Annotated in this window: 50 protein-coding genes and 1 tRNA gene (2 of these 51 cut by a window edge); 28 read left to right on the top strand and 23 right to left on the bottom strand. The window is 58.5% G+C overall.

Translation table 11 applies throughout. From position 1 onward, the window contains the following. The 3 genes from OHL11_RS15630 to OHL11_RS15640 form a co-directional block, all read right to left on the bottom strand. Nucleotides 1-6, bottom strand: partial view of a histidine phosphatase family protein gene (locus OHL11_RS15630; RefSeq protein WP_263372471.1) — the beginning only. Its footprint begins 585 nt before the window's first position; only the first 6 of its 591 coding nucleotides appear in the window; its start codon is at nt 4-6; the stop codon falls past the left edge of the window. A gap of 106 nt (nt 7-112) precedes the next feature. After that, entirely contained in the window at nt 113-1,240 is a 1,128-nt protein-coding gene (locus OHL11_RS15635; protein ID WP_263372472.1) for an FAD-dependent oxidoreductase, read from the bottom strand. After that, on the bottom strand, nt 1,237-2,790 hold the full coding sequence (locus tag OHL11_RS15640) for an FAD-dependent monooxygenase (RefSeq protein ID WP_263372473.1): 1,554 nt from the start codon (nt 2,788-2,790) through the stop codon (nt 1,237-1,239). Before OHL11_RS15640 ends, OHL11_RS15635 begins: the two co-directional genes overlap by 4 nt. Before the next feature lie 45 nt (nt 2,791-2,835). Between OHL11_RS15640 and OHL11_RS15645 the strand changes: the two genes are divergently transcribed. Beyond that, complete coding sequence (locus OHL11_RS15645; RefSeq protein WP_263372474.1) at nt 2,836-3,513, top strand: TetR/AcrR family transcriptional regulator; 678 nt, start codon at nt 2,836-2,838, stop codon at nt 3,511-3,513. A 7-nt stretch (nt 3,514-3,520) separates the two neighbouring features. Here OHL11_RS15645 and OHL11_RS15650 read toward each other — a convergent pair whose 3' ends face one another. After that, complete coding sequence (locus OHL11_RS15650; RefSeq protein ID WP_263372475.1) at nt 3,521-4,111, bottom strand: TetR/AcrR family transcriptional regulator; 591 nt, start codon at nt 4,109-4,111, stop codon at nt 3,521-3,523. 116 nt (nt 4,112-4,227) lie between these two features. On the opposite strand from OHL11_RS15650, the gene OHL11_RS15655 reads away from it, so the two are divergent. The 5 genes from OHL11_RS15655 to OHL11_RS15675 all read left to right on the top strand — a co-directional run bounded on the left by OHL11_RS15655 (nt 4,228) and on the right by OHL11_RS15675 (nt 8,853). Further along, complete coding sequence (locus tag OHL11_RS15655) at nt 4,228-4,368, top strand: hypothetical protein (RefSeq protein WP_263372476.1); 141 nt, start codon at nt 4,228-4,230, stop codon at nt 4,366-4,368. An 88-nt stretch (nt 4,369-4,456) separates the two neighbouring features. Further along, a complete protein-coding gene (uvrB, locus tag OHL11_RS15660; protein WP_317890658.1) occupies nt 4,457-6,451 on the top strand; it encodes an excinuclease ABC subunit UvrB in 1,995 nt (664 codons plus the stop codon). Between the two features lie 229 nt (nt 6,452-6,680). Then, entirely contained in the window at nt 6,681-7,064 is a 384-nt protein-coding gene (locus OHL11_RS15665) for a peroxiredoxin family protein (RefSeq protein WP_263372477.1), read from the top strand. A gap of 951 nt (nt 7,065-8,015) precedes the next feature. Beyond that, nucleotides 8,016-8,537: an REP-associated tyrosine transposase gene (locus tag OHL11_RS15670; RefSeq protein WP_263372478.1), complete on the top strand. Its 522-nt coding sequence runs from the start codon at nt 8,016-8,018 to the stop codon at nt 8,535-8,537. 217 nt (nt 8,538-8,754) lie between these two features. After that, entirely contained in the window at nt 8,755-8,853 is a 99-nt protein-coding gene (locus OHL11_RS15675; protein WP_263372479.1) for a histidine phosphatase family protein, read from the top strand. Nucleotides 8,854-8,919: 66 nt separating this feature from the next. Here OHL11_RS15675 and OHL11_RS15680 read toward each other — a convergent pair whose 3' ends face one another. Further along, nucleotides 8,920-9,108: a hypothetical protein gene (locus OHL11_RS15680; protein WP_263372480.1), complete on the bottom strand. Its 189-nt coding sequence runs from the start codon at nt 9,106-9,108 to the stop codon at nt 8,920-8,922. Nucleotides 9,109-9,512: 404 nt separating this feature from the next. On the opposite strand from OHL11_RS15680, the gene OHL11_RS15685 reads away from it, so the two are divergent. The 4 genes from OHL11_RS15685 (at nt 9,513) to larB (ending at nt 12,705) form a co-directional block, all read left to right on the top strand. After that, complete coding sequence (locus OHL11_RS15685; RefSeq protein ID WP_263372481.1) at nt 9,513-9,692, top strand: hypothetical protein; 180 nt, start codon at nt 9,513-9,515, stop codon at nt 9,690-9,692. Between the two features lie 79 nt (nt 9,693-9,771). Next, nucleotides 9,772-11,103: a nickel-dependent lactate racemase gene (locus OHL11_RS15690; RefSeq protein WP_263372482.1), complete on the top strand. Its 1,332-nt coding sequence runs from the start codon at nt 9,772-9,774 to the stop codon at nt 11,101-11,103. Nucleotides 11,104-11,105: 2 nt separating this feature from the next. Further along, nucleotides 11,106-11,960, top strand: a complete 855-nt coding sequence (larE, locus tag OHL11_RS15695) for an ATP-dependent sacrificial sulfur transferase LarE (protein ID WP_263372483.1) — start codon at nt 11,106-11,108, stop codon at nt 11,958-11,960. Further along, on the top strand, nt 11,950-12,705 hold the full coding sequence (gene larB / locus OHL11_RS15700) for a nickel pincer cofactor biosynthesis protein LarB (RefSeq protein WP_263372484.1): 756 nt from the start codon (nt 11,950-11,952) through the stop codon (nt 12,703-12,705). Before larE ends, larB begins: the two co-directional genes overlap by 11 nt. Here the strand turns inward: larB and OHL11_RS15705 are convergent, their stop codons facing one another. Together OHL11_RS15705 and OHL11_RS15710 are read right to left on the bottom strand one after the other, a co-directional pair. Further along, the gene (locus tag OHL11_RS15705; protein ID WP_263372485.1) at nt 12,706-14,376 is read right to left on the bottom strand and encodes an FAD-dependent oxidoreductase; all 1,671 of its coding nucleotides are present in this window, start codon (nt 14,374-14,376) and stop codon (nt 12,706-12,708) included. It abuts the gene before it with no gap. Nucleotides 14,377-14,418: 42 nt separating this feature from the next. Continuing rightward, nucleotides 14,419-15,312 carry a LysR substrate-binding domain-containing protein gene (locus tag OHL11_RS15710; RefSeq protein WP_263372486.1) on the bottom strand — a complete coding sequence of 298 codons (894 nt, stop codon included), beginning with the start codon at nt 15,310-15,312 and terminating at the stop codon, nt 14,419-14,421. A gap of 159 nt (nt 15,313-15,471) precedes the next feature. On the opposite strand from OHL11_RS15710, the gene OHL11_RS15715 reads away from it, so the two are divergent. The 4 genes from OHL11_RS15715 to OHL11_RS15730 are packed head-to-tail and all read left to right on the top strand — an operon-like array spanning nt 15,472 to nt 21,913. Then, nucleotides 15,472-18,645 carry an efflux RND transporter permease subunit gene (locus tag OHL11_RS15715; RefSeq protein ID WP_263372487.1) on the top strand — a complete coding sequence of 1,058 codons (3,174 nt, stop codon included), beginning with the start codon at nt 15,472-15,474 and terminating at the stop codon, nt 18,643-18,645. Further along, the gene (locus OHL11_RS15720) at nt 18,638-19,921 is read left to right on the top strand and encodes an efflux RND transporter periplasmic adaptor subunit (protein WP_263372488.1); all 1,284 of its coding nucleotides are present in this window, start codon (nt 18,638-18,640) and stop codon (nt 19,919-19,921) included. Before OHL11_RS15715 ends, OHL11_RS15720 begins: the two co-directional genes overlap by 8 nt. After that, complete coding sequence (locus tag OHL11_RS15725; protein WP_263372489.1) at nt 19,918-21,486, top strand: TolC family protein; 1,569 nt, start codon at nt 19,918-19,920, stop codon at nt 21,484-21,486. The genes OHL11_RS15720 and OHL11_RS15725 overlap by 4 nt, the downstream gene beginning before the upstream one ends. Before the next feature lie 37 nt (nt 21,487-21,523). Further along, complete coding sequence (locus OHL11_RS15730) at nt 21,524-21,913, top strand: EamA family transporter (RefSeq protein ID WP_263372490.1); 390 nt, start codon at nt 21,524-21,526, stop codon at nt 21,911-21,913. Here OHL11_RS15730 and hpnE read toward each other — a convergent pair. Genes hpnE through OHL11_RS15750 form a run of 4 tightly spaced genes read right to left on the bottom strand, consistent with a single transcriptional unit; the run spans nt 21,910 to nt 26,268 of the window. Beyond that, nucleotides 21,910-23,247 carry a hydroxysqualene dehydroxylase HpnE gene (gene hpnE / locus OHL11_RS15735; RefSeq protein ID WP_263372491.1) on the bottom strand — a complete coding sequence of 446 codons (1,338 nt, stop codon included), beginning with the start codon at nt 23,245-23,247 and terminating at the stop codon, nt 21,910-21,912. The two genes, OHL11_RS15730 and hpnE, sit on opposite strands and share 4 nt — an antisense overlap. Beyond that, nucleotides 23,247-24,188: a phytoene/squalene synthase family protein gene (locus OHL11_RS15740; RefSeq protein WP_263372492.1), complete on the bottom strand. Its 942-nt coding sequence runs from the start codon at nt 24,186-24,188 to the stop codon at nt 23,247-23,249. Before OHL11_RS15740 ends, hpnE begins: the two co-directional genes overlap by 1 nt. Next, nucleotides 24,185-25,153 carry a squalene synthase HpnC gene (hpnC, locus tag OHL11_RS15745; protein WP_263372493.1) on the bottom strand — a complete coding sequence of 323 codons (969 nt, stop codon included), beginning with the start codon at nt 25,151-25,153 and terminating at the stop codon, nt 24,185-24,187. Before hpnC ends, OHL11_RS15740 begins: the two co-directional genes overlap by 4 nt. Beyond that, nucleotides 25,150-26,268, bottom strand: coding sequence for a zinc-dependent alcohol dehydrogenase (locus tag OHL11_RS15750; protein WP_263372494.1), 1,119 nt, complete (start codon nt 26,266-26,268; stop codon nt 25,150-25,152). The genes hpnC and OHL11_RS15750 overlap by 4 nt, the downstream gene beginning before the upstream one ends. A 111-nt stretch (nt 26,269-26,379) precedes the next feature. On the opposite strand from OHL11_RS15750, the gene OHL11_RS15755 reads away from it, so the two are divergent. Further along, a complete protein-coding gene (locus OHL11_RS15755; RefSeq protein ID WP_263372495.1) occupies nt 26,380-27,159 on the top strand; it encodes an MlaE family ABC transporter permease in 780 nt (259 codons plus the stop codon). A 2-nt stretch (nt 27,160-27,161) separates the two neighbouring features. Next, a complete protein-coding gene (locus tag OHL11_RS15760; RefSeq protein ID WP_263372496.1) occupies nt 27,162-27,968 on the top strand; it encodes an ABC transporter ATP-binding protein in 807 nt (268 codons plus the stop codon). Between the two features lie 3 nt (nt 27,969-27,971). Here OHL11_RS15760 and OHL11_RS15765 read toward each other — a convergent pair whose 3' ends face one another. Both OHL11_RS15765 and OHL11_RS15770 read right to left on the bottom strand, forming a co-directional pair. Continuing rightward, nucleotides 27,972-28,715, bottom strand: a complete 744-nt coding sequence (locus OHL11_RS15765; protein ID WP_263372497.1) for a dienelactone hydrolase family protein — start codon at nt 28,713-28,715, stop codon at nt 27,972-27,974. Nucleotides 28,716-28,743: 28 nt separating this feature from the next. Beyond that, complete coding sequence (locus OHL11_RS15770) at nt 28,744-29,502, bottom strand: PP2C family protein-serine/threonine phosphatase (protein ID WP_263372498.1); 759 nt, start codon at nt 29,500-29,502, stop codon at nt 28,744-28,746. Nucleotides 29,503-30,014: 512 nt separating this feature from the next. On the opposite strand from OHL11_RS15770, the gene OHL11_RS15775 reads away from it, so the two are divergent. Continuing rightward, nucleotides 30,015-31,646 carry a hypothetical protein gene (locus tag OHL11_RS15775; RefSeq protein ID WP_263372499.1) on the top strand — a complete coding sequence of 544 codons (1,632 nt, stop codon included), beginning with the start codon at nt 30,015-30,017 and terminating at the stop codon, nt 31,644-31,646. Nucleotides 31,647-31,683: 37 nt separating this feature from the next. Here the strand turns inward: OHL11_RS15775 and OHL11_RS15780 are convergent, their stop codons facing one another. After that, nucleotides 31,684-32,790, bottom strand: a complete 1,107-nt coding sequence (locus OHL11_RS15780; RefSeq protein WP_263372500.1) for a phospholipase D-like domain-containing protein — start codon at nt 32,788-32,790, stop codon at nt 31,684-31,686. A 188-nt stretch (nt 32,791-32,978) separates the two neighbouring features. Between OHL11_RS15780 and OHL11_RS15785 the strand changes: the two genes are divergently transcribed. Beyond that, nucleotides 32,979-34,031, top strand: a complete 1,053-nt coding sequence (locus OHL11_RS15785) for a hypothetical protein (protein ID WP_263372501.1) — start codon at nt 32,979-32,981, stop codon at nt 34,029-34,031. Nucleotides 34,032-34,040: 9 nt separating this feature from the next. Here the strand turns inward: OHL11_RS15785 and OHL11_RS15790 are convergent, their stop codons facing one another. After that, entirely contained in the window at nt 34,041-35,939 is a 1,899-nt protein-coding gene (locus OHL11_RS15790) for an ABC transporter ATP-binding protein (protein ID WP_263372502.1), read from the bottom strand. 117 nt (nt 35,940-36,056) lie between these two features. Between OHL11_RS15790 and OHL11_RS15795 the strand changes: the two genes are divergently transcribed. Together OHL11_RS15795 and OHL11_RS15800 are read left to right on the top strand one after the other, a co-directional pair. Continuing rightward, nucleotides 36,057-37,226, top strand: coding sequence for an MFS transporter (locus OHL11_RS15795; RefSeq protein WP_263372503.1), 1,170 nt, complete (start codon nt 36,057-36,059; stop codon nt 37,224-37,226). A 39-nt stretch (nt 37,227-37,265) separates the two neighbouring features. After that, nucleotides 37,266-37,342 (top strand) — tRNA-Met (locus tag OHL11_RS15800). A 351-nt stretch (nt 37,343-37,693) separates the two neighbouring features. On the opposite strand, the gene OHL11_RS15805 is transcribed toward OHL11_RS15800, so the two are convergent. After that, a complete protein-coding gene (locus tag OHL11_RS15805; protein ID WP_263372504.1) occupies nt 37,694-42,469 on the bottom strand; it encodes a DUF3320 domain-containing protein in 4,776 nt (1,591 codons plus the stop codon). Between the two features lie 166 nt (nt 42,470-42,635). Between OHL11_RS15805 and OHL11_RS15810 the strand changes: the two genes are divergently transcribed. From OHL11_RS15810 to OHL11_RS15820, 3 genes are read left to right on the top strand one after another with little or no spacing between them, the layout of a single operon-like run. Continuing rightward, nucleotides 42,636-44,168, top strand: a complete 1,533-nt coding sequence (locus OHL11_RS15810; RefSeq protein WP_263372505.1) for a type I restriction-modification system subunit M — start codon at nt 42,636-42,638, stop codon at nt 44,166-44,168. After that, nucleotides 44,165-45,280: a restriction endonuclease subunit S gene (locus tag OHL11_RS15815; RefSeq protein ID WP_263372506.1), complete on the top strand. Its 1,116-nt coding sequence runs from the start codon at nt 44,165-44,167 to the stop codon at nt 45,278-45,280. The genes OHL11_RS15810 and OHL11_RS15815 overlap by 4 nt, the downstream gene beginning before the upstream one ends. Before the next feature lie 2 nt (nt 45,281-45,282). Continuing rightward, complete coding sequence (locus OHL11_RS15820) at nt 45,283-48,681, top strand: DEAD/DEAH box helicase family protein (RefSeq protein ID WP_263372507.1); 3,399 nt, start codon at nt 45,283-45,285, stop codon at nt 48,679-48,681. 487 nt (nt 48,682-49,168) lie between these two features. On the opposite strand, the gene OHL11_RS15825 is transcribed toward OHL11_RS15820, so the two are convergent. Further along, nucleotides 49,169-49,768, bottom strand: coding sequence for a TetR/AcrR family transcriptional regulator (locus tag OHL11_RS15825; protein WP_263372508.1), 600 nt, complete (start codon nt 49,766-49,768; stop codon nt 49,169-49,171). A gap of 136 nt (nt 49,769-49,904) precedes the next feature. Between OHL11_RS15825 and OHL11_RS15830 the strand changes: the two genes are divergently transcribed. Then, nucleotides 49,905-50,657: an SDR family NAD(P)-dependent oxidoreductase gene (locus OHL11_RS15830; protein ID WP_263372509.1), complete on the top strand. Its 753-nt coding sequence runs from the start codon at nt 49,905-49,907 to the stop codon at nt 50,655-50,657. 49 nt (nt 50,658-50,706) lie between these two features. Here the strand turns inward: OHL11_RS15830 and OHL11_RS15835 are convergent, their stop codons facing one another. Beyond that, nucleotides 50,707-51,708, bottom strand: a complete 1,002-nt coding sequence (locus OHL11_RS15835) for an AraC family transcriptional regulator (protein WP_263372510.1) — start codon at nt 51,706-51,708, stop codon at nt 50,707-50,709. Nucleotides 51,709-51,829: 121 nt separating this feature from the next. Between OHL11_RS15835 and OHL11_RS15840 the strand changes: the two genes are divergently transcribed. From OHL11_RS15840 to OHL11_RS15855, 4 genes are all read left to right on the top strand, one after another. Then, nucleotides 51,830-52,564, top strand: a complete 735-nt coding sequence (locus OHL11_RS15840) for an SDR family NAD(P)-dependent oxidoreductase (protein WP_263372511.1) — start codon at nt 51,830-51,832, stop codon at nt 52,562-52,564. Between the two features lie 117 nt (nt 52,565-52,681). Beyond that, complete coding sequence (locus OHL11_RS15845) at nt 52,682-53,284, top strand: NADPH-dependent F420 reductase (protein WP_263372512.1); 603 nt, start codon at nt 52,682-52,684, stop codon at nt 53,282-53,284. A gap of 44 nt (nt 53,285-53,328) precedes the next feature. Then, nucleotides 53,329-53,724, top strand: coding sequence for a nuclear transport factor 2 family protein (locus OHL11_RS15850; RefSeq protein WP_263372513.1), 396 nt, complete (start codon nt 53,329-53,331; stop codon nt 53,722-53,724). Nucleotides 53,725-54,070: 346 nt separating this feature from the next. Then, complete coding sequence (locus OHL11_RS15855) at nt 54,071-55,006, top strand: shikimate dehydrogenase (RefSeq protein WP_263372514.1); 936 nt, start codon at nt 54,071-54,073, stop codon at nt 55,004-55,006. Between the two features lie 127 nt (nt 55,007-55,133). Here OHL11_RS15855 and OHL11_RS15860 read toward each other — a convergent pair whose 3' ends face one another. The 5 genes from OHL11_RS15860 to OHL11_RS15880 form a co-directional block, all read right to left on the bottom strand. Further along, nucleotides 55,134-55,463, bottom strand: coding sequence for a Rossmann-fold NAD(P)-binding domain-containing protein (locus OHL11_RS15860; RefSeq protein WP_263372515.1), 330 nt, complete (start codon nt 55,461-55,463; stop codon nt 55,134-55,136). Then, nucleotides 55,460-55,921: a shikimate dehydrogenase family protein gene (locus OHL11_RS15865; protein ID WP_263372516.1), complete on the bottom strand. Its 462-nt coding sequence runs from the start codon at nt 55,919-55,921 to the stop codon at nt 55,460-55,462. The genes OHL11_RS15860 and OHL11_RS15865 overlap by 4 nt, the downstream gene beginning before the upstream one ends. Before the next feature lie 67 nt (nt 55,922-55,988). After that, the gene (locus OHL11_RS15870) at nt 55,989-56,384 is read right to left on the bottom strand and encodes a (R)-mandelonitrile lyase (RefSeq protein ID WP_263372517.1); all 396 of its coding nucleotides are present in this window, start codon (nt 56,382-56,384) and stop codon (nt 55,989-55,991) included. Between the two features lie 28 nt (nt 56,385-56,412). After that, entirely contained in the window at nt 56,413-57,393 is a 981-nt protein-coding gene (locus OHL11_RS15875) for an aldo/keto reductase (RefSeq protein WP_263372518.1), read from the bottom strand. A gap of 50 nt (nt 57,394-57,443) precedes the next feature. Then, nucleotides 57,444-57,671, bottom strand: partial view of a DUF2255 family protein gene (locus tag OHL11_RS15880; protein WP_263372519.1) — the 3' portion only. 147 nt of this gene lie beyond the right edge of the window; the window shows 228 of its 375 coding nt (coding positions 148-375); the start codon falls outside the window, past its right edge; its stop codon occupies nt 57,444-57,446.

Here is a 57,671-nt window from a genome sequence, read left to right on the forward strand (position 1 = left end):
GCTCAAAGCAACACCTCCACTGCCACTATAAAACCCATCCAAAACTCAAGACTCGCACTCACCACTCAAAGCCCAGACTCGCAGCCCTTAGCTTTGTAGGACACCGGACAAATCAAACGTGCTCCTGCTCGCCGTGCCCCGCAAAGAAATCCAACAAGCTCTGTGGCGAACCGTCCCCCAGCATGAGTTCCTGCATCACCTCTGCATCAGCCGCTGCCGCTGCACTCCGGGCAAACATCTCCTTCTCAAACCGAGATAACGCCGATTCGATATCGCCATCGCACGCGGCGAGCATCTTGCCCAACTCCGCTCCATCAAACATCGCCAGATTGGCGCCCTCGCCCGACGGAGCCATCAAGTGCGCAGCATCTCCCAGCAGCGTTACACCTGCCACGCGAGGCCACCTGTGGTCCACCGGCAACGCATAGATGCGCCGCAACACCGGTGCTCCGTCACATTCCGTAATCAACGCACGCAACGAATCAGCCCAGCCCTCAAACTCCGCTGCCACACCCTTCACCGTAGACGCGCGATCAACAAACTCCGCGCCCCAATCCTCCGGCTTCTTCAACATCACATAGCTGTGCAGCACCGCGCCCGGCTCGCGATGCGCGCCGATTCCCTTGCCCGGCGACATTGCAAACATCGACCCGCCACCCAGGGCTTCTGCGGTCGTCGCATGGCGCACATCCGCATCCTTCAAATACGTCTCCACATACGTAGTGCCCGTATACACCGGCTTCGCGTCAGACACCATCGGCCTCACACGCGACCACGCACCGTCCGCGCCGACGACCAACTCAGCCTCGGCGCTCGGGCCCTCCGCAAAGACCAATCGGTGCCGCGCATCTCCGAGCGCTTCGACAAACTTCAGCTTGCGCCCCCACTGCACCGTGTCCGTTGGCAAAGACTCCAGCAGAATCCGCCGCAACTCTCCGCGCGGCACCTCCGGTCGCCCGCCCGTGCCATCGTCAGGATCATCCATCAGCACACGCCCATCCTTATCCAACGCGCGCCCCTGCTGACCGCCGGGATGAATCAGCTTCACAAACTCGTCGTAAAGTCCCGCAGCCTTCAACGCTGCCTGGCCATTCTCCACGTGAATGTCCAGCATCCCGCCCTGCGCACGAGCCTCCGGCGAGGCCTCTGCTTCATACACCGCCGCGGCGATGCCATGCACGTGCAGCACGCGCGCTAACACCAACCCACCTAATCCCGCTCCGACTATCGCGATCTTCATGCCGCCACCTTTCGCGCAAACCAACGTTCCAATACCCTACGCAGCGGCACATCACTCTCCGCTACCCAGGCCACAATGCCATCCGGCCTCACCAGCACCGCTCCCAGCCCCAGCGAATCCTTCGCCACGCGCCGCGCATACGGCAACGCAAACTCCTCCGCCGTCGCACGCACTGCATCATCCCCCGCGAAGTCGAGCAATACGCCGCGCCCATCACGCAACAACGTCGCCATCGTCGCACCATCGTCAAACGCAAAGTTCGGCGCACTCATCCCCACCAGCGGATGCGCATCACCAACCTCATAACGCGTGGTCACGCCCCACACACGACCGGCCACGTAGGTCGCACCATCGCGCGTCTCCATCATGTCGCGCATGATCGCGTGCTGGGCCCGCGCCTCTGGCGTCGGCTTCATCATCGCCACCTGTGCGCGCGACCAATCCAAGACGCTTATGCCTACCGGTATTCGCTCCGCCTCATAGCTATCAAGCAAGCTCTCCTCTGCCTCGCCTGCGATCACGGCTGCAAGCTTCCAGCCAAGATTCATGGCATCGCCCAGCCCTAAGTTCAGCCCCTGTCCGCCGAGCGGAGCATGAATGTGCGCCGCGTCCCCCGCCAGCAACACGTTGCCCTTGCGATAGCTCGTCGCCTGCCGCGCACGGTCCGTCCACGTCGTCGCCGCGAGCACCGCAGTCACTGTCACCTCCGACTCCGAGATGCGCCGAAGCACCTCCTGCACATGCTCTCGTGTGATCGGCCGCCCCGACGCATGAAACGCTCCGCCATCGAAGTCCTGCAACACCATGTACCCCGGCTGCGACTGCAGATACATCCCGCGCGTCGTCATCACACGCCCCGGCTTCAACGCCTCAGCACCGTGCAACTCCACACTCAGCGAATATCCAGTGAACTCCGGTTCCGTACCTTCGAACGCAAACCCACCCTGCTTGCGCACCACGCTCCGTGCGCCATCACATCCCACCAACCAGCGCCCACGGAAGTGCCGCTCACCGCACTCCACCAGCACGTGATCGTTCCCCCACGCGTAACCCGTCATATCCACACCCCGCAGGATCTCCACGCCCAACTCTTCCGCGCGACGCGCAAGGATCTGCTCCACTTCAGCCATCTCCGTCAACATGATCGGCGGCGCCGAACTCTCCAACCGATACTTCCACTGCGACGAATCCACCAGCCCCTGCTCGATCGGGATCCCTGCGAAATGCCCGATGGGCCGCTTCGCGCCCTGCGGCATACCCGCATGAGGATTCTTCACGCGCTTCGTCACCTCGAACTCATCCAACAGCCCACGCGTGTCCAGCGACTCCACCGAAGGCGCGTTCAGCCCGCGCAACCCGAACGGCATCCGCTTCAATGGCGAGTCCGCCTCCACGCTCTTCTCCAGCACCAACACCGAGCGCTCTCGCATCGCCAATTCGCACGCGAGCAACAACCCCACGGGCCCAGCGCCCGCGATCACCGTGTCGTACATCGACTTCGGCTTCTCGCCCCGCGCAACAAACTCGACAAACACTTTACGGAACGTCATTCCATGATGATGGAACGACATTCCATTTTGTGTCAAGATAGAGTCATGCCGAAGCGAGCCGCCACCTCAACCCGTCGAGAGGAGTCACTCTCGCGTGAACGCATCATCGAAGCCACGATCGAACTACTCGACGCCACCGGCGAAGCGGGTCTCACCTTTCGCGCTTTATCCGAACATCTCGCCACCGGCCCCGGAGCCATTTACTGGCACATCGCCAACAAGAACGAACTCCTCGCAGCCGCCTGCGACACAGTGATCGCACGCACAGTAGACTCCACGCCCATCACCACGCCCGAGGCCACGATCCGCGCGCACGCGCTGGCCATCTACGACCTCATCGACGAGCACCCTTGGGTCAACTCCGCCATCATGACCGATAGCGAAGGCAACTCACCGCTTGTGCACATCCTCGAGCGCATCGGCCAGCAGATCCGTCTCCTCCGCGTGCCCAAAGCGCAGCAGTGGAGCGCCATCAGCACCCTCGTCGGCTACATCCTTGGCATCAGCAAGCAGAATGCGGTCAACCGACAGTTCGGCATCACTCACAACCTCGACCGCAGCGAATTCCTCGATCGCATCGCCACCAAGTGGTCGCAGCTAGACGCGAAGACCTACCCGTTCACGCACAGCATCGCTGACCGCATCCGCACACACGACGACCGCGACGACTTCATCGCCGGCCTCAACCTCATCCTCCGCGGCATCAACGCTCCAGCTCGTTAGAACTCAGCTAGACCGCATATAGCCGCATCATCGCGGCCACCGCTCCATCTACTACCGCCTTGCGGAAAGCCTCTCCTGTCGGCAGCTCTATCCCGATCAACCGTGGCCAAACGAGCGGCTCGGTCACCAGACCGAAGAGCTGCCACATGGCGAGTTCCGCGTTCGGCACACGCATTCGCCTGGCACGATGCATCTTCTTCAGCCACTGCATCAACTGCTCCATCAGCGGCAGCTTTCCACCATCGCCCGGCCGAACCACCAGCCCCGGAAACCGCTCCGACACGGCAATCGCCATCCGCAGATACGGCACCATGTCCTCGGCAGTCCAGAACCGCACGATCGCATCGGCGACATAGCGCAACGTCGCCTCCACCTCGCCGCTGTCCTCCCAGCTCAACTGCGGAAAACCCTTCCAGAATTCCTCTACAGCAGCTAGAAACATCGACTCCTTGCCTGCCGGAAACTGGTTGTACAGCGTGCGCCGCGCGACGCCAGACATCTCGGCCACACGGTCCATGCTCGCCGCGTCGTAGCCATCCTCCAGAAACACCCGCATCGCCCCGCGCAGAATCTTCTCCCGCCCCGATTCTCTCGCCATCCCGCTCACCTCCCGAAAACTTGCACTCCCGAGTCTACTTCTTCTGCATCCTTTCACCACGCTTCTGCGTCCCATAAATATGCATTGCACTATGCAGTGCAATATAGGAGCCTTCCATGTCTGAGACTAAGCCCGTCCATCACGACATTTTTCGCGAACACGCTACCCTCATCTACTGCGGTCTGCTCGCCGTCACAATCGCCATCGCCGCCGTCTACATGGTCATCGTTGGCGTGATCTGGTACTTCATGCAATAAAACTCAAAGCTCGCAGCCCATACTTCTAAGCTCAAATCCAGAACGGCACCTTCTCCGTCCTTTCGCTTTTTCGGAGTAAGCTATCAGGATGGACTTTCAGCTGCAGACAGACTACGAACCGCAGGGCGATCAACCGCAGGCCATCCGTGAGCTCGTCTCCGGCATCAACACCGGCGAGAAGGACCAGGTGCTGCTCGGCGTTACCGGCTCCGGCAAGACCTTCACCATGGCGAAGGTCATCCAGGAGCTCAACCGCCCTGCCCTCATTCTCGCGCACAACAAGACCCTCGCCGCGCAGCTGTACCACGAGTTCAAGCAGTTCTTCCCCCACAACGCTGTCGAATACTTCGTCTCCTACTACGACTACTACCAGCCCGAGGCTTATATCCCCTCCGGCGACCTGTACATCGAGAAGGAGTCTACGATCAACGACGAGCTGGACAAGCTGCGCCTCAGCGCCACGCGCTCGCTCTTCGAGCGCACCGACTGCATCATCGTCTCCTCGGTCTCCTGCATCTACGGCCTCGGATCGCCAGAAGCCTACTACGGCATGTTGCTGCTGCTTGAAAAGGGCCAGAAGCTCAAGCGCGAAGACATCACGCGCCGCCTCGTCGAAATTCTCTACGAGCGCAACGACGTCGACTTCCGCCGAGGCACCTTCCGCGTCCGCGGCGACATCATCGAGGTCTACCCCACCTACGACGAGAACGCCTTTCGCATCGAGCTCTTCGGCGACGAGATCGACTCGCTCTCGCAGATCGACCCGCTCTTCGGCACCGTGAAGCAGAAGTACTCGCGACTGCCCATCTACCCCAAGAGCCACTACGTCGTGCAGCCCGAGCGCAAGACCGGCGCCATCAACTCCATCGTCTCCGAGCTCACCGAGTGGGAGGCGCAGCTAGAAAAAGAAGGCCGCCTCGTCGAAGCCCAGCGCATCCACCAGCGCACACGCTACGACCTCGAGATGATCAAGTCCGTCGGCTACTGCCACGGCATCGAAAACTACTCACGCCACTTCAGCGGCCGTCTCCCCGGTGAGCCGCCTCCGACCCTGCTCGACTACTTCCCCAAAGACTTCCTCTGCTTCCTCGACGAGTCGCACGTCACCGTTCCGCAGCTACATGGCATGTGGCATGGCGATCGCTCGCGCAAGCAGAACCTTGTCGACTACGGCTTCCGCCTACCCTCGGCCATGGACAACCGCCCGCTCCGCTTCGAAGAGTGGGAGACCCGCATCGGCCAGACCATCTATGTCTCCGCCACGCCCGGCCCCTACGAGCTCACCAAGTCCGCCGGCGTCGTCGTCGAACAGATCATCCGCCCCACCGGCCTCGTAGATCCGCCCGTCGAGATCCGCCCCGTCAAAGGCCAGATCGACGACCTCCTCGCCGAGATCCGCCTCCGCGCCGAGCGCAACCAGCGCGTACTCGTCACCACGCTCACCAAGCGCATGGCCGAGGACCTCGCCAACTACTACACCGAGGTCGGCGTCCGCTGCCGCTACATGCACTCGGAGATCGACACCCTGGAGCGCATTCGCCTGTTGCGTGCCCTGCGCAAAGGCGAGTACGACGTGCTCATCGGCATCAACCTCCTCCGCGAGGGCCTCGATCTGCCGGAGGTCTCGCTCGTCGCCATCCTCGACGCGGACAAGGAAGGCTTCCTCCGCTCGCAGGGCTCTCTGATCCAGACCATCGGCCGCGCCGCCCGCAACGTCGAAGGCATCGCCATCCTCTACGCCGACAAGATGACGGACTCGATGCAGCGCGCGCTGGACGAAACCTCCCGCCGCCGCACCAAACAACAGGCTTACAACGAAGAACACGGCATCGAACCCCGCTCGGTCATCCGCTCGATCGACGACTCGCTGGCCACGATCCTCAAGGCCGACTACCAGGACCTCGCCGAAGAAGTCGAAGACCCCGCCACTCTCAACTTCGCCAACCAGCAGGAACTCGACGCCTACATCACCAAACTAGAAGCCGAAATGCGCGAATCGGCGAAGAAATTCGAGTTCGAGAGGGCCGCGAAGCTACGCGATCAGGTTAAAGAATTACGTACGAAAGAGTTCTTATTCTCGTAGCTCCTGGCCAGAGCTTACTTCGCGCGATAATAACTCCCGAAAATTTTGCTGCAGAATTGTGTTGTCGAGAACTCAAGTCAACCTTATACTCGGGCGCATGCGAGCTGACACTCAGAACTCAACTATGTTAGATAAGGCTGCCAACATAGCCATAATCTTGTCCTGTGTAGTCCTTTGTGCTGCGGTGGCATGGAACGCTCTGAGCTCAGGCCGAAGCCGATCGCAGATCGTGAGCCTCAAGGGGAAGGTTATTCATCAACCCGGTATGGCTCTCGGATCTGGACATAAGAATTTACTTCTTGTGGTAAGCACCCAGTGTCATTTTTGCCAAGCCAGCCTGCCATTTTATAAACGTCTCGCGCCTGCTGCCACTTCAGCCGGAGTTCACACCGTAGCATTTTTGCCGGATGATGCAAATACGGCAGGTGCGTTTCTTGAGAATGGGGGAATAAAAGTTGATGCAGTTCAAAGTATCCAGCCCAGCGACATTGGCGTTCACGCAACACCAACGATCATTCTCACCGATGACACCGGCAAGGTGATCAAGGACTGGGATGGACAACTTTCTTCAGCAAGAGAATCTGAGGTACTAACCGAAGTTGCTAAACCATAGAAGGAGCTGACTTTGCTTAGAAATAGAATACTTGGATTGATGACACTTTGGCTGCTAGCTGGAATATTCTTTATATTTACACCTTCTGCAAGAGCTTCCGGTGGCCTATGTGCGGAAGGCTTAGATTGCGAGGGTCCATACTCCGATTGCTCCGACTACTGTAACTCGACAACTACGCTTGGGAGTCAGGAACGTTGGGACTGTCAAACTTCTTGTGGGGAGCAGTACGATTCATGCAATGCGGCGCTGCACTGCTACTCCTGCGGAGGAGATGGGGACTGCGGTTATTACGGGTACTGCTTCGCAGGGAAATGCCAGTACTGAGTCTAGTAATTCGGAAATTTTGACGGAACCACCCATAATTTATCAAAAGTGGTGGGAGATCCCACTCGTATGGGGCGGGATTCCCACCACCCCCCCACCACAAATGGTTGGGGTCCTCATCTTTATGTGGACGGGTTGGGGACCTCCACTATACCATCCACCACAAACGGCATACAGTAACCACAAATGCCTGCAGGATTTGAGCGCCGACAAACCCTAAGGCCAGCTTCACTTCCTCACGCCCCACTTGTTATCTCCGTCGCCTCTTAGCGTGACATCTATTTGAAGAGCGCGTGATGAGCAACAAGGATAGAGTGATATGCTCCGCTTACCACTCAGCCCCACGCATAAGGAGCCAAACCAGAAGAATGGGTTTTAGCCTCATCGTACGGGCGGGTGGCCCACCCGTAAACCACAACAAGAGTCGGGTGCCCCATCCGTACGCGGCTTCATGCGGACGGGTGGGCAGGTACTCCCGCCCGTGGAACCACACCTCACCACTACTCCCGGACCACCCATGACTCCCCACGAGCACCCGCGGTTCCCACCCGTCCGCATAAAGCCGCGTACGGATGGGGCACCCACATTCGTGGTTCTTCTAAATTCCGAGTCAGTTACACTCCCGACATGCCTACAGGTCTGAGACGGAACCAACTGAATGGTGCGAATCATTTCATCACCTTCAGTTGTTATCAGCGTCTACCATTCCTCGCCTCAGACCACGCCCGCACAGTCTTCCTTGAAGAACTCGAACGCATCCGCATTCGACATGGCGTTCGCATCTTCGGCTACGTCCTGATGCCGGAGCATGTCCACTTACTCATGAGCGAGCCGAAGAAATACGTTCTTGCGACGACACTCAATGTGCTGAAACACGAAACATCTCAGCGGCTCAAGACAACACAGAAGCAGTTCTGGCAGCGACGCTACTACGACTTCAACATAGAGACGCACGATAAGTTCTTAGAGAAGCTTCGCTACACGCATCGCAACCCAGTGGCTCGTGGACTGGTCGAGCGCCCCGAAGAGTATCGCTGGAGCAGTTTCAATCACTGGGCGACCGGTCAACGAGAGATCGTTGAAATCGAGTCGAAATGGACGTGGAATAAGCGCGAACGCGAAGGTATTCCCCACGATACCGTCTGGTAATTTTTCAACCAAGCCCCATGTCGGGTGCCCCACCCGTACGTGTCTTTGCGGACGGGTGGGAACCACGGATGTTGACGTGCCAATGTCGGGGTGCCACGGCTGCGGGTGCCTGCCCCCCGTCCGCATGAAGCGGCGTGCGGACGGGCACCCAGAGGTATTGCTGTGCTTGAGTCTTCTATAGTGGCTCTAGAGTTGCTGAAGTGAGCAAAGCGGAAGTTTGCGGCATGGGGAGACAGAGTGGTCGCTGGATGGGCGGCATACGTCGACGACGGAAATTGATCTGACCGAGCACGGTTACGTTACGAGTAGCCGCTGATTGGCCTCAAAAGCAAAACCCACACCCCGCAGGCGGGGTATGGGCCACACGCACAGCGCAGAGTCGCTAGCGAACGATCGTCTGCAGCTTCACCACGACGGGCTTCGGCTCCATCAAGCCCATCACGCGATTGATCGAATCCTCGATACGCGTTCCCGTCACATGCGTCGCGCGCATGCCCTTCGCAATCATGTTGCACATCTCAAAACGGCTATTGCCGCACGCCAACGTTTGATGAAATTTCTTCGAGCGCATCAGTAACTCCAGACAGGCCAACGGTAGATGGAGCGTGTGTTTCGGCACTCGTACAAAAAAGAGAGTAAGGAGGGAAGGAGGACAGCGCACGTCCTTCTTCCAGACTACGCCTCATCCGCTCCGCGTGCGGCCATCGTCGCAAAACAACTACCACCGCTTCCCTTTGCGGTCTCCTTTAGACCTCACACTCCCCAAAACTTCAGGCAGCTTCGCTTGGCGGTAAAGGCCTCAAAGTCGAAGACATTCAAGAACCCACCCGCGGCTTCCCCTGCTGGAACGCCTGACACCTCGAACTCAAGCGCGCTCCGCTTGTGGTGTCGTGGACTCTGGGAGGATTCCGAAGGTTGATCCCGCGTCCTCAATACATTACTCATGAGCCTACCGGGAGGGGTAAAATCCCATGCATGAGTACAACACCTCCCCGCAAGACCGGCCTCAGCCCTAAGGAACAAAAGCTTCAGGCACTCCGCGATAAGCTCGCAGGCGCCACGCAGAAGCAGGCTGTCACCACCGGAAACTCTGGCTTCCAGGGCAAGTCCGCCCTCGGCGCCAAGAAGACCTCTTTCCAGCGCAAGGCCACCTAGTCACCTTCGGCTGGCCTCGTGTATTATCTGTCAGACAGATTTTCCTTCTCAGAGAATCTGCCTGACAGGAGATACCTCAGTGCCCTGGTTCCAGATCGAAGCCCCTCACGTTTCCGACGCGCAGATTGCCGAAGCCTGCTCGCGCCTCCTCGCTGAAGCCAAGACCCGCATCTGCGCCGAGCCCAAGCGAGTGCTGCTGCTTCCGCCCGACCTCACCCGCGCCCACTCCGGCGCAGGCAAGATCACCGAACTGCTCTACCGTGAACTCGACGCCGCCGGCGCGCACGTAGAGGTGATTCCCACGCTCGGCCAGCACGTCCCCCACACCCCCGAAGAAAACAAGTGGATGTTCGGCTCGATTCCCGAGGAGCGCATCTTCGCGCACGACTGGAAGAACGGTGTCACGCGCATCGGCACGATTCCTGCAAAGCTCGTCGACGAGACCACGGAAGGCGTTGCTGACTGGGAGATCCCGGTTGATCTGAACACCAAGCTCGTCGAAGAGCAGTGGGACCTCATCATCAACGTGGGCCACGTGGTTCCGCACGAAGTGCTGGGCTTTGCCAACCACAACAAGAACTACTACATCGGTCTCGGCGGCAAGGACACCATCTGCGCCTCGCACATCGCCGCCGCTGTTTACGGTATCGAGAACAATCTCGGTTGCCTCGTCACACCGCTGCGCGCTTGCTACAACTGGAGCGAGGTCGAGCACCTCTCGAAATATCCGGACGTTTATCTCCAGATCGTCATGCAGCGCGACGGCGACAACAAGCTCGTCACCAGCGGCATTTACGTCGGCGACGACCTCGACACCTACCTCAACGCCGCGAAGGCGAGCCGCGAGCAGAACATCACGCTCTTCGACAACCCCGTAAAGAAGATCGTGGCTGTGATGCAGCCGGACGAGTTCCGCGCAACATGGGTGGCGAACAAGGCTGTCTACCGCACCCGCATGGCCATCGCTGACGGCGGCGAACTGCTCATCATCGCCCCCGGCGTGGAGCGCTTCGGCGAGCAGCCTGAAGTGGATGACCTCATCCGCAAGTACGGCTACAAGGGCACCCCGCGTACGCTCGCCCTCTACAAGACCGAGGCCGACATGCAGGACATTCCGCACGGCGTCGCCCACCTCATCCACGGCTCAAGCGAAGGCCGCTTCACCATCACCTACGCCCCCGGCCCCAAGATTTCGAAGGAAGAAATCGAACAGATCGGCTACAACTACGCTTCGCTCGACGAAGTGCAGAAGCGCTACGATCCGGCTGTGATGAAGGAAGGCTGGAACACGATGCCCGATGGCGAAGAGATCTTCTACATCTCGACTCCCTCTGCGGGCCTCTGGTCCACCCGCGAAAAGCTGCTCTCGCCCACTCGTCGTGATCTCAGCGAAACCACCCTGAAGGCCTAGCGATGAACGCTGAACTCCAATCCGCGCAGCAGGCGCTCGAACGCGAACTCTCGCGTTACGAGCGCGTCGCTGTCGCTTACTCCGGTGGAGTCGACTCGGCTTACCTCGCGTGGGCCACATATCAGGTTCTCGGCGATCGCATGGTCGCCGTGATCGCCGACTCGGCAAGCCTCGCTCGCGCGGATTTCGACGAGGCCATCGCGTTCGCAGAAGCGCACACGATTCCCCTGCGCATCGTCCGCACAGACGAACTCAGCCAGCCAGCTTATGTGCGCAACGATGCGCAGCGTTGCTTCCACTGCAAGGACGAGCTTTTTCGCGTCATGGAGGTCCTGATGAAGGAGCTTCCCGGAAACACGACGCTCGCATACGGCCGCAACGTAGATGATGCCGGCGACTTCCGCCCGGGCCAACAAGCCGCCGCCATGCATAAAGTAGCGGCGCCGCTCGTGGATGCTGGTCTGACGAAGAGTTTGATCCGCGCACTGGCGCAAGAGGCAGGTCTCTCTGTCGCTCAGAAACCTGCAGCGGCTTGCCTGGCTTCTCGCATCGAATACGGTCGCGAGGTGACGGCGGAAGCTCTGCTCCAGGTTGAGTCCGCAGAAGCCGCGCTGCATGCGCTCGGTTTCCGCCAGGTCCGCGTCCGTCATCATGGCGAGATCGCTCGTATCGAGATCGCCCGAGAAGAGCTCGCGGGTCTTCAACTCGATCTCGCTCTGCTGGACCGCATCACAGCTTCCGTACGCGAAGCAGCAGCATTCAAGTTCGTCACGTTGGATACCGCAGGCTATCGTACTGGCTCCATGAATGCTTTGCTTCCCATCACATCGATCGCCCCTATGGCCCATGCATCCTGATTCTCTTCGCCAATTACTCGATCAAGTAGCTACCGGAACAACCACGGTGGCGGACGCACAGCAGCGCCTGTCGACCTTGCCTTACGAAGACCTTGGCTTCGCAAAGATTGATCATCATCGCAGCCTTCGCACAGGCTTGCCTGAGGTCGTCTTCGCCGCAGGGAAAACACCCGCGCAGACTGCGGCGATCCTGCAAAGCATTGCAGCGACCGGCGTGCCAGCACTCGCGACCCGCGCGAGCCGCGAAGCTTTCGAGGAAACCGCGAAGCTCGTGCCAGACGCGACGTATCACGAGCTCGCGCGATGCATCACCATCGGTTCCGCACCACGTAAAGTGGGGAAGATCGCGGTGATGTGTGCCGGCACAAGCGACTTACCCGTCGCCGAGGAAGCGGCCATCACGGCTGAATGCTTTGGCGTTGAAGTCGACCGCATCACCGACGTCGGGGTCGCGGGGCTACATCGACTACTCGCGCAACTGCCGCGTATTCGTACCGCGAACGCGATCGTGGTGTGCGCTGGCATGGAAGGCGCGCTTACTTCTGTTGTCGCTGGCCTCGTCGAGGTCCCTGTGATCGCTGTGCCCACGAGCGTTGGCTATGGCACCAGCTTTGGCGGCATCACCGCGCTGCTCGGCATGTTGAATAGCTGCAGCCCGCTGGTCACCGTCGTCAACATCGACAACGGCTTCGGAGCGGCCTTCAACGCCGCCCGCATCGCGCATCTCTCTGCAGAAAAGCGCTAGCTAAACAGCGGCGTTCTGATTGTCCATCATCGAGAGATACTGGTGGACGAACGCGATCGCCATGCTGCCTTCGCCGACACCGCTCGACACGCGCTTGATCGAATCGTGACGAACGTCGCCTGCGCAGAAGATGCCGGGCAAATTCGTCTCGAGCAGATAAGGGGTGCGAGTTCCCTTCCAGTTCGGCAAGTCCGAAACGTCGCGGCCCGTGCAGATGTAGCCACGTTCATCACGCTGCAGGCTCTTCGGCAACCAGTCCGTGTTGGCGTCAGCGCCGATCATCACGAAGAGCGCATCAGCCGTGTACTCAACGGCCTCGCCACCATTGCGCTGAATCCAAAGCCGTTCGAGATGGCCATCGCCATCGACGCGGGTGATCACCGCATAGTTCAGCATCTCCACATTCTTGCGCAGTTCCAACTGACCGATCAGGTACTGCGACATTGTCAAATGGAGACCTTCACCACGCACCACAAGCGTGACGCTCTTGGCGTAGTTGGCAAAGAACATTGCAGCCTGTCCGGCAGAGTTGCCTCCACCCACGATGAAGACGTCCTTACCCTGCACAGTCGCAGCTTCCGTTCGAGAAGCTCCGTAGAGCACGCCGCGGCCGATCAGCGGATCAATGCCATCAGCCTGCAAACGACGCCAATCGACGCCTGTGGCGAGGATGACCGTCCGAGTGCTTACGCGCTGGCCGCCATCAAGCTCGACACAGTAGCGTGAATGCTGAATCGGATCGATCTTCTTCACCTCGCGGGTGAGTACGATCTCAGCACCAAACTGACGCGCCTGCCGAATCGCGCGATCGCTCAATTCGTCGCCAGAGATTCCGCTTGGAAAGCCGAGATAGTTTTCAATGCGCGAAGAGGTCGCAGCCTGCCCGCCAGCAGCCGCCCGCTCAATCAACAGCACACGCAGCCCCTCGCTCGCGCCGTACACTGCAGCCGCAAGTCCCGCAGGACCTCCGCCGACAACGACCACGTCATACTCTTCCTGCGAAGGCTCCACCTTGAAGCCTAGCCGTTCCGCGACGTTGCGCACCGTCGGCGACTCACCGAGGCAGTAAGACTGATCGATCACCACCGCTGGCCCCTTATGTTCAGGAGACATGCAGCCGGGAACGCGCTCAGGTTCGCGCTCACGATCGATCCACTCATACGGAATGCGGTTCATCGTAAGAAACGTTCGTATGTCACGACAATCCGTGTCGTACTGGCTGCCCACCACGAGCACGCGGTTCACCGGCCAGTTCAGCGCACGCTCCTGCACCGACGAGAGACGGTTGTTGAGCGTCTTCAGGATGATCGCGCCGCACTCCTCGGACTCGCGGATCATCTCGTGGAAGTCCTGACGCTCAAATCGGGCCAGCCGCGTCGGCCCCTTCGCTTTTACCGATGCGAAAGCAGGAGCACCGAGCAGCAGCGGGATCTCCCCAAAGAAATCTCCGCGCTTGTAGTGGTGCATCTCCTGGCTATGGCCGAGATGCTCCTTGATGAGCGTCAAATCGCCATCAAGCAGCACGAAGAAATAAGGCTCCTGTCCATCGCGAAGCGCGTACTCTCCGTCTTCAAGATGCACGTCTGCGGCGTGCAGCGCCATGCGGCGACGCATCTGTTCGTCCATGCAGTCGAAAATCTTGATTCCGGCGAGCTCTTCAGCAACGATCATGTTTCTATTCTCCCACCTCAGCGAGTAGAAGGAAACTGCGGCCTAGGTGGCATTGCGGAAGGTGCGTGCCAACTCCAGGAATGCCTTGAGAGGGCCGCTCGTACGTCGAATCGGCCACGCCATCACGAGATCGACATAAGCTTCTGCACCTTGCAGAGGAACAAAAGACAACTCGTTGAGTGCGAGAAAACGCGAGCCCGCAGCCACCACCGATATGCCTTCGCCCGCTTCGACCAGGGAGAGCACTCCGCTCGATACTGAAGCTGTCGCTCCGATGTTCGGAGAGTAGCCTGCCTGCGCGCAAAGCTTGAGCACGCGATCGTAAAGCGACGATGACGTGACACGCTCGGAGAGAACGAAGCGCTCGTCTCGCAACAAAGCAATCGGAATCTCTTTACGGTCAGCCAGTTTATGGTCTTTGAGCATGGCGACATAGAGACGTTCCTTGAAGAGAATCTCCGTCTTCACGCCCTCGACGAGGCTACCCATGTTCGGTCGTGTGAAGCCAAAATCGATCACCGCATTGCCTAGCGCCTGCCACTGTTGCGTAGGCGTCATCTCTACCAGCGCAACTTTTACCCGCGGATAGCGTTTACGAAAAGCGCGGATGAGTGCCGGGAAATATCGGCCATTCCCTCCAACGAAGAAACCGATTGTTAATCGACCTTCTTCGCCACGCTTCGCTCGGCGCACTTTCTCCACGGCTTCTGAAGCCGTGTGCAAAGTCTCGCGCGCGCCCTCGAGGAACAACTCGCCCTCGACCGTCAAACGGATTTGCCGTTGACCCCGATCAAAGAGCATGACGCCGATTTCCGCCTCTAAATCACGAATTTGCTCGCTGATAGCTGACTGCGACACGTGCAACGTACGCGCCGCTCGTCCGAACCCTCCGGTCTCGGCGACGGTAACGAAATACTGCAGATGACGAAGTTCCATGGGTTTTATCCTACGCCAGCCTTTCATCTGTTTTTCCGTTGCCCAGTCACGGAAAGAACAATCATCGGAGTGCGACAAATTGAAGTCTAATGGATGTAGCGGAAATACCGAAGGATGACAATCTATCCTTAGGCAAGTACGTCCAGGAGTCCCCACCCGATGTGGATTGTCAAAGTAGCACTCGAGCGGCCCTACACGTTCATCGTGCTGGCGCTACTCATCTTGATCCTCGCGCCCGTTATGATCGTGCGCACCCCCACCGACATCTTTCCGAACATCAACATCCCCGTGGTGTCGGTCGCGTGGACCTATACAGGATTGAACCCGGAAGAGATCGAAGGCCGTATCGTTACGCCCTATGAAAAGGCGCTGACGACACTCGTCGACAACATCGAGCACACAGAATCGACGAGCTATAACGGTGTTGCTACGGTTCGCATCTATCTTCAGCCGGGAGCGTCGCTGGACACCGCGAACGCGCAGGTCTCTGCGGCATCGCAGTACTTGATCCGCCAGCTGCCTCCGGGAATTCAAGCCCCTCAGGTCATCAACTTCTCCGCGTCGAGCGTGCCGATTCTTCAAATCGGTGTTTCAGGACGTGGACTCGATGAACAGAAGCTCGCCGATCTGGCCATCAATACGGTTCGTCCGCAGTTGATCACGGTGCCCGGTTCGGTGTTCCCTCAGCCTTACGGTGGTAAGCAGCCGCAGATCACAATCAACATGGACCAGGCCAAGATGCAGGCGAAGGGCATCTCTCCTGGCGACTTGTTGAACGCGATGGCCGCACAGAACGTCGTGATGCCTTCCGGCACGGCGAAGATCGGACCCACCGAATACGACGTTCGCACGAACGCCGCACCTCGTGCCATGAGCGATCTTGAAGAGTTGCCGATCAAGCAGATCAACGGCAACATGATCTACGTTCGCGACGTGGCTACGGTCTCCAACGGTTCGGCCTATCAGACCAACATCGTTCGTCAGGACGGTCAGCGCGGTGTACTCATTACGGCGCTGAAGTCGGGTACGGCGTCCACACTCGACGTCGTGAGCGGCATCAAGCAGGCGATCACTCGGGCGAAGCAAATTGCACCGCCGAATCTGGAGCTGACTCCGATCGGCGATCAGTCCGTGTTTGTGCGAGCCGCTATCGAAGGCGTGATTCGTGAAGCGGTGATCGCAGCAGCCCTGACCGGCCTCATGATCCTCCTCTTCCTTGGATCGTGGCGTTCTACGCTCATCATCGCCATTTCGATTCCGCTGTCGATTCTCACTTCAGTGATCGTTCTCGGACTCCTTGGTGAAACGCTGAACACGATGACGCTCGGCGGTCTCGCCCTCGCGGTCGGTATCTTGGTCGACGACGCGACGGTAACGCTGGAAAATATCGAGCGCTTCCTCGAAGAGGGTTATCCGCTCTACGACGCCATCCTGGACGGCGCGGCTCAGATCTCGGTGCCCGCGCTGGTATCAACGCTTTGCATCTGCATTGTGTTCCTGCCGATGTTCTTCCTCAACGGCGTCGCACGCTTCCTGTTTGCACCCCTGGCGGAGGCCGTTATCTTCGCGATGCTCGCCTCGTACGTGCTCTCCCGTACGCTGGTGCCGACTCTCGCTCTCTACCTGCTGCGCCATAAGGACACCGCACCATCCAGGAATCCGCTGGTCAACTTCCAGCGCGGCTTCGAACGGCTCTTTGAGAAAGTACGTGCTGCGTACCAGCTGTTGCTTACCAGGCTCGTACTGCGCCGCAAGCTTTTCATCGCGGGCTTCCTTGCAGCTTGCCTTTGCACCGGCTTCCTGATTCCGTTCCTCGGACAGGACTTCTTCCCCTTCTCCGATTCCGGTGAGTTCATCCTGCACTTCCGTATGCCTACCGGCACACGTATTGAGGAAAGCGCACGTACGGCAGATCTGATCGAGCAGCAGATTCGGCGGACGATCCCGCAGAAGCAGCTTTCCAGCGTTCTCGACAACATCGGCATGCCGTACTCGCAGATGAACACGGAGCATCTCACGAACGGAACGATCGGCGCCGGCGATGGCGACATCATGGTCGAAATGCACGAAGACCATAGCCCCACGCAGAACTACATGCGTCAGTTACGGAAAGATCTCCCGCGCATGTTCCCCGGCGTTACGTTCTACTTCCTTCCTGCCGATATCACTACGCAGATTCTGAACTTCGGTCTGCCCTCGCCGATCGACGTACAGATCCAGAGTGACGACATGCAGGGCGCACACCGCATCGCCGACAATCTGCAGGAACAGCTTCGCCGCGTGCCCGGTTTGACGGACCTTCGTATCCACCAACCGATCGACTACCCGACGATGGAAGTTTCTGTCGAGCGTACGAAGGCGGAACAGGGTGGTTACACCACGCGCGACGTTGCGCAGAGCATGTTGAACTCGCTCTCGAGCTCACTGCAGATCACCCCGATGTTCTTCCTGAACTGGAAGAACGGAACCAACTATAACCTCGTGGCGCAGAACCCGCAGTACACGATGAGCTCGTTACAGGATCTGCAGAACATCCCCATCAATTCCACGGTAGCGACTCCTCGATCGACGCCTGAAGTGTTGGGCGAGCTCTCCTCGTTCAAACGCGGCAAGGAAATGGCCGTGATCTCGCACTACAACATTCGCCGTGTTCTCGATATCTACGGCGGCGTGCAGGATCGCGACCTCGGTGCAGTGTCGAAGGAAGTGGACAAGATCGTCGATGCGCAGCGGAAGACCCTGCCTCGCGGTACGTTCATCACTGTGCGTGGTCAGGCCACGACCATGCGCGCGTCCTACACCGCTCTGCTCGCCGGACTCGCCTTCTCGATCGTGCTGGTCTACGCGCTTATCGTCGTCAACTTCCAGAGCTGGCTGGATCCGTTCATCATCATCACGGCGCTACCCGCGGCTCTGGGTGGTATCGTCCTGTTCCTCTTCCTCACTCATACGGCGTTGTCGGTTCCTGCACTTATGGGCGCCATCATGTGTATGGGTGTAGCTACAGCGAACTCGATTCTGGTCGTCTCCTTCGCGAAGGACCGCCTTGCGGATCACCACGACTCGATCCGCGCAGCCATCGAGGCGGGTGCAACTCGATTCCGCCCGGTGTGCATGACCGCACTCGCCATGGTCATCGGCATGGTGCCGATGGCGCTCGGTCTCGGCGACGGCGGCGAACAGAATGCTCCGCTGGGTCGCGCCGTTATCGGCGGCCTGCTCTGCGCTACGGTCGCCACTCTACTCTTCGTGCCCTCGGTATTCGCGCTGCTTCATAGCGCGGACAAAAAGAAATCCGCCGAACAAACTTCTTCGGAGCCCGCTCATGCCTAACGAAAATCTGCACGCCCACGGTCAGCCGGCCGTCCCTACAGCCCTTCAACAAGAAGGTCTGCGCGATACCAGCCCGAGCACTCCTGGGAATGACCATGAGCAGAACCCGCACAATCAGGTTCTCCAAATCGACACCAGAACGCGCCTCGGTCAGGGTCCACGCATCCCCGTCCTGGCAGTTGTTGCCATTCTGCTTGTCGCGATCGTGATCGGCATCGCAAGTCGTCATCACTCCGAGAAGGAGCTGAACGAAGCTACAGATATCTCCGCCGTTCAAACGGTGGCGGTGATCCACGCTTCTTCAGGTGCTGCCTCGCAGGAGCTGCGTTTGCCTGCGAACACAGAAGCCTATGTCGATACGCCGATCTTCTCGCGTACGAACGGCTACCTGCAGAAGTGGTTTGCTGACATCGGTCAGCACGTCGAAAAGGGGCAACTCCTCGCCATCGTGCAGACTCCTGAAGTTGACCAGCAGGTGCAGCAGGCAGAAGCAGAGGTCAACACCGCGAAGGCCAATGCACAGCTCGCCGAGATCACCAGCAATCGCTGGAAGGCACTGCTGGCGAAGAACGCTGTCTCGCGTCAGGAAGCGGACCAGGCTTCGAGCGATCTGACCGCGCGTCAGGCGGCACTCAATTCGGCGGAAGCGAACCTTCGCCGCCTGCAGCAGATGCAAGGATTCGAGCGTATCTATGCTCCGTTCAGCGGAATCATCACGGCGCGTAACGTAGATATCGGTTCGCTCATCCAAGCTGGCGACTCGACCAACACTCATGCCGAGCTCTTCCATCTCTCCTCCATCGACCAGGTACGTGTGTTCGTTCCGGTACCGGAAGTTCACGCAGCAGCCGTTCACGATGGCGAGCAGGTCAAGGTGACCTCCGATGCCTTCCCGAACGAGGTCTTCACCGGCACCATCGCGCGCAACTCGCGTTCGATCGACTCTTCGACCCGTACGCTGAACATGGAAGTGGATCTCGAGAACCACGACCACAAGCTGTTGCCCGGTCAGTATGCGTTCGTTCATCTGCCGCTCGCCGCAGGCGACAACTCTCTCACGCTTCCCTCGAATGCGATTCTCTTCCGCGCAGAAGGACTCCGCGTGGGCGTTGTGCGCAACAACCATGTGCATCTGCAGCCGATTGAAATTGGCCATGACTACGGTGCAACGGTTGAGGTCATCTCGGGCCTGACTCCGCAGGACGACGTGATCATCAACCCTTCTGACTCGCTCGCGGAAGGACAGGAAGTCCGCGTTGCAGGAGGTACGAAGTGAAGCAAATCTCTGCAACCTCGGCGTTCCTCGCGCTTGCCATCGCAGCTCCGCTGACGACGGTTGGTTGCAAGGTGGGCCCCCAATATCATCCGCCCGCTGCGGTGATGGCTCCGACAAACTCCTACAAGGAGGCTCCGCCAACCAACCATGGCGAGGGCTGGAGCGCAGCCGCGCCAGCAGACGCTCAGCTCAAGGGTGACTGGTGGACGATGTTCTCAGACCCGCAGTTGAACGAGTTTGAGCCGCAAGTGGATGCCGCCAACCAGTCGCTCAAGTCTGCGGAAGCCAACTTCCGCGCGGCCCGTGCTTACGTTGGCACCGCACGCAGCTATGAAGCTCCGACCATTGGTGTCGCTCCCGTTTTCGGAGCGATTCGCGATTCTGCCAATCAGCCGTACTTCAATCGCACACTTGCCAACAATGGTGTGGGCAACTTCCAGATGCCCGTGGACCTTTCCTGGGAACTGGATGTGTGGGGTCGCGTTCGTCGCGGCGTCACGCAGGCTCGCGAGAACGCTCAGGCGGCGTTCTCGGACGCGGAGAATGCACGTCTTTCTCTGCACGCAGAGCTCGCGCTTGATTACTTCACGCTCCGTTCCGACGATGCGCAACTCCGTTTGTACGACGACACGATTCAGGCCTATCAGCGCGCTGTCGATCTCACTCAAACGCGCTTCGAAGGCGGTGTAGCTCCGCAATCGGACGTGACACAGGCGAGGACGCAGCTTGAAGCGGCTCGCGTGCAGCGCACCGAACTGACGATTGAGCGCGCCAACATGGAGCACGCTATTGCTGTGCTCACAGGCAAGGCGCCTGCGTCCTTCAGTATTGCTCCGCTGGTCGTCACACCTCCCATCCAGAACGTCGAGGCTGGTCATGCGATTCCGGCGCAGATTCCAGAGCCGCACGTTCCCAGCCCGAGCATGAATAGTGCTGCCGCTGCGATCGGCCCCGTACTGCCTTCGATTCCCGGCGTCCTGCCCTCCGACCTTCTGCAACGTCGCCCCGACATTGCCGCAAGCGAGCGTCGCGTAGGCGCAGCGAATGAAGCCATCGGTATTGCGCAGGCGGCCTACTACCCTCAGTTCTCTCTTTCGGCGGTCGGCGGTTTCGCGGGCACTTCGATGCTGAACTGGTTCACGTGGCCGAGCCGTTTCTTCTCGGTTGGCCCCATGGCCAGTGAGACGATCTTCGACTTCGGTCGTCGTCGATCGACGAAGCAGATGACTGAAGCGCAGTATGACGAAGCCGTAGCGAACTATCGCCAGACTGCGCTCACAGCGTTCCAGCAGGTCGAAGACTCGCTCGCTTCTCTGAGCGCGTTGGAGAAGGAAGCAGCGCAACAGCGGGCCGCAACTGAGTCTGCCGAACGCTCGCTCCAGCTTTTCAACGATCGCTATGAAGGCGGCGTCGACAACTACCTCCAGGTCATCACCTGGCAGACACAGGCACTCGTGAATGAACGCAACGAACTGCTGATTCAGCAGCGTCGTCTGCAGGCATCCGTATTGCTCATCAAAGCACTCGGCGGCGGCTGGAATGTCAGCACAGTTCCCCACCTCTAACCAAGTGCGATAGCCTGAGTGAGGAAGGTTTCATTCAGTGGCATCTAGCAAAGCAGTATTTGATTGGCTGTGTATCGCCGGCGTTGCGGCGCTGGCGATCGCAGGCGAGTGTCTCATCGCAGCCGCGATGCAGAAGATCGGCGACCTCGACAACATTCGCGCGGTCAGCGGCATGCCCGGCGCCATCAAAGCAGTGCTGACGAACCCGCTCTTTCTCGTCGGCGCGCTCTGCATGGCGCTGAACTTCTTCGCGCTGCTGTTCACACTCTCGAACGTTGACCTCTCGCTCGCTGCGCCTGCGACGGCTTCTCTGACCTACATCGGGAATGCGGTTGCGGCGAAGTATTTCTTGCGCGAGAACGTGGACAAGCGCCGCTGGTTAGCCGCGTCGTTCGTTGCACTAGGCGTTGTTCTGATCTCTCGCTAGTCGCGAACGAACAGACGCGCAAGGCCGTCCGCTTTCAACTCAGGCGCGAGGCATGACCGTCCCAGGATCGCACTCGCGGCCAGGCGGCCGCTGCGCGCGGCCCCTTCCATCGTGCTCGGCCAACCCGTCGCGGTCCAATCACCCGCAAGGTAGAGCCCCTCACCCGGCGCCGAAGTGTCCGGCCGAAATGCATCGAGGCCGGGAGTCACCGAGAAAGTCGCGCGAGCTTCCTTCAGCACGCCCGACTTCAAGAGCTTCGCCGCGAGAACCTTCGGGAAGAACTGAGCGAGTTCGCGCAGAGCGCCGTGCAGAATCTCCTCGCGCTGCATCTTGAGCTCAGCAAATGATCCGCTGATCACCAACTCAAGATATTGCTCGGCGCCCGCGTTGCCACGGATGCGGCTCTTGTTGAAGAGCCACTGGATGCGCGTATCCAGCAGCGCGCACTGCTCCACATCACAGACCTCACGATCGAACCAGAGGTGAATCGTTGTGATCGGCGCATGGGTGAACTCACCGATGTGGGGCACATCCAACAGCTTGGCTGTCTGCTCAAACGGCAGAGCCAGCACCAGGTTCTTCGCGCGCACTGCCTTCTCTCCCGCGAAGGCAGACCAGATCCCACCAATACGCTCGATGCGATCAACGCTCGCGCGAAGCTGCAGATCGGCACCGAGCGACTCCGCATACGTTGCGAAGTGAGCGTAATACTCGCTCAACGGCAGCGTCGGAATGCCCATGCGACCGCCTTCAGCGGACTTCACGAACGCTTCGTGAAATACCTGCCCGGCATAGCGCATGGAGCATCGCTCGAAGCCGTCGTTGAGCGTTGCAATCACGATCGGCTCCCAGAAATGACGAATCGCCAGCGGTGTCTGGCGTGTGCGCTTCAGCCATTGTGCGAAGCTTTCATCATCACGCTGCGGGTAACCTGCGAAGAACTCGCGCAACCCGCGCGCAACGGCAATCTTGTCTTTCCATCCGAGCATCGGTGCTCGTAGAAATCCGAGACTGGCCTTCGGCGAAGTTCCAGCACGCAACACACTCCTGCGCCCACCCGGCTCGAGGAACGGAATCTCGTCATACCAGCGCAGGTGCTCCGCTGCGCCGCTTCGCTGGCTCAGATCGACAAGATTGACGCAGCAGCCCAGCAATACATGCTGCGAATCGACGACCTCCTGCAGCGCAGGATGATCGTACGAATAAGCGCGACCACCTACAAACGGTTTCCGCTCCAACACCACGGTGCTGAGGCCAGCTGAAGCTAGATCGATAGCGGTCGCTAGACCAGCTACTCCGGCTCCAAGAACCGCCACATCTACAACGGCACTCATTAGAGGACGCGTGCTCCTATCGACTCCAGCAAGCCAAGGCCCAGGATAGCGAGCTTCTTCGAAGTCGGTACGCTCAGGCGGCGATGGAAGACGGCTTCGGGCTCATCCGCGACCTTGTTGAGAAGGCCGTGATAGATCTTCACAAGGACGCGCATGGCAGCGCGCGAATCTTTGTCGAGCAACGGAATCAGTTGGTCCGAACGGCGATAGAGCCGTTGCGCAGTGCCTTGCAGCCCCATGATGAGTTCCAGCTCGGGCCGCTGCGGTTCTTCTCCGTTGCAAAGAGCGAAGACGCGATCAAGACTGACGCCGTACTCCGCCATCTTGTCCTCGGGCAGATAGACACGACCACGCTCGGCGTCTTCCTTCACATCACGAAGGATGTTGGTCAGCTGGAACGCTGTGCCGGTGTCGATCGCGAGCTGCTCCGCGCGGCTATCGGTGTAGCCAAAGATGCGAATACAGACAAGGCCAACGACGGATGCGACAAGGTAGCAGTAGTGCTCCAGCGCCGAGAAGGACTCGTACACCTGTACGGTCTTGCCACCAATCGTGAGGAGTTTCGTCCCCTGCGGTTGAGGATCGAGATCCAACGTTGTGCCCGCGACCAGTTGTTCGAGCAGCGTATCGCTAATGCCGAAGCGACGCTGTGTATCGTTCAACGCGACGAAGACCGGATCATTGCTCTCTCCGCTCGTGCGGGCTGCGCGCCACTGCTCGGTCCACGCAGCCATGGCCGCGCGGCGCTCTTCGAGCGACATCGACTCATCGTCAGAAAGATCGTCCGCCTTACGCATGAACGCGTAGACCGCACACATCGCGTCGGATTTGTGCTGCGGCAAAACGCGGAAGGCGTAGTAAAAATTCTTCGCCTCTGCGCGCGCGACCTCGCGGCAGAATGTGTAGGCACCCGCAAGCTTGGCTTGCATCACTTCGTTCATCGCGCAAGGCTCCGTTTCGGCAGCAGCGCAGCCCTCAATTTTCCGCCCAAAGCACCCACCAGCAATCGCACCTTTGCCGCCTTCGACACGACAGGACGCGCTCGCAACGTGTCGTACCCCTGCGCCGCGATGCCATCGAGAATCGCATGGCCACCCTTTGCGAAGAGCGACAACGTCGTCTGTAAATCGCGATCGACGAGCTTCTCGATCTGCTGGCCACGCGTCAGTCGAGCGCGAGCATCTTCGACGAGAAACTGCATCATCGCTTTGAAATTTGCGTCGAACCTACGCTCGGCGATCTGAGCGTCGGTCACGCCAAACCGCTGCATCTGGTCCGCGGGGAGATAGCGGCGTCCACGTGCCCAGTCCTGCGTGATGTCCTGATAGAAGTTCGCAAGCTGCAGCCCGGTGCAGATGTCGTCTGACAGCTGCAGCAGACGCTCGTCATGGTAACCACACACCAACAGCACCAGCCGGCCCACCGGGTTCGCGGAGTAACGCGAGTAATCCTCGAGCGTCGCAAGCGATTCATGATGCGTGTACACCTGATCCCGCTCGAACGCAGAGATCAGATCGTCGAACGGTTCACGAGGAAGCTTGCACTCTGCGATCGTGGGCTGAAGCGCCACGAAAACCGGATGCTTCGAAGCTTCCGGTGTAGCGAAGCACTCATGCAACATTCCACGCCACGCATGGAGCAAGCGCGTAGCAATCTCCGTGCTCGCGACCTCATCACCCAGATCGTCCGATGTACGGCAGAACCCGTAGACCGAGTAGAAGTGTCGGCGTAGAGCCTTCGGGAGCAGCACCGTCGCTACGTGGAAGTTCTCATAATGCGTCGTCGCCAGGTGCTCACACCACTCCTCGGCGTCCTTCAACGAAGGACGCAACACGGGCGTGCGGTAAAACGAGGGCGCCTCTTGAAGGCGATCGTCGATCGCATTTACATCAACGGCTGTGATCATGCCACCGCCTTCTCTTCATCTGCCAGCAAACGCTCCGTGGCCGTGCGCGGATAGATGACCGTCTTGATCTCCGGCGCAATACCTTCTGCCGGGCGCGTCAACATCGCGTTGAACACGGACGGCACTTCTTCCAACTCCGCCGTTCCCGTCAAAAACTTGTCCGCCTCGAAGTCGCCTGAGCACAGAAGCTCAAACGCTGCTCTTGCGGTCGAAGGGGTGTGATGGAAACTCGCTTTGATATTGATGTCCGAATAGTGCAGGAGATTCGTATCAAACGAAGCAGTCGTTCCTGCGGGCGGGCCACCGAAGAGGTTCACGAGTCCACCTTTGCGCACCATCTGCACGGCCCACTGCCAAGCTTCGGGTGTAGCCACCGCTTCGAACACTACATCGGCACCGCGGCCTTCCGGAGTCAGCGCGCGTGCGGCGGCGATTGGATCCTCGACGTCGGCGAGCCGCACCACCTGCTCTGCCCCGAAGCTCTTCGCGGTTGCCACCTGGTCGGTGCGCTTCACTACTGCGATCACATGCAGTCCTGCCAGCGATGCCGCATGTATGAAGAGCAAGCCGATAGGCCCCGCGCCGAGCACGATCACGGTCTGCCCGGCCTTCACAGCGCACTGCTCCATGCCGCGCATCACGCAGGCCAGCGGCTCCACCAGTGCCGCGTGCTCCATCGGCATCGCTGTCGGCACGCGCAGCATGTTCTTGCTGACGATGCGAGCAGGCACGCGAACGAATTCAGCGTATGCGCCGTTGTTGAAGAGCAGATCGTCGCAAAGATTCTGCTGGCCCGCGAGGCAGTAGAAGCATTCATCGCAAGGCGCCGAGTTCAGCGGGACGACACGATCACCCATCGCGAAATCTTCAACGCCTTCGCCCAGCTCGACGATCACACCTGCGAGTTCGTGGCCAAAGAGGCGGTCCACCGTGAGCATCTTCGCGTGGTAGCCGCGACGAAAGACCTTCAGATCAGTGCCACAGGTCAACGCAGCTTCTACACGCAAGACGACCTCGCCCGGTCCAGCGACGGGACAGGCAACATTCTCAATTCGCAGGTCCTCGCGCCCGTGCAAAACGGCAGCGCGCATGGTCGAGTGAGGGGCAGGCGTCATCCTTTCAATTTTCTCATTAGCGGCCCTTGGAAAACAGCAACATCTGCCCTCTTCTTCGGTCGAACCTCTCCGAAGTTTCGGGCATCTGATACCCTGAGCCTCAGAAAACGCATGAACCTCGTATCACCAGGATCCTACGCGAAGAGCATCGTTGCCGCAGTGCAGGAGTATGCCCTGCTTTCCGGTAGCGCCATCGCGAATATCTTTCGCAAACCTCGGTACATCGCCGACACCTTCGCCCAAATGGACTCCATCGGCGTCGGCTCGCTGCCGATCGTCCTGCTGACAGGTTTCTTCACCGGATGCGTGCTGGCGTTGCAATCGGCCACCTCGCTCAAGGAGTTTGGCGCCATCGAAATGACCGGTCGCCTGGTCACCTTGTCGATGGTGAAGGAACTCGGCCCCGTGCTCACAGGCCTGATGGTTTCCGGGCGTAACGCCTCGGGCATGGCGTCGGAGCTTGGATCGATGAAGGTATCCGAGCAGATTGACGCGATGCGCGCACTCGGCACGGACCCCATCGCGAAACTCGTCACGCCGCGCCTGGTCGCCTGCGTGCTCATGCTGTTCTTTCTCTCGATCATCGCAAACGCCTGCGGCATTGCCGGCGGCTGCGTGGTTTCAGTGCTGCTGCTGAAGCTGAATGGCTCCAGCTTCTTCCATACGGGTTATATGTCGTTGCGGTACGGCGACGTAGTGGAAGGTCTCGTAAAGCCGCTCTTTTCCGGCTTCATCATCGCGACGATCGGCTGCTTCTACGGCCTTCGCACCACGGGTGGAACGCGTGGCGTGGGCAAGGCGACGACGCAGGCCGTCGTTTCCTCCTCCGTGCTCATCATCCTGTGCGACTTCCTCGTCACCCAGTTGATGATCGGCATCTTCGGACGATAAACATGCAGGCGTCTTCAGCAAACGAACCCATCGTCGAGTTTCGTGGCGTCTCCATTGCTTTCGATGGAGTTTCCGTACTTCGCGATGTGAGCTTCCGCGTGATGCACGGCGAGACGCGGATGATCCTCGGCCCGGCGGGTGGCGGAAAATCTGTGCTGATGAAGCTCGCCAACGGGCTGTTGATGCCCGATGCAGGCGAGGTGCTCATCTTTGGCAAATCGCTCAGCAGCATGAGCAAGAATGAAATCTATGCAATGCGTGCACGCGTCGGAATGGTCTTTCAGGAATCCGCTCTCTTCGACTCTCTGAACGTCGAAGACAACGTCGCCTACAGGCTCGAAGAAGAGCATGTTCCCTTCGACGAGGTGCATGAGCGTGTCGTCGAAGCGCTGCGCTTCGTTGAACTCGAGAAGGCGATCAACAAATTTCCAGCAGAGCTTTCCGGCGGTATGCGTCGTCGCGTCTCGATCGCGCGTGCCATCATTTCGAAACCCGACCTGATCCTCTACGACTCGCCCACTGCAGGTCTGGATCCGATCACATCAACCACGATCATCGAACTCGTAGTGAAGCAGCGAGACGTCTCGCAGACGACCTCGCTGCTCATCACACATCGACTGCAGGACGCCTTCACCATGGCGACTCATCGCTATGACGTGACTTCGAATGACATGGTGCCGCTCCCAGCAGGCGAGGTCGACTCCAGCGTCCGATTCCTCGTTCTGCACGAAGGCTCCATACTCTTCGACGGAACGACGCTTGAGCTCACGCACAGCACCGATCCGTGGCTGAAGGCATACCTCGCCTGACGCCTAGCCGATAGCCAGCGTCCGATGGAAGAGATCGAGCGCGAGCCCGACGAGCGCGCGCGCAAGCTCGGGGTCATAGCGCACGCCCTCGTCCCGCAGAAACGCATGGGCACCGTTCACTTCGTGCCAGTTGAGCTTCGCGCCTACTTCGTTCAGACGGTTGAGCAGCAGCATGCGTCCTTCCGTGGGGATATGCGGGTCCTGGCGGCCCCAGACCATCAGCAACTCGCCCTTGATGTCGCCGGCACGTGCGAGCGAATCGTCCTTCATGCCTTGGCCGAGGCTTCCCTTGTGGATGTCCGTCGCATAGAAGCAAACCGCTCCACGCACCTGCGGGTTCATCGCTGCGCGGAACGCCAGGTGACCACCGATGCAGATCCCCATCGTGCCCAGCGAACCATTGCAATCCTCGCGCACCGCAAGGTGTTCGAGAACAGCTCGAGCGTCGGCGTCATATCCGGCGAGCGGCTTCGTGGTCTTCAGCTCATTCCCGCGATCTGATCCAGCCTGATCGTATCCAAGCACCGTGCCGAGCGGCTCGTACTCGTGATAAATCTCCGGGGCCGCAACGATATATCCGAAGCTCGCGATCTGTGCCATCAGGCGTCGTACCGGGGCTGTGATCTGGAAGATCTCGGAGTAGAAAAGAATGCCCGGGAAACGACCTTCGCGCGCAGGGCGCATGATGTGCGTGCGCATGGCGCCGGTCGATGTTTCGATGTCGACGAACTCTTCGGTAAGTACCATGCAGCCAGTTTACTGGAAGCCCCTTGGCCTACTGCGCATCCAACCAGGGCGTCATACCTGGGCGAGGCTCACTGTCGGCATCAGAAAATCGGACAACCATGCAGGTGATATTGTCCGTGCCGCCGTCTTCTTTTGCCAGCTCAATCAAGAGGCGACATCCTTCAACAGCCGACTGTCCCTGCTGGCTCAAAACCTCGGCGATAGCGGCATCGGAAACGTGGCGCGTCAGGCCATCGCTGGCGAGCAACAAGACGTCCCCCGCCTCGAGCGGCTCTTCGAATATCTCTGGATGAACATCCACCTCGGTTCCCACCGCCCGCGTGATCACAGACTGCATCGCGGAATGGCGCGCCTGTTCTTCTGTCATCAGACCGCGCCGCACGCTCTCTGCCACGTAGCTGTGATCCAACGTAAGCTGATAGGCGATGCCGTTACGCACAAGGTATCCCCGGCTGTCGCCTACGTTGATCAACGTCAGCAGTGAGTCTTCTACCACTGCGCCGACCAGCGTCGTCCCCATGCCCTGAAACTCTGCTGCCGATCCAGCCTTCGCATAGACCGCGCGATTCGAAGCCAGCGTGGCGCGCCAAAGTGCGTTGCGTGTCTTCACCGGACTCGCCGCGCCCAGCAGCAACTCCTGTTGAGCGGTATGCAGAAACGTCTTCACCGCGAGACTGCTTGCGACTTCGCCAGCGGCGCTGCCGCCCATGCCGTCGCACACCACAAACAACTGCAGCGCCTCATCGAGGCCGAAGCTGTCCTGGTTACTGCGTCGCAGCAAGCCCATATCCGTTTTGGCAGCACATCTCGTGCGAAGCGGCACGCGGTAAAAACCTCAATCCTTTGTGCCCGATACGATGCGAAGGTGACGGGCCGATGGGCTTCAGTATAGCGATCGCAACCCCACGAATAACAGACGAATAAGGGGACCGCTGCAAGCCGTACCGCGCTTGATACATCGTGGGCAAAGCGCATCAGGCAACCATTCACGGCCTATCGAAGGATAGGCTATGCTACGACTCCAGATGGTGAAAAACCACGATGCAGATGGGTATCCTTGACAAGAAGGCGCGGCGACGAATGATCGCGCCCGCCTGAATCACGGTAGCAATCCACTGGTCCCTGCAGCACGCCGTTTCCTGTTTTGCTCCCGTAGCTATTTCCTCTTTTTGCTCAAGGAGATCTTCGTTGCCTTTCTCTCATCGACCCCGACTTCTGTTGGGCGCGGCCCTTTGCTGCACGCTGTCCCTCCCTGCCCAGACGAAACGCACATCCAAGCCAGCCCATCACGATACCAGCGTGCAGGCGCAGCTCGACCGCCTGGAGCACGAACTGAAAGCGCAGCACGACGAGATGCAGGCGCAGATCGACGCACTGAAAGCGCAGCTGGCAGCGCGCGAGAATGAAGCTACGAGCGCTCGCGCTGCGACCGTCGCCGCGCAGCAGCAAACGATCGAAGCTCAGCAGAGCACAGCCGTAGCCGCTCAGCAGACGGCCGAAACGGTAAAGGCTCTCGAGCAGACGCAAGCGAACACAGCGGCACAGGTTGCCGAAGTTCACGCCCAGCAGACCGCACTCAAGGTGCAGGTAGAACAGCCAACCGCGTTCCATTACAAGGGGCTGACCCTCACTCCGAGCGGCTACATCGCAGCTGAAAGTGTCTGGCGCGCGAGCGCGCTGCACGCGGACATCTACACGCCCTATAACCTCACGCCATACTCCGGAAACGCGGACTCCAAGGTGACCGAGTGGGTGCCGAGCGCACGCCAGACGCGCTTCGGCGTCATGGCCGAAGGCATGGCGGGCAAGACGCCGCTGAAGGCATTCGTCGAGACAGACTTCCTCTCTGCGGGTACGACGTCCAACGCGCTGCAAACCAATAGTTACACCCTGCGCCTGCGACAGGCGTGGGTACAGGCGACGCTCGGCAAGACCACGCTGAATGCCGGTCAGATGTGGACACTTGCCACGGAGAACAAGAAAGCCGCTCTCGCTGGACAGGAGGCGCTGCCTGCCACCATCGACAACAACTTCAACGTCGGCACGACCTGGCTGCGTCAGCTCGGCTTCCGCGTGCAGCAGCAAGTAACTCCGAGCTTCACGCTGGCATTGGCGCTGGAAAGTGCGCAGTACCAATTTGCAGCGTCGAACACGCCCAACAACTTCTTCTTCGGAGGGAACGGCGTCTTTCAAGGCTTGAACAACCAGACGTTCCAGTACACCAACCAGCTCGCTCCGGACATCATCGTAAAGGCGTCCTTCGATCCTGGCTGGGGGCATTACGAACTCGGTGGCATCGGGCGCTTCTTCCGCGATCGCTACTATCCCGACGCCTCTGCGACCAATGCGAAGAACGACACGAAATTCGGCGGTGGACTGATCGCCAACGCGCGCATGCCCATCACGAAGAAGCTTGACCTTGCATTGCACCTCGTTGCCGGAGACGGCACCGGACGCTACGGGGCTTCGTTACTTCCGGACATCACCGTGCATCCGGACGGCAGGCTGGAACCGCTGCGGAATGCGCAAGGTCTCGCGTCCTTAGAGCTACACCCCACGCGTTCGCTCGACTTCTATGGCTACGGTGGCGTGGAGTACGTGCAGCGGACCTACTATCGCAGCAGCACAGGCACACTCGTTGGTTACGGTGTACCCACGGCAGACAACTCCGGCTGCAACACAGAGGTCACGCCTTCCGCAAGCGGCACACCGGGCTTCAACCCGGGCAGCGGAACCTGCACCGGTCACACGCGTCGTCTCGCAGAAGGACAGTTCGGATTCTGGTATCGCCCCGTCCAGGGACCTGCGGGCAAACTACAGCTTGGAGCGGCCTACGGCTACCTGAACCGTGCCGGCTGGACAGGTGTTGGCGGCGCTCCGCAGACGAGCAATCACCTCGTATGGACCAGCATCCGCTACATCCTGCCGTAGAAGTCATCCGCGGTGGCGTAAGATCGCCGCCGCGGAGTTACTTCTTATTGAGCGCAACCTCCGCGCCCGCAGCTGCACTCACCAACTCACGCAAAACGTCTTTCACGGTGCTCTCCATCTCTTCATGGAAGGCTTCGCGGACAGCTTGTGCCACCTCCGCTGGTTCAAAGGAAGCGTCCTTCTGGTCTACAACCTTGTCGAGCACCTGCTCGATCATGGGCTTCACCGCAACGTGCTTCGCCACGGCCTTGGCGACCTTCTTCGCTGGAATATTGATGGCCTGCACGAGCGCGTCATTCTCGATGAAAACCTCAGACTTCTTCCAGTCTTTCTCGAAGATCTTCTCCATCTCCGCGACCACGCTGCTGTCGCGAAAGGTGATCCCGATCTCGCGCCGCGCCTCAAGCTCCAGCCGTCGCAGACTCTGGCTGCCCACGAACGCGTGTTCACCGTCACGCATGATCGCACGCAGATGCAGTCGCCCAGCGAGCTTGCGTACTGGGATTGAACGGGCCTTCGATGCAGCGCGAGAGAGCACGCGAACCTCCACGCCCTCAGACATCTTCTTATCAAGCAGACTCATGAACTCGCGATCACTGAACTTCATCTCGTAGAGGCAAAGACTCTTGCGAGCGCCTTCGACAAAGTCGATGAGCCGCTCGCGCGCGTTGACGGGGCTCACGACGAGATCCTTGTTGCCCGACGTATATTCTTTGCGGTGTGCGTCCGCCTCGAATAGACGGACCGCCTCACGAACCACGCCCGGCTTCTTCGTCACGATGCCAAAGGACCTGCTGAGGTCAATGTCGAGATGCGTGAAGTTGTAGCCGAAGATGTAGAGAGTGCGATCGTCAATGATCATCATCTTGCCGTGATAACGCACGAGATCGTTGTTCGTTCGCATCACGGTGATGCCGCGCTCCAAGAGCCTCATCTCGAGCTTGCGGAGGTTTTTCTCCTCGCCCTGATTGGTATATGCGATCAGCGCTTCGACGGTGACGCCGCGCTCCACGGCCTGCACCAGCGCCTTCTCAATCTCCACGCGGTCAAAGCGGAAGATGAGAATGCGGATGCGCTTCTCTGCCTTTGCGAGGCCATCGAGAATCGGTTTGATCCCGTCTTCGGGTTGCACCAACAGTTTCAAGCTTGTGGCTCCTTCATGAGCGACCGTTTCTTTGAGGGAGTCATTCGAGTTGCCGGCCACGATTTCTCTGACTACATAGAAGATGCAGAGCCGAATCTTCAGGATGTTTTTCGGCGACGAATACCTCTCAGGAGACGAAGTTTGCTTCTAACCAGACTGTTAGAAAAACTCTTGGAGTCAGGTCGCCCATGTCCCACTTCCGCTATCTCTCGTTCGCCGTTCTCGCACTTCCCCTCGCCCTTCCCCCGACAGTAAAAGCTCAATCTCCTGCGCCACCGCAGGCGAAAGCGAAGAAGGACAATGATCGGACGTTCCATACCGCGCAACTGCGTCATGCCAAGCTTCGCGAGGCGCAAGCCAATGTGAGTTCACTCGACCTCTTCCTCGGTCCGGGAGGGGCGGATGGGCAACCGAAGCCACCTTTCACCTTCATCGACGAAGACAAGAACGGCACGAATCCCAAGCTGAACGCCAAGGACGCCACAGGCCAATCATGGCGCGTGAAGCTCGGCCCAGAGGCCCGCCCCGAAGTCGTCGCAACTCGCCTGCTTTGGGCGATGGGCTACTTCGTCGAGGATGACTATGTCCTTCCAGAGGCGACGGTCTCAAACCTCCAGATGAAGAGAGGCAAAGGTGAGATTGCCGAGAACGGCTTGATCAAAGACGCACGCTTTGCGCACAAGCCCGACGGTCAGAAGAAGGCTGGCATCTGGGAATGGAAAGCAAACCCATTCTTTGGAAAGCGTGAGTTCAATGGCCTTCGCGTGATGATGGCGTTGATGAACAACTGGGACCTGAAGGACGTGAACAATGCCGTCTTCGTCGACAAGGATAAGCACCAGCAGTACCTCGTCGTGTCGGACATCGGCGCAACCTTCGGCGGTAATGCATTCAATCTTCCGATCGCAAACTCGAAGGGAAACATCGAAGCGTACGAAAAGTCAGGCTTCATCGATAAGACGCACGACGGCATGGTCGATTTCGCAACTCCGAAGGCCCCCGGCGCAGCATTGCTGAAAACGGGCGGCACGCTCGTTGGCGAATACTTTCACCGTCGCGGCTTCGATTGGATTGGCAACAACATTCCCGTTGAAGATGCTCGGTGGATGGGAGAGCAACTGGGTGCGCTGTCGCACCAGCAGCTTGTGGACGCATTTCGAGCCGGCCATTTCCCTGCCGATGAGGTGGATCGCTACGTGATCGTCGTGGAGAACCGCATTGCTCAGCTCAAGCACCTCTAGTGCTTGAGCCTAGAGTGCGGGAACGTGCTCCGCCTCATTGAACTGGATATCATGCAGCTTGCGGTATTCGCCTTGCTCCAGTCTCATGAGTTCGTCGTGCGTTCCGCACTCGACAATTTTTCCAGCAACAAGCACAAAGATGCAGTCCGCCTTACGAATCGTTGATAGCCGATGAGCTACGACGAGAGAGGTCTTCCCTTCCATCAAGCGATCCAGAGCTTCGAAGACGAGCTGTTCACTTTCGGCATCGAGCCCTGAACTCGGCTCGTCGAGAATGAGCACCGGACTCTTCCGCACCAGCGCACGAGCTATCGCGATGCGTTGTCGCTGACCGCCTGAGAGCGTCAGACCACGTTCGCCGACCTCCGTATCGAACTTGTTCGGAAGCTTGTCGATGAACTCGGTGGCGTTGGCAATGTCTGCGGCACGCTTGATCTCTGCACTCGAAGCAGCGGGATTGCCATAGGCAATGTTGTCCCAGATCGTACCGCTAAAGAGCACGGTGTCCTGCAACACAAAGCTAATCTGATCGCGCAGCGACTTCTGCTGCACGGTCTTTACATCGAGACCATCCACTTTGATCACACCCGCATCGGGATCGTAAAAGCGCGGTACCAAGTTGATGATCGTCGACTTGCCGGATCCGGTTGGGCCAACCAGAGCGACGGTCTGGCCAGGCTTCACACGGAAGCTGATGTCATGCAGGATTTCGCACCCACGGTCATAGCCGAAGCTCACATGATCGAACTCGATGTCGCCCTTCAACGGTGGCAGCGCCTTCGCATTCGGGGCGTCGCACATTTCACCGCTGCTTTCGACGACCTCCTTCACGCGCTCATAGCCGACATCCGCCTTCGAGTAGGAGTCCATGATCTTGGAAATGTCCTGCATGGGCTTGTACATCTTCGAGATGTAGTTCAGGAAGATGAAGATCGATCCACCCGTCAACCCGGATGACACGGCATCGCGCCCGCCGTAGTACAGCACCAACGCAGTGCCGATGCCCACAACGATGCTCACGATCGGCACCAGCTTCGCCTTCATCGTGCGCGCGCGCAGCGCCGCCTCTACAGCCTCCAGGCTCTCGCCCTCCAGGCGCTCTACTTCATAGGACTCTCGAGCAAAGGCCTTAACCACGCGCACGGAGGTCAACACCTCCTGCACGACGGAGAGCATCTTCCCTTCCTGCTTCCGCTGCTCACGCGAAAGCTTCTTCACCTTGCGCGTGTAGACGTAGACGATCGCAAAGAGAACGGGCACCACGGCAAGGGCGATCAGCGTGAGCTTGACGCTCAGGTAGAAGAGCACGCCGATCATGCCGATCAGCGTGGCCAAATCCACCAAAATGCTCAGCAGACCTGAAACGATGAATGTCTGAATCGAATCGATATCGCTCGTGACACGGCTGATCAGGTCTCCGGTCTTCGAGTGATCGTGGAAGCTCAACGACAGGCGCTGCACCTGCGCGTAGAGGCGGCGACGCAGGTCATGGGTGACCCACTGGCCCACGGTCGTGGTCACATACTTCTCGCCGTAGGTGCATACAGCACCCAGTACGGCGAAGAGAAGCGTCGCGATGCATGCGAATAAGAGGATCGACTGTGCGCTATCGCCCGCGTAGTGGTGGATGACTTGGTTGAGCCAGCCCTTCGAAGGCTTGTGGCTGATGACGTCATCGAGCACCACCTTCAATGGCCAGGGCTGCAGAAGATCGGCCGCGCTCTCACCGGCAATCGCGAGCAAACCGAGCACCAGCTGCTTGCGGTGCGGCCGCAATAACTCCAGAAGGCTCAAGCGATTTCGCTGCGTCTCGGACTTGGATGTTTCCAGCATGTATGCGGAGTTGGATGCGCACACGCCGAGGCTGATTGCCAGAATGCTGAAAATTCCACGCTCGGCGTCGGACAAGATCGAACCTGCAGCTCCCCTATGAGCGCCTGCGATAGCCTTACAACAACTCGTATGCCGCCGCCTTCCTCTCAAATCGTTGCCCCGCCGAGCTTTCGCGGAAGTTTTGCGGTCCTCATGACTTGTGTTGGGGCACTTGCGCTTACCGCTCTCGACCGTGGGCTGCTTGGCAGCGCATGGCCACAGATGCGTGGCGAGTTGCACGCCACCAGCGCGCAGTACGGTTCGCTCGTTTCTGCATTTTCGATCACCTACGCACTGGCCGCGCCGCTCTACGGACGCCTGCTGGATCGCTATGGGATGGCGCGCATTTTCGTCACATGCATCTGCGCCTGGACGCTCTGCAGCGTCGCCACGGGATTCGCGCACACCTTCCGGCAGCTCGTTCTGCTCCGCATTCTGCTGGGTGTCTTTGAAGCCGTATCTCTACCCGCGATCGGATGGGCGTACGCCGCATTTCTGCCCGCAGAAGAACGTCCACTCGGCACCGCCCTCACACAGATAGGCCTGACGGGAGGAAGCATCGGCGCGGTGCTTCTCGCCGGTTGGTCCGCAGAGCGGGGCCAATGGCGCAGCGCGTTCCTCTTCACCGGCATAGTCAGTGCTGTGTGGATCATCGCGTGGGCCGTCGTGGCTCATCGCCGCGTCGACGAGCGGCGGCTCCAGCAATCAACAACTCCACCAACCCCATTACTGCGCTTGCTCATGCGAGCCGATACCTGGACGCTCATCGTTGCATCGCTTTTCACGATGCCGATCTACAGCTTGTGGACAAACTGGACCACCATCTTCCTCGTACGCGATCGCGGCATGACACCTGCGGCAGCTAACCTCGAACTCGCATGGCTCCCTCCGCTCTGTGCGATCGCGGGAGGCATCGCAGGAGGAGTCGTTGCTACACGACTCTCTCGCGAGCGTTCGCCACAACGCGGACGCTTTATCGTCTTCGCCTCAGCAAGCATCCTCCTGCCCGCGACGTTGTTCGCCTTCACGTCGCATCACGCGATCATGTCTGCGATCGGCATTGGGCTCAGCCTGTTCATCACGCTCTGCATGAGTGTCAACCTTTACGCGATGGCCGCAGACTTGTGTGGCGCGGAAAACGCAGGGCTGATGTTCGCGTTGTTGACCATGTCCTATGGCTTCATGCAAACCTTCGTCTCTCCACTCATTGGCAGGTGGGTAGATCGCCATAGTTTTACTGCGGTCGCGATCGGTGCGTCCCTATTGCCTTTTATCGCCACAGCTCTTCTGCGATCAACAGTTACCCACAGCCCAGAGCCCTGAAGCTTTGACAAACCTCTAACCCTGTCGTAATCTCATAAGTGCGGGGTGGAGCAGCCCGGTAGCTCGTTGGGCTCATAACCCAAAGGTCGTAGGTTCAAATCCTACCCCCGCAACCAAAGAATCAATAAGTAGAAGCAGCAAGACCCCATTATCCCCCAATCGGAAATGGCTCCCAGAAGACCTTCACTCTTGAAGGTCTTTCGTGTTTTTACGTCCTCCCCTTCCCAATAGCAACGGCTCCCCAAAGACCAGCCCAACAACCTGGCTGTTTGCCTTGCGCTTGGAGTCCGTCATCGCTCGTCCATAGATGTTCATCGTCGTCTGGATCGAAGCGTGGCGCTCCAGTCTCATCGAGCCAGGAGCGATAGGTGTGGCGGAACGTGTGCCAACCGCTTCCCTCCGGGAGACCAATGAGTTCGGCGACCCTGCGAAGCTGACGCTTCTTCCTAGAAGTTCGGAACGCTATATCAATGGGCTCGGGTGGATACATCCAATGCCTCTTGCAAGCGCTTTTGAAGATCCGATCCGACACGTTTGAAACCTAGATAACGCGATGCAGCTCGGATGAGCTCCGCATCAGTGCCGCCTCCGTTGTCGGTCCGCGCATATCCGAGTGCCGCCTGCAGCTCTAAAAGCGAAATGTACTCTGCTTTCAGTACTGTCCCCTCTTCTTGGGACCGGTCGCGCACAGGCGGATTCTCCTTTTGCGCTTGGATGAACCAGAATTGCGACTCGCAAAGTAGCTCTGATTCAGACCGCGCCGCTCGCTTGAGGGCCGCTGTTACAGCCGCGACAATACGAGCACCCGCACGCTCCTTACCGAAGCACGAAGCGACACGGCGGGCAACTTCGTCTTCGTGAATCGGCCCTTCTGCAGTGACGATGCTCAGAGCCGTTTTCTCCAGGAGTTCTGGGCTCGCCTCGTGCGGTTCCAGCACAGAGTCCACTGAGTAGAGGGTTCTCGTATACAGAGGAATTTTGCGGATGGATGTTGTCTCCGACGACGGCGTCTCAGTGATAGCGGCATCACCATCTATCAAGACTTCAGCTGAGGAAGCGACCAGCTCATCCTCTTCTTGAACTGAATGAGGATCACTCTCGAGGTTCAGTGCAGCGAATAGAGCTTCTCGCAAACGCTCTATTTCCAGTGGCCTACGATAGAACCAGTCTGTACTCCATACCCTGTGAAACTTCCATCCGAGATGCTCAAGCACCTCCTGACGCATGCGATCTCTCTCGCGCGCCCACAATGCATGATGATACGTAGCTCCATCGCATTCGACGGCGAGTAGATAGGTTCCCGGACGTGAGGGGTGCCGAACACCGATATCAATACGAAAGCCACTTGAGCCAACCTGCGGATCTGCCAAAAAACCCATCTGACGAATCACATCGGCTACGTCCTGTTCGAGTGCGGTTTCCGCATCCTCTCCTGTCGGAGCATCTTGTTCAAACTTTCCGTTCTTTGCAAAATCGAGGTACCGCTTGAAGATACGGACACCTTCACCTCGCGCCCTGCTGAGATCGATCTCGGAAGGATCGAAAGAAGCGAAGACTTCGCAGCGGAGGCGCGCACGCGTAAACAAAACATTAAGGCGACGTCCACCGCCTTCACTATTTACAGGCCCAAAGGACAAACTGCTGAGCCGGCCGCCCGCCACGACGGGACCATAGCAGACGCTAATCAGGATGACATCACGCTCATCACCTTGAATGTTCTCGATGTTCTTCACGAAAACACTTTCCCTTGATGACTCACTCAGAAAAGCATCAAGCGTCTTGTCTGAGCGTCGGGCAAGTTCCAACAGTTCCGTAATCAGGTTCCTCTGCGACACGGAGAAAGTAGCAATCCCCAGGGATTGTTTCGGATTCAGTCGCGCGTGTTCTGCGACTTTCCGGACTAGAGCTTCCCCTTCGAGACGGTTGTCCCGCTTGCCACCTCGGTCATACACACCGGATACCTGCGTGAAACAGAGTCCGAAGCGGGGATCGTTTTTGAGGGGCGAGGGTAGCAACACCAATTCGTTGTCATAGAACTCCGCGTTCGAGACCTCGATCAGAGATGGATCTTTCGAACGGTAATGCCACTTCAACATACGCCGACCTAGTCCGCGCGCCTCACAAAGGGTGAGGATACTCTCCATCTCCTCAAGCTTCGCAGCTCCCTCCAACAGATCTTCGCCCTCATCTTCATTCGCCTCATCTTCGCGGTTGTCACCGTCCAGCAGGAGTCTGTCAAAGAAAGAGGTGGGCGGAAGCTGCCGAGGATCGCCAACGACGACGACCTGCTCTGCGCGGGCTACCGCTCCGAGGGCATCTTCTGGACGCACCTGACTGGCTTCATCGATAACGAGAAGGTCGAATTTGAAGATGCCCGGCTGCAGGTATTGAGCCACAGAGATCGGGCTCATGAGCAACACTGGTTTGATTCTCTGAATGGCACCTGGGGCGCTATTCATAAGCCGTCGCAGAGGGATGAGCCTGCGCCGTTTCGCAATCTCGCCACGCACTACTTTCATCTCGCCGAGGGCACCCGTCGGCACGTGAGAGAGGTGCTTGTTCCGAATATGCGTAACATTTTCACGCAGATGATTGCGTTCCAGATTCGCGAATGTTCTTACGAGCTCATGGCGGTCAATGCCATCCAATTCCTGCAGAAGAGGATGGAGAGAGCGAGCCTCCGACCAGAGTCTTTCTGCTCTAGCAAAACGCAGTTCGACGGCAGCGGCATCAGGCTGCAATGCTCCGGCGTGCATCTCAGCCACGATGGACTCAAGCCCCAAATCGATCATCTTTGCACGAGTCCGTGCCGAACTCGCCCACGAAACATAGTCTTTGAGGTGAGTCTGCAGCAACCGCAATTGCTCTAATGTTTCAAGCAGCGAGACCTCTGAGACATTGCCAGCTGCCCAGCGTCTCATGTCCAAACTGAGGGCATCACAAGCCTGCTCAAGCAGACGCTGCGAGCCTGGCGCGACCCTTTCCAACTCTGAGGTAAGAGCGCCTAGCTGAGAACGATCTTCAGAGAGCGCAATAGCGCGCTCGATGGAAGCGCTCAAAGCAGATCGCTCTATTTGGGAAAGCCAACTCCCAACAGGCAGCAAAGAGGCGAAGTCAGTTTGTTCCCCTCGCCATACTGGTCCGATGCTTTGCGCGCAAAAGAGTTCATCATCCTTGAGCTTCTTGCGGAGGGACTGCACATGAAGGAGTTCCTCTACCAGCGCCAATCTTTCAGCCGCTGATTTCGGAAGAGGCCCCTTCAGATATCCGCCGAGTTGCTTTGAAGCCTGCTTGTAAGAACTGCCCCATCGACTAAAGAAGGATTTCTGTCCGGCTGTGAGAGGAACGCGCAGATCGAACACTGGAGCATCCAGCGCCTGTTCCAGAAAGCGAGATTGCGCCGCATTTGCAGCTTCTTTCCAGAGCTTTCCCGCCTCCAACGCCTCGCTAAGTCGCGCACGATCAGTCGCCCCCATACAAGCTCTTGCCGCAGATGTGCTGGTTGATGGAAGCGTCGCAATTGTGTGCAAGAGATCAAGAATGGTTTGCGTGTCGGATACCTTAAGTGTCCGCTCGATACCCAAAGCCGCCGCACATCCTTCAAGCGCACCTCGCAATGAATCCAACGCGGCAATGGCTTGATCCAGCAATGCCGCTGCCCGGGCGAGGTCCGTAGGCTGGAGATCGAGACGCTTCAGCGCCCGCAGCGGATTCGTATCGGGTGAGCCAAGAAGCGCGACGTGCTTTCCATACTCATCGATGAGTCTGCAAAGATCTTCCTCGTCTATCCGAGTCATGGTCAGAAGCTTGTCCGAGGCAAACTTCGGCGGCGTGTACCCCATCCCCAGATAGCGAGCTTGCCGTGCGAGAACGCCAATTCCGGTTTCTCCTGAATTACCAATCGGCTGGTGCAAAGCCTCAGCGATGTTGTTCAGCCGATCTCTTACAGCGGTGAGCTGTTCCGGCTCACCGGGCATCCGTGGGATCGCTTGTGCTGCATCCAGCGTTCTGCTCAGTTCTTCCAGAACGGCTTTTCTGTTCGCGGACTTCGAATGCAGTTCAAGGCAAACATCGCGCATGCCTACCTTCACCAAGCGGTCATACACCACGGAAAGTGCGGCCATTTTCTCCGCGACGAAGAGTACCGTCTTGCCTTCGCGAACAGCGGTCGCGATGATGTTGCAAATTGTCTGCGACTTGCCGGTGCCCGGAGGTCCCTGGATCACAAGGTTACGACCGGAGCGCACCTCTTCAATGGCGATCGCTTGCGACGCGTCAGCATCAACGACATGGAAGAGCTTCGCTGGAGGAAGGGCTTCGTCCAGGTGCTTATCCAAATCTTCTGAAATCTTTGCTCCCTCAAACCCCTCAAAGAGCAGACCGCGTGTCAGTGCGTGGTTCTTCAGCGACCCATGCGGCCAGGAATCTGGCGACAGATCTTGGAACATCAGCAGCTTCGAGAAGGAGAAGAATCCCAACTGCATACCGTCCCGATCAATCGACCAAGACGGCCGATGAGCAGTCGCCTCGGCCACCAGATCGAAGTAGCTGGAAGGCGTCCACTCTTCCTCGACATCAAGCTCAGGAAGCTGAATTCCGAAATCATCTCTCAGTCGGATCGAGAGCGGGAGGTTCGAGATAAGGTCCTCGTCTCTCATGCGGATGTCGAACGTCGAGGTCCGTTCATTACGGACAAGGTCAACTGGAAGCAGAATCAGCGGGGCGACACGCGGCACCTTAGAGGTTTTGTCTTCGTACCAGGTCAAGAAACCCAACGCCAGATAGAGGATGTTCACGCCTTGCTCTTCTTCGGCGGTGCGGGCTTCCTGTGCAATCGAAAGCAGCTTCTTCTGCAGCCCGTCCGGCCCCAGCGGCGTCTCCAGAAAATCATCGGTGAACCGCGACGGGTCCATCGACTCCACCGGATCAGGTAGCGCCAACGACATCTCTTTGGAGTCCGCCGTCTTGTCCGTCCCACGCGCCAGGAAGCGCATAGTCTTGTGTGCGCTCAAGGTCGCATACACATCTTCCGTGCGTTCGTTGATCAGGTTGAGAATCGGCCCGCGTGTGTTCGAACGATTCACATGGATCAAACGGTTGCGCGTTCCAGTCTCCACGAGACGGCGGCGGGCTTCTTCGAACAGGCGAACGACCCCATCGTCATGGGGAGTTTTTGAAGAGGCAGTTACTCGATCAAGAATTTCCAATGTCGCTCCAGAACCGCGCAGCATTACGACAGGCATTACGACTGCAAATGAGGGATTTCCATATTGTTTATGCGGAGGCTGTGGTAGCGCAATGACATTTTGCAGTCTCATCACTGCCCCATGGCAAAACCACCACTTAGGTCTTGCAGCCCCACTCCAAATAGGTGCATCCCCACGTATTCCAATGCGATAGTGGTAGTGCATGCTAACTGGCGAAATTCGTAATCAAATCGACCGCATCTGGGACGCCTTCTGGTCCGGCGGCATCGCCAACCCGGTCGATGTCATCGAGCAGATCACTTATCTGTTGTTTCTAAAGCGTCTGGACGAGGTTCAGGAGCTGGAAGAGCGCAGGGCCACGCGCCTCGGCACCCCGCTTGCCCGTCGCATCTTCCCCGAGGGCAACGACCCCAAGGGCGTGCCCTACGAGGACTTCCGGTGGAAGCGCCTCAAGAACGCCTCCGCCCCGGAGATGTACACCCGCTTCGCCGACCACATCTTCCCTTGGCTGCGAACCATGGGTGACGGCACCACCTACGCGCATTACATGCGGGACGCCCGCTTCACGATCCCGGAGTCACTGATCGCCCGCGCAGTGGACCTTATCGATAACGTCCCCATGGACGACCGCGACACCAAGGGCGACGTTTACGAGTACATGTTGGGCAAGCTGGCCACCTCCGGCACCAACGGCCAGTTCCGCACGCCGCGCCACATCATCCGCTTCATGGTCGAGATGATGGCCCCCACGCCCAAGGACGTAATGGTGGACCCCGCCGCCGGCACCTGCGGCTTCCTCATGGTCACTGGCGAGTACCTGCGCGACAACCACGCAGAGCTTTTCGCGAACGACAAGCTCCGCAAGCACTTCAACGAAGAACTCTTCCACGGCTTTGAGAACGACGGAGCCATGCTCCGCATCGGCAGCATGAACATGCTGCTGCACGGCGTGGAGAACGCCGACATCCAGCGCCGCGACTCGCTCGCGCAGGACCACTCCGGCGAGGACGAGAAGTACACGCTGGTGCTGGCCAATCCGCCCTTTGCCGGGTCGCTCGACTACGAGAACGTCGCCAAGGACCTGCAGCGCGTCGTCAAGACGAAGAAGACCGAACTGCTCTTCCTCGCGCTCTTTCTCAGGCTCATGAAGCCGGGCGGACGCGCGGCGGTCATCGTGCCGGATGGCGTGCTCTTCGGCTCCAGCAAGGCACATAAGGAGCTGCGCCGCCTGCTCGTCGAGGAACAGAAGCTGGACGGCGTGGTCTCACTGCCCTCGGGAGTTTTCCGTCCCTACGCGGGTGTCTCGACCGCGATTCTGTGTTTCACCAAAACCAACTCGGGCGGTACGGAGAACGTCTGGTTCTACGACATGCAGGCCGACGGCTGGTCGCTCGACGACAAGCGGCAGGAGCTGCTGCCCTTTGAGAAACTGGGCTCCGCACCAGCCGAGGCCCTCACCGAAGCCGAGCACGCGAAGAACAACCTGCCTGACGCCTTGACTCGCTGGAAGCAACGCGACGGCTCTGAGCGCGAACGCCCACGTACCGCGCAGAGCTTCTGCGTGCCCAAGAGCGAGATCGCCGAGAACGGCTACGACCTGAGCCTGAATCGCTACAAGCAGGTGGTCTACGAAGAGGTGGAGCATGTACCGCCTCAGCTCATCCTGCGCGAACTGATGGACTTGGAGAAGGAGATCGAGGCGGGGTTGAAGGAGTTGGAGGGAATGCTGCGGTGAAACACGGCTGGAAACAACTGCCCTTTGAAGAGGTCATCGAAGATTGCTCGTCGGGGAACCCAAAGGTTCTTCAGAGTTCTTATCAGCCCTCGGGAAAAATCCCGGTCGTGGATCAGGGTAAGGAGTTGATTGCTGGCTATGTCGATGACGCGTCGCTTAGGTGTAAGGAGAAGTCTCCAAGAATAATTTTCGGAGACCATACCCGTATATTCAAATTTATCGACTTCCCATTCTGCCTTGGTGCCGACGGCGTAAAAGTTCTTCGCCCAAAGATCGAAGCTGACACCAAATTTCTCTTCCATTGCCTGCGGGCACTTCAGATCCCCGAAGCGGGATACAGCAGACATTACAAGTTCCTAAAGCGCATGCCCGTTGTTCTTCCACCACTAGCGGAGCAGCGAAGGATTGCGGAGATTCTGGATCAGGCGGAGGCATTACGGGCCAAGCGCCGCCAGGCTCTCGCCAAACTCGACACCCTCACCCCATCCCTATTCCTCGAAATGTTCGGCGATTCAGACTCTAACCCAAAGGGATGGACGAAGAAGAAGCTTGTCGATATCTGCTCAACAATTACTGATGGAGAGCATCAGACACCCAAACGTTCAAATTCTGGATTCAAGCTCCTGTCAGCAAGGAATGTTAGGAACGGGCATCTAGACTTTTCCGATGTTGATTATGTTGACGAAGTCGAGTTCGAGCGGATCGTCTCGCGTTGCCGTCCACAAAGAAACGATGTTCTTATCTCATGCTCGGGAACCATTGGACGCGTCTCCGCGATTCGTACTGATGAAGGCTTATGCCTAGTTCGCAGCGCTGCACTTCTGCGACCTATTAAGGAGAATGTCGACACCGATTTCCTTGAAGGATGGCTGCTACAACCTTGGATGACTCGAATGATGATGAGTCGTGCGAATGCCTCTGGGCAGCCGAATCTCTTTCAGAACCAGATAAAAGAGCTTCCTATCCTTGTACCTCCGTTGTCTTTACAGCACCAGTTTAGCGTTCGGGCAGGAGCTATCCGCGAGCAAAGAATAAAGTTCGAAACTGCATTCGACGAGGGAGATAAACTGGCTTCATCTCTTCAGCACCGTGCCTTCCGAGGTGAACTCTAATCATGTCAACCAACTTCGGCTTTCTGCAAAACGAATGGCCGCAGATTTACGAGTCTGCGGTGAAGGCCGAATCGTTTGCCATTCCTGATCCCGGCACAGCGTGCTTCCATGCGCGGCGCACGCTGGAGCTGGTGATGCACTGGCTCTATGAGAGCGACAGTCGCCTGCGCCTGCCGTACCAGGACAATCTCGACGCTCTGATCCACGAACCAACCTTCGTCAACGTGGCCGGTTCGCGCATCCAGACCAAGGCGCAGCTCATCAAGAGCATCGGCAACCGCGCCGTACATGCCGACCGCCGCGTCACCAGCAAGGACGACTCGCTCAACGCCGTGCGCGAGCTCTTCCACGTCACCTTCTGGATGGCACGCACCTACGCCCGCGGCGCGAAACCAGCCGACACGCTTCAGTTCCTCCCAGTCTTGCTGCCAGCGACCTCGCCAGTGCCTCCTGCGACGAAGGCGAAGCTGCGGGAGCTGGAGTCCACTCTCGCCGAGAAGGACGCGAAGCTCGCCGAACTGATTACCGGGCAGGCTGCGATGGATGCCGAGTTGCAACAGCTTCGCGCCGAGGTAGCCGAGGCCCGCAAGCGTAACGAAGCTGCCGCCGACACCCACGACTACAACGAAGCCGAGACACGCGACGCCTTCATCGACATGCTGCTGGCCGAAGCGGGCTGGTCGGGCTTCCAGCATGGCCGCGACATCGAGTACGAAGTGAGCGGTATGCCCTCCGACAGCGGCGTCGGCTTTGTGGACTATGTGCTGTGGGGCAAGGATGGCAAGCCGCTGGCCTTGGTCGAGGCCAAGCGCACCCGCAAGAGCCCACTCGTGGGCCAGCAGCAGGCGAAGCTCTATGCCGATTGCCTGGAGGCGAAGTTCGGCCAGCGACCGGTCATCTTCTACACCAACGGCTACGAGCATTGGATATGGGACGACCTTCAGCATCCTCCGCGCGAAGTGAGCGGCTTTTACACGCACGATGAGTTGGAGCTGTTGGTGCAGCGGAGACAAACGCGTAAGCCGCTCTCGGCCGTGGAGATCGACTCCAGCATTGTCGAGCGCTACTACCAGACCCGCGCCATTCGGAAAGTAGCCGAACGATTCGCGACGGACAAACAACGCAAGTCGCTGCTGGTGATGGCGACCGGTTCCGGCAAAACCCGCACCGTCATCGCACTCTGCGACCTGTTGATGAAGGCCGGGTGGGTAAAGCGTGTGCTCTTCCTCGCCGACCGTGTGGCACTGGTGAAGCAGGCCGCGAACGCTTTCAAGGAGCATCTGCCCGCATCGTCGCCAGTGAATCTGGTTTCGGAAAAAAGCGAGAGCGGACGCGTCTATATCTCGACCTACCCGACGATGATGAACCTCATCGACCATAAGCGCGAGGACGGCACGCGGCGCTTCGGCACGGGCTACTTCGACCTGATCGTGGTGGATGAAGCGCACCGCTCGATCTACCAGAAGTACGGCGCGATCTTCGACTACTTCGATTCGTATCTCGTCGGCCTGACCGCCACCCCAAAGGACGAAGTCGATCGCAACACCTATCGCCTGTTTGCGCTCGAAGATGGCGTACCCACAGACGAGTATTCGCTGGACGACGCCATCAAGGACAAGTTCCTGGTGCCACCCAAGGCTGTCTCTGTCCCGCTGAAGTTTCAGCGGGAAGGTATCAAGTACAACGAACTCAGCGAAGAGGAAAAAGATCAGTGGGACGCGCTCGAATGGGATGAAGAAGGCGAAGTCCCCGACCAGGTAAATGCCGCCGACGTAAACAACTGGCTCTTCAACAGAGACACTGTGGACAAGGTGCTTCAGCACTTGATGGAAAAGGGTGAGAAGGTGGCTGGGCGCGAGCGGCTGGGTAAGACGATCATCTTCGCCAAGAACCACGAGCACGCAGAATTCATAGCCAAACGCTTCGATGAGAACTATCCGGAATATGCTGGTCATTTCGCGCGCGTCATCGACTTCAAGGTGACGTACGCACAGAGCCTAATCGACAACTTCTCGCAGCCGGAGAAGGCGCCGCATATCGCTATCTCGGTAGACATGCTGGATACAGGCATCGACGTGCCTGAAGTGGTGAACCTTGTCTTCTTCAAGCTGGTGCGCTCGAAAACGAAGTTCTGGCAGATGGTCGGGCGCGGAACACGTTTGTCGAGAGACCTGTTTGCCCCGGGCAAAGACAAGCAGTTCTTCTACATCTTCGACTTCTGCCAAAACCTGGAGTTCTTCAGCCAGAGCCCCGAGACGACAAACGGCTCTACTGCCGACTCATTGAGCAAGAAGCTCTTCATCAATCGACTCGACTTGTTGGCCGCGATAGAGAACGTACTCGCCCACGAGATTCCAGAGAATCTCGAAGCAGAAAGAGCTCTGCGTGCAGATATCGCAGCAAGGTTGCAACGTGAAGTCGCTGCGATGACCTTGGAGAACTTTCTCGTGCGCCCGCACCGGCGACTGGTGGAACTCTTCGCGAATCCCGAGGCGTGGGAGTCGCTCACAGAAGAGGACCGCACGGCCTTGAGCCGCGAGGTTGCCGGGCTACCATCCGCGCTGCCGACAGAGACTCCTGAGGCCAAGCAGTTCGATCTCCTTATGCTGAGAATGCAGTTGACGCTCTTACGCGGCGAACCCGGCTTCGAACGAATGCGTGAAAACGTCCAGACCATAGCTCGCCTGCTTGAGTCTCAGGTAGCGATCCCGGCAGTGGCTGCGAAACTTATTCTCATTCAAGAGATTCAGTCCTCGCCATTTTGGGAGGACGTGAATGTTGTCGCGCTGGAGCAAGTGCGTAAGGGGTTGCGCGATCTCGTTCAATTCATCGAGCGGCGTCGCCGCGCCACGGTCATCACCGATTTTGAAGATGAAATCCGCGAAGGCTCCACGATTGCATTGCCGGGTACATCCATTGGTGTGGACATGGATAAGGTTCGAGATAAGGCGCAGGCTTTCCTGCGAAAGCATGAGAACGATCCCGTCCTGCATAAGCTGCGCTTCAACGAAGCGCTGACTCCCGAAGATCTGGAAGAGTTGGAGAGGATATTTACGGCAGAGGGTAGCACTCTTGAAGAGATCGACGCCGTGAAGAAGGAAACACAGAGCCTCGGTCTATTTGTAAGGTCGCTGGTTGGATTGGACCGAGAGGCGGCAAAGATGGCCCTTTCGCAATTCACGCAATCAGGGACGCTGACTGCAAACCAGATGGAGTTTGTGAACTTGATCGTGAACCACTTGGCGACCCGCGGTGTGATCGAACTGGGTCGCCTCTATGAAAGCCCGTTCACCGACGTACATTCATCCGGGCTCGATGGACTCTTCAAGGAAGAATCGACCCTGGCTTTGCTTACGGCATTGAAGGCGGTTCGACAGAATGCGATGGGGATGCCGAATTAAGCTGGCGTCTCCATGACGCGGCATATTTCGCGCGCTTTCTCGTCTGCTGCGCCTCTACTGGCGGCGAGATCTGAAATGGAACGACGTCAACGGGCACGCTCACCTGAGTTTGCGATGCAGGCCTCCGAAACCGCTCGAGCGATGCCCCCGCCGGAAGACTCAGGACCAAGGCTCCGCATGCAGCGAGCGGAAACCATATCTTCAGTACGTAGGACTTGAAGTTGTGGACGAGGTAGTCGCGTTTGCGGGCACGCTCTTGCCGCAGGATGTCGAGCTTCGGGTCTCTGCCCGGTGTTGACGGAAGTGGCCACCAGAAGACCTTCACTCTTGAAGGTCTTCTGGTGTGTTTTACGTCCCCACTTCCAACTTCAATGGCTCTCAAAGACCAGCCCAATCACCTGGATCTTTTGCCTTGCGCTTGGAGTCCGTCATCGCTCGTCCATTGCCTGTTATTCCAGCTCGACCGTGAGCGCTTCGGCGATTTCTCTCAGCTCGATTGTCGCTTTTTCGAGGGGTGTTTCTGAGGCAGATCATTGCTTGTCTGAGATGTGAGGATGGCACTCGCGATGATGTGAAAGAGCTGATCGGCCCGTGGTGCGAAGGAGGGTTGATCGACAGCCCAGCCGAGCGCTGTCATCAGGGCGAACAGATCATCTCCATTCATATCCGCACGCGCCGTTCCGGCCTTCTGCGCACGAAGCAGAAGCCTGGCGCTCGCGGAATGAATCGCTGCGCAGGAAGCATAGAGAGCAGAGTCAGCATTCGTGTGCGCAGAGGCCATGAGCGTGACAACGCCCTTATAGCTCTGAACGAACTCCACCCATTCGCGAAGCCACGACACGAGCGCCTCTTCCGGCGCACTGGCCGTTTCAAGTTCCTTTGCTTTGTGCGTCAGCGCATCCAGGTTCGTGCAGAGTAGGGCTTCGTAGAGGGCTTCTCGCGTCGGAAAGTGACGAAGAAGCGTAGCCAGGCCAACACCGGAACGACGCGCGATATCGCGCATGGATGCACTGCTGCCCTGCTCCGTCAGGACCTCTCGGGCCACTGCAAGCACCTGGCTGTAATTTTTTCTGGCGTCGGCGCGCATAGCTCCTTGACAAATGGATCACTGATCCACATACTGAGGTTGTGCATGTGGATCACTGCTCCAGATGCTTTCTGAATCATACATTCCCTGCCTGATTCAGGAAACACAAGAAGAGCAGCGATCAGAGGAAGTCATCATGGGAAAGCTTGAAGGAAAAGTTGCAGTCATTACGGGCGGAAGCAGCGGGATTGGTTTGGCCACAGCGAAGCGCTTCGTTGAAGAAGGTGCGCACGTCGTGATCACCGGCCGCCGCGAGAAAGAACTCCAGGACGCCGCGGCCTCGATCAAGACAAACGTCACGGCAGTTCTTGGCGACGTGGCGCGTCTCGAAGATCTGGACCGTCTTTACGCCATCGTGAAAGAAAAGCACGGTCACATCGACATTCTCTTCGCGAACGCGGGTGCGGGCACGATTGCGCCACTGGCAGTCGCTTCAGAGTCCCATTTCGACCAGACCTTCGACGTCAACGTAAAGGGCATGTTCTTCACGGTGCAGAAGGCGCTGCCTCTCTTCAACGACGGCGGCTCGATCATTTTGAACTCTTCCGTCTCGAACGTGAAGGGGCTTGCTGGGTTCACCGCCTATGCTGCAAGCAAGGCGGCGGTGCGCAACTTTGCGCGCGGCTGGACGATGGAACTTTTAGGCCGCAAGATCCGCGTGAATTGCATGAGCCCCGGCGCTATCGAGACTCCGGCGTTAGAGACGACGACAGGCCTTACGGCAGAACAGGCCAAGCAGGCTGCCGAGCAGTTCACCACGATGATTCCGATGGCTCGCCGCGGCAAGCCCGAGGAGATCGCGGCGGCTGTCACGTTCCTCGCTTCCGACGAAAGCTCCTACATCACCGGGATCGATCTCCCTGTTGATGGAGGCATGGCGCAGGTCTAACGCTGGCGCGGTCCTGTGCCTGGCATGAGCCAGTCGCAGGACCTGCGACTCATCGGCCTATCGCTTCAACAGAATCGGAAGCATCGCGACCATCAAAGCCACGTTTGAGGAATTCCCCGGTGTTAGCGCCGACCACTCGTTTGAACGCCTTGCTGAAGGCCGCATCGGACTCGTAACCGACCAACCGGGCAACATCGATGAGCTTTTTGTCGCGCTGCTCGAGTAACTGCATCGCCTTTTGCATACGCCACGCAGTCACATATTCCAGCGGTGTTTGTCCCAAGACTTCTTTGAACCGTGCAGCGAAGGCGGAGCGAGACATCCCTGCCACTTCTGCAAGAGATTCGACCGTCCAAGGTGTGTCCACACTCTTGTGGATCGCGGTGAGGGCGGTACCCAGTTGAATGTCGAAAACGGCACGAAGCCATCCTTTGTTTCGCTCTGGTTCCGAAGCGATATGCGCTCGGAGAATCTGGATGAAGAGAACCTCCGCGAGCCGTGTCGAAACGACTCCCGATCCCGGTGCCAGCTCGGCCATTTCAGACGCCAGCGCCTGAAGCGTGTTGTGAAGAGCAAGAGTACGAACCTGGTCCGACTTGATCAGGATGAAGTTCGGCAAGAGTTGGGAGATTGGCCTCAAGCTGGCGCGATCAAAACGGAAGGAGCCACACACGATCGTGGTCGGGGCGCCACCGCCACCATAATGAGCGACTTCGTTTACCACGGTAGCGGCAACCTCGCCAAAGGTGGACCGCGGACGTGTTCGTGGGCTGTCGCTCATAACGATCGAGGTGTTATGGCCGAGGAGGAAGCAGTCGCCGCCGGTGAGGGGGATCGGATCGGAAACACCTTCCACCTTGAGCCAGCAGTTGCCACGCGCCAGCATCGCGAAGTGAACGACGTCCGTCTGTGGATCTGTTTTGCCTGATCGCGGAACCCGCTTCTCTGCTGGCTTTTCGTGGACCAAGCCCCACGGGGCAGTAGCTTCCAGTCTGTGCTGACCGAAGGCTGTAACGTGCATCGTTCTGAAGATATCGCTGATCGGATCCACGCACTACTCCCTGATCTGGACGAACGGACAAAATCTATGGACGCTGGAGCAGTTCGCGTCCAGCTACAAAGCACTCTATTCCTCTGTAGTGGATGCTGGACATCCACCGAAGGGAGCACATATGGGAAAGCTTGAAGGAAAAGTTGCAGTGATCACGGGTGGCACGGACGGCATGGCATTGGCCAGCGCCAAGCTGTTTGTGGAGGAGGGTGCCTACGTGTTCATCACGGGGCGCAAGCAAGAGACGCTCGATAAGGCGGTAAAGCTGATTGGCCGGAACGTGACCGGTGTCCAAGGTGACGCGGCCAACCTCGAGGATCTTGATCGCCTGTTCGAGACCGTCAAGCGGGAGAAGGGCAAGATCGATGTCCTCTTCGCGAGCGCAGGCATCGGCGAACCCGTTCCCCTCGGACAGATCACAGAAGAGCACTTCGATATGACGTTCGACCTGAACGTGCGCGGCACCCTCTTCACGGTGCAGAAAGCGCTGCCGCTCTTCAACGATGGCGGATCGATCTTCATGACCGGATCGAACGCTGCGGCGAAGGGGTTTCCCGGCTTCGGCGTGTACGCGGCGAGCAAGCTGGCGTTGCGGTCGTTCGCTCGTACCTGGCTAAACGAGCTCAAAGAACGGAAGATCCGCGTGAACCTGTTGGTTCCGGGCGCGATTGCCACAACGATGCAGGAATCCGTTCTCACTCCGGAAGCGAAACAGTACTTCGAGTCCCTGATCCCGCGGGGATCGATGGGGCAACCTGAGGAAGTGGCGACCGTCGCGCTGTTCCTTGCTTCGAACGATTCGAGCTTTGTGAACGGGCAGGAGTTGTTCGTCGACGGCGGAATGACGGCTATCTAAACGTCTGTCCGCCTGTTCGTTGCTGACCTCTCGTTGCTTCGGGAGGTCAGCCGCCACTGAATCTAAGTTCCGGCCTTCTAAGGCTGGGGATTTAACTCAACCGCAACTGGAGACATCATGAGCTACGCAATCGTAGGATTTGGAAAGATCGGCCAGGCACTGGCCCATGCCTTCGCCCGGAAGAACATCGACGTGACTGTCGCGAGCCGGCGGTCGCCCGAAGAGTTGGCGCCGCAGGCTCGAGCGATTGGCCCAACCGTAACCGCCGGGGCGCTACAAGAAGCACTCAAGGCCGACATCATCTTCCTCGCGGTCTTATTCGATCAACATGCTGCCGTTGCCAAGGCACTCCCGAATTGGGATGGCAAAACGATCATCGATGTGACGAACGCCTTTGGTGTGGCTCCAGAAGATCTGGATGGGCTCCCTTCTTCCGCCTTCGTGGCGAAAGCCTTCACCGGCGCGAAGCTCGTCAAGGGCTTCAATCACCTGGGTGCAGCCAAACTGGCAACCGATCCGGTCATAGAAGGCGGCCACCGCGTCGTCTTCTTGTCGAGCGATGACGAAGATGCGGTCCCGGCTATTGATGCGTTGGCAAGAGAACTTGGCTTCGCTCCCGTCAAGCTCGGCAAGCTCAGCGAGGGTGGCGCGCTCGTGCACGCACGAGGCCAAGTCTGGGGTCCGCTCATCTTTCAGGACTTGTTCAAGAAGCAGCAGTAACGATCTTCCCCCCAAGCTGACACCGATGAAAGAAGGAGATTCAGATGAGCATTGAGGACAATGTGCAGGCTGTGAAGGATTTCTTCGCAGCAATCGGCAGCGGCGATAAGGAACGAGTGTTGGCCTTAGTCGCCGAAGATTTCGAGTGGATTATTCCCGGCGAGGGCTGGCCCTTGGCCGGTACGCACCGCGGGCACGCCGGACTGGCGAAGGTGCTCGAAAAAGCCTCAAAGGAAGTCGAGATGACCTACCCCAAGCCTCCTGAATTTGTAGCTCAAGGAGACAGAGTGTTAGTCATCGGCGTCGCTACCGGCAGGATCAAAGCCACGAACAAAACCTTCAAGGACGACTGGGTCTTCGACATCACGGTTCGCAACGGCAAGCTGACGAAGATCCGTGAATATATCGATACGCAGGCCCTGGCAAAGGCCTCGGCATGAGTCGACCAATGAGAGTGCTTCGAGGAAGTCATGAGAGCGAAGCGTCTTGGACAAGTAGGAATCAACAACAGCACGTTAGAAGAGCCGACGCAGTCATCGTCGGCTCTTTCACATTTTCTACTTAGACCGATCGCGAGAGACGCCTTGTCTCACATTACGCGCCAACTGGGATGAGCGTGAGCTCTGTCCATTGGACGATCTCGTGGCGATTGCCTGCGCTTATCGCAAGCATCACCAGGCACGCATGTCTCGCATCACCACAATGTCATCTCAAAGATGAGATGGTTCCTCATGAGATCACTGGGGCAAAGACTCAGGAAGACGGATGGATCGTCGGCGTCTGTGAGTGGCCTACAACCGTCGCGCGCTGCAAGAGCGGCGTCGCCAAAGCAATGAACCGCGCAAGCTGAGGAGACTTGAACAAATGCAATCAAGCAAAGCAATGGCAGGACTGATCGGGTACGGGATTCAAGGCTCTTCGTCACCGCAGATCCACGAGGCCGAGGCCGCCGCTCAGGGGTTCGATCTTGTCTACCGCATCATCGATTTCGCGCAGCCCGAACGTGATCTGTCATTCCTGCCTGCTCTTCTTCAGTCTGCCGAATCGATCGGCTTCGCGGGTCTGAACGTAACGCATCCCTACAAAGAAGACGCCTACAAGCAGGTCGATACCTTGTCGAAGGAAGCGGAAGAAATTGGGTCCATCAATACGATCGTCTTCCGTGATGGAAAGCGTCAGGGGGACAACACGGACTGGTCCGGCTTCTCCGAGAATCTCCGGTCCACGCTGCCGGATGCTGACCTAAGCGCGGTTGCACTTGTCGGTACAGGAGGAGCAGGGCTCGCAGTTGCCTATGGCCTGCTGAAGCTTGGCACTCAGGATCTTCGACTCTTCGATACCGACCAGGTACGAGCCAGTAAGCTGCAGCAGCATCTGGCGAAGAACTTTCCTGACCGGAAGATCGCTGTGAGTCAATCACCGGCTGAGGCCCTCGATGGAGTGAACGGTGTGGTGAATGCCACGCCGGTAGGGATGGAGGGGCATGACGGTATGCCCGTGGAAAAGAAGCTTCTTCAGCCCACCATGTGGGTGGCAGATATTGTCTGGTTCCCGCTGGAAACGCAACTGCTCAAGACCGCTCGCGAACTGGGGTGCAAGGTGTGCGGCGGTGGAGGCATGGCTGTGCGTCAGGCGGCCTTGAGCTTCAAGCAGTTCTTCCAGACTGAGCCTGATGTGGATCGCATGCTGAAGCGCTTTGTGGATGCTACGAAGAAGGCCTAACGCGGTTTACACAGGAAGCAGAGCTTTCGTTCGAAGGAATAAGGTGTCAGGCCTTATTGTTGGGTCTGCGAGTCTTCGCTTCGGAGTAGAACCTTCGCTATCCATGAGTGATGAGGCCTGCGGAAAGTCATCGCTTGCCCAGTAAGAACTCAAGCATCAAGTCCAACCCCGCATCGACCATCCCTGAGCCGTCGGCTGGTTTGCAGCTGGCGGCTTGCGCGGCCTTCAAGAGTGGTGTCTGGCCATGTCCCGCGACCACATCGCCGACAAACATGGATGCGGTGAGCAGCTCACCTGAAACGGGCAATGGGTCATCCGGATGCATCCCCATCGGCGTTGTGTTGATGACGAGATCACATCCTGCAGGATCAGGCGGGCCAGAGGCGACTTGCCCGCGATGCCCCAGGAGCTGAGCTAATTTCTCGGCCTTCGCGGTATCGACATCATGAAGGATCAACTCTCGAATCCCTGCATCCAGCAACGCTGCCGCGATGGCGCTACCAGCGGCTCCTGCGCCAATCTGGAGAACTCGTGCGCCCTCGATCTTTGCCCCATCTTCTGAGCTTGGACGAACGCCAAGCCATCGAGCATGTCCCCATGCCATGAACCGTCTTCGTTGCGCCGAACAATGCTAACCACGCCCAACAATTTCGACGTCTCAGATGCGGTAGCGCAGTGTTGAAACATGGTGCCTTTGTGCGGCATCGTCACGAGCAAACCACGCACATTGGACACAGGAGCGATGCCGCGCAGCAGGTCGCTGAGTGCGTCCTCCGGCACGAGCATCGGCACGCAGGCACCGTTATGTTTGCGCTCCGCAAACTTCGCGGTAAGACGCTGCGGTGACTTCACAAAACTGATGGGATCACCAAGAATCGGGTACAACAGTGTTTCGCCACTCAGCAATTCGAACAAGCTGAAACCTCCTCCCCCTGAGCTACCGCAATCGACATCATTGCGGTAGCTCTTGATCGCAATTGCATCACTGCGCGTACTGTTCGTCCGTGACGGGTTCAAGCCAATCGACCGCCTTGCCATCGAGCACTTCGGTGATAGCGATGTGCGTCATGCCGACTTGAGTAGAGGCACCATGCCAATGCTTTTCACCAACCTCAAAGAAGACAACATCTCCCGGCCTGACTTCTTCGATAGGGCCGTCCTCGCGCTGAACAAATCCGAGTCCCTGCGTGATGATGATCGTCTGACCTGCAGGATGCGTATGCCAACGGGTACGCGCGCCGGGTTCGAAGGTGACGACGCCGCCGTTTGAATTCCGCCCGCCATCCGGCGGAAAGAGAGAGTCGACGCGAACGTTGCCGGTGAACCAGTCAGCGGGGCCGACCATAGAGGGTGTGGTGCCTACTCGTGTGATTTTCATGATGTCCTTTCAAACAGGTTCATTATCGTTACCAGGCGTACGCTTGGGGAGCTTCTCCGCCCGGACCGGGCCAGATCTCGTCGAGACGCTTGAGCGTATCCTCAGACAGTTTGACGTCCAGCGCGTGAAGCCCCTCGGTGAGCTGTTCTTTCGTTCGCGGTCCCATGATGGGCGCGGTCACCGCAGGATTATGCAGCAACCAGGCCATCGCGACATCCGAGGGCTTCTCTCCGAGTTCCTTACAGAGATTTTCGTACGCCTCCAACTGAGGGCGCAGCTTCTCAATCTCTTTGCTCTTCGACGAGCGACGCCCTTCCTTCGCCTTCTGCAAGGCGCCTCCGAGCAAACCGCCTCCAAGAGGGCTCCATGGGAATAGACCGAGCCCGTAGTGTTTGCAAGCGGGAATGACTTCCAGCTCAATCGTGCGAGCCGTCAGGTTGTAAAGGCTCTGCTCCGACGCCAGTCCCATGAAGTGCCGGGCCTTTGCTTCGCTCTGCGCTGTTGCGATGTCCCAACCCGCGAAGTTGCTGCTGCCCACATAGAGGACCTTGCCTTGCTGCACCAGCAACTCCATCGCCTGCCAGATCTCTTCCCACGGCGTGCGGCGGTCGATGTGGTGCATCTGGTAGAGGTCGATGTGATCTGTCTGCAAACGGCGAAGACTGTCTTCACAGGCTTTGCGTATGTGGTACGCAGAGAGCTTGCGGTCATTCGGCCCAAAGTCCATCGGCTGATACACCTTGGTGGCAAGAACGATATGCTCCCGTCGTCCACCCTGGGCGAGCCAGCGCCCGATGATCTCCTCGGACACGCCATACCCCTTCTCGATGTCAGGCTTCTGCGGACCACCGTAGACATCTGCGGTATCGAAATGAATGACGCCCTGCTTCAATGCCTCGTCCATGATCTCGAAGCTTGTCGGCTCATCTGTGACCATGCCGAAGTTCATGGTGCCGAGGCCGAGGCGGCTGACCTGTAAGCCTGTTCTTCCTAGATGTGCATACTGCATGGAACACTCCTTCGTTTCTGTAACGCGTGCGGCTATGGGGTTTGCGATTGCTAAGATTTCGGCAGGATGCGTACCGTGGCCGCACGCGCGCGGTCACCGATCATCGGGTTCAAGTACGGGCTGGACGCGTACTTCAGGCGATACGCAGCGTCGATTTGATCGTTGACCTCACCCTGTACCTGCTCGAATGTGACATCGTTCGTCTTGCCAGCCGCAGTGATCTGTCCGGCTTTCTGTTTCGATGCTGCTCGATACCAGCGTGACGATGTTCCGTTATA

It is taken from the genome of Granulicella cerasi (assembly GCF_025685575.1).
GTDB lineage: Bacteria > Acidobacteriota > Terriglobia > Terriglobales > Acidobacteriaceae > Granulicella > Granulicella cerasi.

Excerpts from the sequence above, each read along its gene's own strand:
- OHL11_RS15870 (WP_263372517.1), bottom strand. The coding sequence starts at position 56,384 with ATGAAAATCACACGAGTAGGCACCACACCCTCTATGGTCGGCCCCGCT.
- OHL11_RS15715 (WP_263372487.1), top strand. The coding sequence starts at position 15,472 with ATGTGGATTGTCAAAGTAGCACTCGAGCGGCCCTACACGTTCATCGTG.
- OHL11_RS15830 (WP_263372509.1), top strand. The coding sequence starts at position 49,905 with ATGGGAAAGCTTGAAGGAAAAGTTGCAGTCATTACGGGCGGAAGCAGC.
- OHL11_RS15840 (WP_263372511.1), top strand. The coding sequence starts at position 51,830 with ATGGGAAAGCTTGAAGGAAAAGTTGCAGTGATCACGGGTGGCACGGAC.
- OHL11_RS15640 (WP_263372473.1), bottom strand. The coding sequence starts at position 2,790 with ATGACGTTCCGTAAAGTGTTTGTCGAGTTTGTTGCGCGGGGCGAGAAG.
- OHL11_RS15670 (WP_263372478.1), top strand. The coding sequence starts at position 8,016 with ATGCCTACAGGTCTGAGACGGAACCAACTGAATGGTGCGAATCATTTC.
- OHL11_RS15825 (WP_263372508.1), bottom strand. The coding sequence starts at position 49,768 with ATGCGCGCCGACGCCAGAAAAAATTACAGCCAGGTGCTTGCAGTGGCC.
- OHL11_RS15680 (WP_263372480.1), bottom strand. The coding sequence starts at position 9,108 with ATGCGCTCGAAGAAATTTCATCAAACGTTGGCGTGCGGCAATAGCCGT.
- OHL11_RS15740 (WP_263372492.1), bottom strand. The coding sequence starts at position 24,188 with ATGAACGAAGTGATGCAAGCCAAGCTTGCGGGTGCCTACACATTCTGC.
- OHL11_RS15635 (WP_263372472.1), bottom strand. The coding sequence starts at position 1,240 with ATGAAGATCGCGATAGTCGGAGCGGGATTAGGTGGGTTGGTGTTAGCG.
- OHL11_RS15785 (WP_263372501.1), top strand. The coding sequence starts at position 32,979 with ATGTCCCACTTCCGCTATCTCTCGTTCGCCGTTCTCGCACTTCCCCTC.
- larE (WP_263372483.1), top strand. The coding sequence starts at position 11,106 with ATGAACGCTGAACTCCAATCCGCGCAGCAGGCGCTCGAACGCGAACTC.
- hpnE (WP_263372491.1), bottom strand. The coding sequence starts at position 23,247 with ATGAGTGCCGTTGTAGATGTGGCGGTTCTTGGAGCCGGAGTAGCTGGT.
- OHL11_RS15705 (WP_263372485.1), bottom strand. The coding sequence starts at position 14,376 with ATGATCGTTGCTGAAGAGCTCGCCGGAATCAAGATTTTCGACTGCATG.
- OHL11_RS15685 (WP_263372481.1), top strand. The coding sequence starts at position 9,513 with ATGAGTACAACACCTCCCCGCAAGACCGGCCTCAGCCCTAAGGAACAA.
- uvrB (WP_317890658.1), top strand. The coding sequence starts at position 4,457 with ATGGACTTTCAGCTGCAGACAGACTACGAACCGCAGGGCGATCAACCG.
- larB (WP_263372484.1), top strand. The coding sequence starts at position 11,950 with ATGCATCCTGATTCTCTTCGCCAATTACTCGATCAAGTAGCTACCGGA.
- OHL11_RS15720 (WP_263372488.1), top strand. The coding sequence starts at position 18,638 with ATGCCTAACGAAAATCTGCACGCCCACGGTCAGCCGGCCGTCCCTACA.
- OHL11_RS15845 (WP_263372512.1), top strand. The coding sequence starts at position 52,682 with ATGAGCTACGCAATCGTAGGATTTGGAAAGATCGGCCAGGCACTGGCC.
- OHL11_RS15795 (WP_263372503.1), top strand. The coding sequence starts at position 36,057 with ATGACTTGTGTTGGGGCACTTGCGCTTACCGCTCTCGACCGTGGGCTG.
- OHL11_RS15650 (WP_263372475.1), bottom strand. The coding sequence starts at position 4,111 with ATGGCGAGAGAATCGGGGCGGGAGAAGATTCTGCGCGGGGCGATGCGG.
- OHL11_RS15750 (WP_263372494.1), bottom strand. The coding sequence starts at position 26,268 with ATGACGCCTGCCCCTCACTCGACCATGCGCGCTGCCGTTTTGCACGGG.
- OHL11_RS15810 (WP_263372505.1), top strand. The coding sequence starts at position 42,636 with ATGCTAACTGGCGAAATTCGTAATCAAATCGACCGCATCTGGGACGCC.
- OHL11_RS15805 (WP_263372504.1), bottom strand. The coding sequence starts at position 42,469 with ATGCCTGTCGTAATGCTGCGCGGTTCTGGAGCGACATTGGAAATTCTT.
- OHL11_RS15820 (WP_263372507.1), top strand. The coding sequence starts at position 45,283 with ATGTCAACCAACTTCGGCTTTCTGCAAAACGAATGGCCGCAGATTTAC.
- OHL11_RS15655 (WP_263372476.1), top strand. The coding sequence starts at position 4,228 with ATGTCTGAGACTAAGCCCGTCCATCACGACATTTTTCGCGAACACGCT.
- OHL11_RS15710 (WP_263372486.1), bottom strand. The coding sequence starts at position 15,312 with ATGGAACTTCGTCATCTGCAGTATTTCGTTACCGTCGCCGAGACCGGA.
- OHL11_RS15765 (WP_263372497.1), bottom strand. The coding sequence starts at position 28,715 with ATGGTACTTACCGAAGAGTTCGTCGACATCGAAACATCGACCGGCGCC.
- OHL11_RS15770 (WP_263372498.1), bottom strand. The coding sequence starts at position 29,502 with ATGGGCTTGCTGCGACGCAGTAACCAGGACAGCTTCGGCCTCGATGAG.
- OHL11_RS15645 (WP_263372474.1), top strand. The coding sequence starts at position 2,836 with ATGCCGAAGCGAGCCGCCACCTCAACCCGTCGAGAGGAGTCACTCTCG.
- OHL11_RS15850 (WP_263372513.1), top strand. The coding sequence starts at position 53,329 with ATGAGCATTGAGGACAATGTGCAGGCTGTGAAGGATTTCTTCGCAGCA.
- OHL11_RS15760 (WP_263372496.1), top strand. The coding sequence starts at position 27,162 with ATGCAGGCGTCTTCAGCAAACGAACCCATCGTCGAGTTTCGTGGCGTC.
- OHL11_RS15755 (WP_263372495.1), top strand. The coding sequence starts at position 26,380 with ATGAACCTCGTATCACCAGGATCCTACGCGAAGAGCATCGTTGCCGCA.
- hpnC (WP_263372493.1), bottom strand. The coding sequence starts at position 25,153 with ATGATCACAGCCGTTGATGTAAATGCGATCGACGATCGCCTTCAAGAG.
- OHL11_RS15875 (WP_263372518.1), bottom strand. The coding sequence starts at position 57,393 with ATGCAGTATGCACATCTAGGAAGAACAGGCTTACAGGTCAGCCGCCTC.